At 65.8% G+C, this 57671-nt stretch carries 51 protein-coding genes (1 of these 51 running past the window's edge); 29 read left to right on the top strand and 22 right to left on the bottom strand.

Annotation, left to right across the window (positions count from 1 at the left end; translation table 11 throughout):
• The coding region (locus BLIN9172_RS11725; protein ID WP_145997953.1) for a C40 family peptidase at positions 1–647 on the top strand (647 nt) is incomplete at its 5' end.
• 290 nt (positions 648–937) lie between these two features.
• Entirely contained in the window at positions 938–2257 is a 1320-nt protein-coding gene (manA, locus tag BLIN9172_RS11730) for a mannose-6-phosphate isomerase, class I (RefSeq protein WP_101555248.1), read from the top strand.
• 172 nt (positions 2258–2429) lie between these two features.
• Here the strand turns inward: manA and BLIN9172_RS11735 are convergent, their stop codons facing one another.
• From BLIN9172_RS11735 to BLIN9172_RS11750, 4 genes are read right to left on the bottom strand one after another with little or no spacing between them, the layout of a single operon-like run.
• A complete protein-coding gene (locus BLIN9172_RS11735; RefSeq protein ID WP_025777157.1) occupies positions 2430–3092 on the bottom strand; it encodes a CoA transferase subunit B in 663 nt (220 codons plus the stop codon).
• A gap of 12 nt (positions 3093–3104) precedes the next feature.
• A complete protein-coding gene (locus BLIN9172_RS11740) occupies positions 3105–3875 on the bottom strand; it encodes a CoA transferase subunit A (RefSeq protein WP_101555249.1) in 771 nt (256 codons plus the stop codon).
• Positions 3863–4555: a hypothetical protein gene (locus tag BLIN9172_RS11745; protein ID WP_101555250.1), complete on the bottom strand. Its 693-nt coding sequence runs from the start codon at positions 4553–4555 to the stop codon at positions 3863–3865. Before BLIN9172_RS11745 ends, BLIN9172_RS11740 begins: the two co-directional genes overlap by 13 nt.
• 58 nt (positions 4556–4613) lie before the next feature.
• A complete protein-coding gene (locus BLIN9172_RS11750; RefSeq protein WP_101555251.1) occupies positions 4614–5741 on the bottom strand; it encodes a coenzyme F420-0:L-glutamate ligase in 1128 nt (375 codons plus the stop codon).
• A 349-nt stretch (positions 5742–6090) separates the two neighbouring features.
• Between BLIN9172_RS11750 and BLIN9172_RS18845 the strand changes: the two genes are divergently transcribed.
• From BLIN9172_RS18845 to BLIN9172_RS11765, 3 genes are read left to right on the top strand one after another with little or no spacing between them, the layout of a single operon-like run.
• The gene (locus BLIN9172_RS18845; RefSeq protein WP_369864242.1) at positions 6091–6531 is read left to right on the top strand and encodes a WhiB family transcriptional regulator; all 441 of its coding nucleotides are present in this window, start codon (positions 6091–6093) and stop codon (positions 6529–6531) included.
• The gene (locus tag BLIN9172_RS11760; RefSeq protein ID WP_101555252.1) at positions 6528–9629 is read left to right on the top strand and encodes a glycosyltransferase family protein; all 3102 of its coding nucleotides are present in this window, start codon (positions 6528–6530) and stop codon (positions 9627–9629) included. Before BLIN9172_RS18845 ends, BLIN9172_RS11760 begins: the two co-directional genes overlap by 4 nt.
• Positions 9626–11083 (top strand): DUF5719 family protein, encoded by a 1458-nt coding sequence (locus BLIN9172_RS11765; protein WP_101555253.1) that lies wholly within the window; start codon positions 9626–9628, stop codon positions 11081–11083. The genes BLIN9172_RS11760 and BLIN9172_RS11765 overlap by 4 nt, the downstream gene beginning before the upstream one ends.
• Positions 11084–11149: 66 nt before the next feature.
• On the opposite strand, the gene BLIN9172_RS11770 is transcribed toward BLIN9172_RS11765, so the two are convergent.
• A complete protein-coding gene (locus BLIN9172_RS11770) occupies positions 11150–11512 on the bottom strand; it encodes a hypothetical protein (protein ID WP_101555254.1) in 363 nt (120 codons plus the stop codon).
• Between the two features lie 88 nt (positions 11513–11600).
• On the opposite strand from BLIN9172_RS11770, the gene BLIN9172_RS11775 reads away from it, so the two are divergent.
• The 3 genes from BLIN9172_RS11775 (at position 11601) to ahcY (ending at position 14995) form a co-directional block, all read left to right on the top strand.
• On the top strand, positions 11601–11957 hold the full coding sequence (locus tag BLIN9172_RS11775) for a DUF3499 domain-containing protein (RefSeq protein ID WP_101555255.1): 357 nt from the start codon (positions 11601–11603) through the stop codon (positions 11955–11957).
• Positions 11954–13438: a phosphohexomutase domain-containing protein gene (locus BLIN9172_RS11780; protein ID WP_101555256.1), complete on the top strand. Its 1485-nt coding sequence runs from the start codon at positions 11954–11956 to the stop codon at positions 13436–13438. The genes BLIN9172_RS11775 and BLIN9172_RS11780 overlap by 4 nt, the downstream gene beginning before the upstream one ends.
• Positions 13439–13534: 96 nt before the next feature.
• Positions 13535–14995, top strand: a complete 1461-nt coding sequence (ahcY, locus tag BLIN9172_RS11785; RefSeq protein ID WP_101555257.1) for an adenosylhomocysteinase — start codon at positions 13535–13537, stop codon at positions 14993–14995.
• Here ahcY and BLIN9172_RS11790 read toward each other — a convergent pair.
• Positions 14989–15825, bottom strand: coding sequence for an RDD family protein (locus BLIN9172_RS11790; RefSeq protein ID WP_240812099.1), 837 nt, complete (start codon positions 15823–15825; stop codon positions 14989–14991). The two genes, ahcY and BLIN9172_RS11790, sit on opposite strands and share 7 nt — an antisense overlap.
• Positions 15826–15937: 112 nt before the next feature.
• Here BLIN9172_RS11790 and BLIN9172_RS11795 point away from each other — a divergent pair, with 112 nt between their 5' ends.
• Positions 15938–16936 carry a stage II sporulation protein M gene (locus BLIN9172_RS11795; protein WP_025777169.1) on the top strand — a complete coding sequence of 333 codons (999 nt, stop codon included), beginning with the start codon at positions 15938–15940 and terminating at the stop codon, positions 16934–16936.
• 31 nt (positions 16937–16967) lie between these two features.
• Here the strand turns inward: BLIN9172_RS11795 and BLIN9172_RS11800 are convergent, their stop codons facing one another.
• From BLIN9172_RS11800 to BLIN9172_RS11820, 5 genes are read right to left on the bottom strand one after another with little or no spacing between them, the layout of a single operon-like run.
• Positions 16968–18254 (bottom strand): DUF58 domain-containing protein, encoded by a 1287-nt coding sequence (locus tag BLIN9172_RS11800; RefSeq protein ID WP_101555258.1) that lies wholly within the window; start codon positions 18252–18254, stop codon positions 16968–16970.
• The gene (locus tag BLIN9172_RS11805; RefSeq protein WP_025777171.1) at positions 18255–19280 is read right to left on the bottom strand and encodes an AAA family ATPase; all 1026 of its coding nucleotides are present in this window, start codon (positions 19278–19280) and stop codon (positions 18255–18257) included.
• Positions 19277–20536, bottom strand: a complete 1260-nt coding sequence (locus tag BLIN9172_RS11810; protein WP_101555259.1) for a DUF4350 domain-containing protein — start codon at positions 20534–20536, stop codon at positions 19277–19279. The genes BLIN9172_RS11805 and BLIN9172_RS11810 overlap by 4 nt, the downstream gene beginning before the upstream one ends.
• The gene (locus tag BLIN9172_RS11815) at positions 20533–21231 is read right to left on the bottom strand and encodes a DUF4129 domain-containing protein (protein WP_101555260.1); all 699 of its coding nucleotides are present in this window, start codon (positions 21229–21231) and stop codon (positions 20533–20535) included. The genes BLIN9172_RS11810 and BLIN9172_RS11815 overlap by 4 nt, the downstream gene beginning before the upstream one ends.
• Positions 21228–22277: a DUF7847 domain-containing protein gene (locus tag BLIN9172_RS11820; RefSeq protein WP_101555261.1), complete on the bottom strand. Its 1050-nt coding sequence runs from the start codon at positions 22275–22277 to the stop codon at positions 21228–21230. Before BLIN9172_RS11820 ends, BLIN9172_RS11815 begins: the two co-directional genes overlap by 4 nt.
• Positions 22278–22526: 249 nt before the next feature.
• Between BLIN9172_RS11820 and mtrA the strand changes: the two genes are divergently transcribed.
• The 7 genes from mtrA (at position 22527) to secA (ending at position 32419) form a co-directional block, all read left to right on the top strand.
• On the top strand, positions 22527–23207 hold the full coding sequence (gene mtrA / locus BLIN9172_RS11825; RefSeq protein WP_025777175.1) for an MtrAB system response regulator MtrA: 681 nt from the start codon (positions 22527–22529) through the stop codon (positions 23205–23207).
• Entirely contained in the window at positions 23204–25093 is a 1890-nt protein-coding gene (gene mtrB, locus BLIN9172_RS11830) for an MtrAB system histidine kinase MtrB (protein WP_101555262.1), read from the top strand. The genes mtrA and mtrB overlap by 4 nt, the downstream gene beginning before the upstream one ends.
• The gene (locus BLIN9172_RS11835; protein WP_240812100.1) at positions 25090–26814 is read left to right on the top strand and encodes an LpqB family beta-propeller domain-containing protein; all 1725 of its coding nucleotides are present in this window, start codon (positions 25090–25092) and stop codon (positions 26812–26814) included. Before mtrB ends, BLIN9172_RS11835 begins: the two co-directional genes overlap by 4 nt.
• A gap of 79 nt (positions 26815–26893) precedes the next feature.
• The gene (locus BLIN9172_RS11840; protein ID WP_101555263.1) at positions 26894–27616 is read left to right on the top strand and encodes a ComF family protein; all 723 of its coding nucleotides are present in this window, start codon (positions 26894–26896) and stop codon (positions 27614–27616) included.
• Positions 27617–27682: 66 nt separating this feature from the next.
• The gene (gene hpf, locus BLIN9172_RS11845) at positions 27683–28345 is read left to right on the top strand and encodes a ribosome hibernation-promoting factor, HPF/YfiA family (protein WP_025777179.1); all 663 of its coding nucleotides are present in this window, start codon (positions 27683–27685) and stop codon (positions 28343–28345) included.
• An 87-nt stretch (positions 28346–28432) separates the two neighbouring features.
• Positions 28433–29674 carry a winged helix-turn-helix domain-containing protein gene (locus BLIN9172_RS11850; RefSeq protein ID WP_101555264.1) on the top strand — a complete coding sequence of 414 codons (1242 nt, stop codon included), beginning with the start codon at positions 28433–28435 and terminating at the stop codon, positions 29672–29674.
• A 54-nt stretch (positions 29675–29728) separates the two neighbouring features.
• A complete protein-coding gene (gene secA / locus BLIN9172_RS11855) occupies positions 29729–32419 on the top strand; it encodes a preprotein translocase subunit SecA (RefSeq protein ID WP_101555265.1) in 2691 nt (896 codons plus the stop codon).
• An 18-nt stretch (positions 32420–32437) separates the two neighbouring features.
• Here the strand turns inward: secA and BLIN9172_RS11860 are convergent, their stop codons facing one another.
• Positions 32438–32908 carry an Rv3235 family protein gene (locus BLIN9172_RS11860; RefSeq protein WP_025780789.1) on the bottom strand — a complete coding sequence of 157 codons (471 nt, stop codon included), beginning with the start codon at positions 32906–32908 and terminating at the stop codon, positions 32438–32440.
• Positions 32905–33687, bottom strand: coding sequence for a LysM peptidoglycan-binding domain-containing protein (locus BLIN9172_RS11865; protein ID WP_101555266.1), 783 nt, complete (start codon positions 33685–33687; stop codon positions 32905–32907). The genes BLIN9172_RS11860 and BLIN9172_RS11865 overlap by 4 nt, the downstream gene beginning before the upstream one ends.
• A 149-nt stretch (positions 33688–33836) precedes the next feature.
• On the opposite strand from BLIN9172_RS11865, the gene BLIN9172_RS11870 reads away from it, so the two are divergent.
• A complete protein-coding gene (locus BLIN9172_RS11870) occupies positions 33837–34352 on the top strand; it encodes a hypothetical protein (RefSeq protein ID WP_101555267.1) in 516 nt (171 codons plus the stop codon).
• A 37-nt stretch (positions 34353–34389) separates the two neighbouring features.
• On the opposite strand, the gene BLIN9172_RS11875 is transcribed toward BLIN9172_RS11870, so the two are convergent.
• Complete coding sequence (locus tag BLIN9172_RS11875) at positions 34390–34611, bottom strand: helix-turn-helix domain-containing protein (RefSeq protein ID WP_025780784.1); 222 nt, start codon at positions 34609–34611, stop codon at positions 34390–34392.
• Positions 34612–34770: 159 nt separating this feature from the next.
• Here BLIN9172_RS11875 and BLIN9172_RS17920 point away from each other — a divergent pair, with 159 nt between their 5' ends.
• From BLIN9172_RS17920 to BLIN9172_RS11890, 3 genes are read left to right on the top strand one after another with little or no spacing between them, the layout of a single operon-like run.
• A complete protein-coding gene (locus BLIN9172_RS17920) occupies positions 34771–35418 on the top strand; it encodes an SAF domain-containing protein (protein ID WP_145997954.1) in 648 nt (215 codons plus the stop codon).
• On the top strand, positions 35418–36695 hold the full coding sequence (locus BLIN9172_RS11885) for a CpaE/TadZ family protein (protein WP_180956970.1): 1278 nt from the start codon (positions 35418–35420) through the stop codon (positions 36693–36695). Before BLIN9172_RS17920 ends, BLIN9172_RS11885 begins: the two co-directional genes overlap by 1 nt.
• 10 nt (positions 36696–36705) lie before the next feature.
• The gene (locus BLIN9172_RS11890) at positions 36706–37197 is read left to right on the top strand and encodes a DUF6912 family protein (protein ID WP_101555268.1); all 492 of its coding nucleotides are present in this window, start codon (positions 36706–36708) and stop codon (positions 37195–37197) included.
• Between the two features lie 48 nt (positions 37198–37245).
• On the opposite strand, the gene BLIN9172_RS11895 is transcribed toward BLIN9172_RS11890, so the two are convergent.
• Positions 37246–37710: a DUF2505 family protein gene (locus BLIN9172_RS11895; RefSeq protein WP_101555269.1), complete on the bottom strand. Its 465-nt coding sequence runs from the start codon at positions 37708–37710 to the stop codon at positions 37246–37248.
• A gap of 141 nt (positions 37711–37851) precedes the next feature.
• On the opposite strand from BLIN9172_RS11895, the gene BLIN9172_RS11900 reads away from it, so the two are divergent.
• Both BLIN9172_RS11900 and BLIN9172_RS11905 read left to right on the top strand, forming a co-directional pair.
• A complete protein-coding gene (locus BLIN9172_RS11900) occupies positions 37852–42732 on the top strand; it encodes an NAD-glutamate dehydrogenase (protein WP_240812101.1) in 4881 nt (1626 codons plus the stop codon).
• Positions 42733–42874: 142 nt separating this feature from the next.
• Entirely contained in the window at positions 42875–44389 is a 1515-nt protein-coding gene (locus BLIN9172_RS11905; protein WP_101555271.1) for a sensor histidine kinase, read from the top strand.
• Positions 44390–44548: 159 nt separating this feature from the next.
• Here the strand turns inward: BLIN9172_RS11905 and BLIN9172_RS11910 are convergent, their stop codons facing one another.
• Entirely contained in the window at positions 44549–44797 is a 249-nt protein-coding gene (locus BLIN9172_RS11910) for a WhiB family transcriptional regulator (RefSeq protein WP_009374875.1), read from the bottom strand.
• Positions 44798–45080: 283 nt separating this feature from the next.
• On the opposite strand from BLIN9172_RS11910, the gene BLIN9172_RS11915 reads away from it, so the two are divergent.
• The 4 genes from BLIN9172_RS11915 (at position 45081) to BLIN9172_RS11930 (ending at position 48866) form a co-directional block, all read left to right on the top strand.
• Positions 45081–45632: a gamma carbonic anhydrase family protein gene (locus BLIN9172_RS11915; RefSeq protein WP_101555272.1), complete on the top strand. Its 552-nt coding sequence runs from the start codon at positions 45081–45083 to the stop codon at positions 45630–45632.
• A gap of 69 nt (positions 45633–45701) precedes the next feature.
• Positions 45702–47126 carry an NAD(P)H-quinone dehydrogenase gene (locus BLIN9172_RS11920; protein WP_101555273.1) on the top strand — a complete coding sequence of 475 codons (1425 nt, stop codon included), beginning with the start codon at positions 45702–45704 and terminating at the stop codon, positions 47124–47126.
• Between the two features lie 121 nt (positions 47127–47247).
• A complete protein-coding gene (locus tag BLIN9172_RS11925) occupies positions 47248–47589 on the top strand; it encodes a YciI family protein (protein ID WP_101555303.1) in 342 nt (113 codons plus the stop codon).
• Complete coding sequence (locus tag BLIN9172_RS11930; protein ID WP_101555274.1) at positions 47589–48866, top strand: RNA polymerase sigma factor; 1278 nt, start codon at positions 47589–47591, stop codon at positions 48864–48866. Before BLIN9172_RS11925 ends, BLIN9172_RS11930 begins: the two co-directional genes overlap by 1 nt.
• Before the next feature lie 68 nt (positions 48867–48934).
• Here BLIN9172_RS11930 and BLIN9172_RS11935 read toward each other — a convergent pair whose 3' ends face one another.
• The 3 genes from BLIN9172_RS11935 to BLIN9172_RS11945 form a co-directional block, all read right to left on the bottom strand.
• Positions 48935–50746: an acetyl/propionyl/methylcrotonyl-CoA carboxylase subunit alpha gene (locus BLIN9172_RS11935; protein ID WP_101555275.1), complete on the bottom strand. Its 1812-nt coding sequence runs from the start codon at positions 50744–50746 to the stop codon at positions 48935–48937.
• A 123-nt stretch (positions 50747–50869) separates the two neighbouring features.
• On the bottom strand, positions 50870–51607 hold the full coding sequence (locus tag BLIN9172_RS11940; protein WP_101555276.1) for a Maf family protein: 738 nt from the start codon (positions 51605–51607) through the stop codon (positions 50870–50872).
• A complete protein-coding gene (locus tag BLIN9172_RS11945; protein WP_240812102.1) occupies positions 51604–52581 on the bottom strand; it encodes an SGNH/GDSL hydrolase family protein in 978 nt (325 codons plus the stop codon). The genes BLIN9172_RS11940 and BLIN9172_RS11945 overlap by 4 nt, the downstream gene beginning before the upstream one ends.
• Positions 52582–52644: 63 nt before the next feature.
• Between BLIN9172_RS11945 and BLIN9172_RS11950 the strand changes: the two genes are divergently transcribed.
• Positions 52645–54075 carry an AI-2E family transporter gene (locus BLIN9172_RS11950; RefSeq protein ID WP_101555277.1) on the top strand — a complete coding sequence of 477 codons (1431 nt, stop codon included), beginning with the start codon at positions 52645–52647 and terminating at the stop codon, positions 54073–54075.
• A gap of 193 nt (positions 54076–54268) precedes the next feature.
• Here BLIN9172_RS11950 and greA read toward each other — a convergent pair whose 3' ends face one another.
• A complete protein-coding gene (gene greA, locus BLIN9172_RS11955) occupies positions 54269–54763 on the bottom strand; it encodes a transcription elongation factor GreA (RefSeq protein WP_025778091.1) in 495 nt (164 codons plus the stop codon).
• A gap of 188 nt (positions 54764–54951) precedes the next feature.
• Positions 54952–55377 carry a DUF4307 domain-containing protein gene (locus tag BLIN9172_RS11960; RefSeq protein ID WP_101555278.1) on the bottom strand — a complete coding sequence of 142 codons (426 nt, stop codon included), beginning with the start codon at positions 55375–55377 and terminating at the stop codon, positions 54952–54954.
• Between the two features lie 123 nt (positions 55378–55500).
• Here BLIN9172_RS11960 and mca point away from each other — a divergent pair, with 123 nt between their 5' ends.
• Both mca and BLIN9172_RS18580 read left to right on the top strand, forming a co-directional pair.
• Positions 55501–56508, top strand: coding sequence for a mycothiol conjugate amidase Mca (gene mca / locus BLIN9172_RS11965; protein ID WP_101555279.1), 1008 nt, complete (start codon positions 55501–55503; stop codon positions 56506–56508).
• Complete coding sequence (locus tag BLIN9172_RS18580; protein ID WP_240812103.1) at positions 56505–56888, top strand: hypothetical protein; 384 nt, start codon at positions 56505–56507, stop codon at positions 56886–56888. The genes mca and BLIN9172_RS18580 overlap by 4 nt, the downstream gene beginning before the upstream one ends.
• A 136-nt stretch (positions 56889–57024) precedes the next feature.
• Here BLIN9172_RS18580 and trhA read toward each other — a convergent pair whose 3' ends face one another.
• Positions 57025–57671 carry the 3' portion of a PAQR family membrane homeostasis protein TrhA gene (gene trhA / locus BLIN9172_RS11975; protein ID WP_101555280.1) on the bottom strand. It continues 139 nt past the right edge of the window, so the window shows 647 of its 786 coding nt (coding positions 140–786); its start codon lies beyond the right edge, outside the window; it ends in the stop codon at positions 57025–57027.

Genomic DNA, 57671 nt, shown 5'->3' on the forward strand with positions numbered 1-57671 from the left:
CCAAGGACGATTCCAAGAAGGATGACAAGTCCAAGGACGATTCCAAGAAGGATGACAAGTCCAAGGACGATTCCAAGAAGGATGACAAGTCCAAGGACGATTCCAAGAAGGATGACAAGTCCAAGGATGACTCCAAGAAGGATGATAAGTCCAAGGATGACTCCAAGAAGGATGATAAGTCCAAGGATGACTCCAAGAAGGATGACAAGTCCAAGGATGACTCCAAGAAGGATGACAAGTCCAAGGATGACTCCAAGAAGGACGACAAGCCGTCCAAGGCCGAGAAGATCGCGGCCCAGCGTGCGTCCATCATCAAGGACGCGAAGGCCAACCTCGGCGTCAGGTACGTCTGGGGCGGCACGTCGCCGAAGACCGGTTGGGACTGCTCGGGCTACACCCAGTACGTCTATGGCAAGAACGGCATCAAACTGCCGCGCACAACCAGCCAGCAGCGTTACGCGGGCAAAGAGATCTCTCTCAAGGACGCCAAGGCCGGCGACCTCATCTGGATCCCCGGTCACATCGGAATCATCTCCGAGACCAAGGGCCAGATGTACGACGCCGGTTCGTCGCGGACGAACACCACGAAGCGCAGCTACAGTTGGATGCTGAACCGCGGAGCCAAGGTCATCCGCGTCGTCGGCTGACACCTGGCTTCGAGGACAGGGCGGACAGCGTCTGCGACCCAGTGCCCCGAGGACGATCCCACTGCGGATCGTCTTCGGGGCACTGTCTGGTTCTCCCCACGATCCTGCGGGCGATGGTGACCGGTGTGAAAGCATCAGCCCAGGTGACAAGCGGTGAATTGATCGTGACTTCGGTTGAACAGTCAGTGAAGTGCCGCCTCGGCGTGTGATGGTGGGACTAGGCTTGTCGAAGCACACCCGGAACACACCGGATGTGATGACGACTCTCATCTGTCAGAAGGGGGCCCGCAGTGCATCGTCTGCACAACACGGTCAAGAACTTCGAATGGGGCAGCACCGACGCGATTCCCGCAATCCTCGGCACTGCTCCGGACGGCACCCCCTGCGCGGAACTCTGGCTCGGAGCCCACCCGGTCAGCCCCTCTCGACTCGACGTCAGCCGCACTCGCGCCCAATCTCCGCTGGAACAACGGAACCGCCTCGGCGCTCAGGAGGCAGCCGGCGGCGTGGCGACCGAGGCCGAGCCTCGGCTCGGGCCCAACCTCATCGAATATCTGGCGGGGGACCCGGAGGGCCTGCTCGGGCACAATTCCCTCGAGTCCTTCGGTACGCGACTGCCGTTCCTGCTCAAAGTGCTCTCGGCCAGTAAGGCCCTGTCGATCCAGGTGCACCCGAATCGCGAGCAGGCGCGGGCAGGATTCGCCGCCGAGGAAGCGAACGGTCCGGCGCTGGACGCTCCCGACCGGAACTTCAAGGATGCCTCGGCGAAACCGGAGCTCATCTATGCTCTCACGGACTTCCACGCGCTCACGGGGTTCCGCCCGCGCAAGGCTGTGCGGGCGACGTTCGAAAGGATGCTCTCTCAGCCGCTGACTCCGCCGTCCTTGGATGTCCTGGGAGCGATCATCGGCGCGCTGAAGTCCTTCAGTGAGTCCAAGGCCCTGTCCCGTGCCGTCGAAATCATCCTCAGCGACCCGGGGACACCGGGGCTCGTCGACGAGGTGGCCGCCCACGGAATCGACGAACAGCCATCCGGGCACATCAGCCGGTCCGGCAGTGCGGTCGACCCAGCACAGACGTTCTGCGAGCTCGTCACCGACTACCCACACGATCCGGGTGCTCTGGTCGGGCTCATGCTCAACCGAGTCCACCTGCAGCCGGGTGAGGCGCTGACCATGGACGCCGGGGTTCTGCACGCCTATCTCTTCGGCACGGGCATCGAGATCATGGCTTCGAGCGACAACGTCGTGCGCGGCGGACTGACCTCGAAGCACGTCGACATCGAACAGCTGGCGACGATCACGGACTTCCGCGCCGGCACCCCGCGGATGGTCGAACCCGACCGCTCCGGAATGCTGCTCGGCCCCACCGACGATTTCGCTCTGCAGGCGCTGCGGTGCCCACGGGCGACGAACGTGGAGCGACGCGGTGCTGCGATCGCGCTGTGCACCGCGGGTGCTGTCACACTCAGTTCGCTCGGTTCGACGCTCACCCTCGAGCGTGGGCAGAGCGCCTTCATCGCGGCGAACGAACCGATTGTGACGGCAGACGGCCACGGCGACCTGTTCGTGGCGACCACCGGCTTGGACTCCGGAGCCGCCGGCCGCTGAGTCTGCGGCGAACGGACCGGACTCCTCGCCGGCGGCAGAACACAGAACTGTGGTCACGTTCGGATACTTCTCAGCGTTCAGAGCATCCGATGGTGACCACTGTTCGATCGGCAGGTGTCCTCGTTCGGACACTGCTCGCGTACGGCAGAGCCGCCTGCCGGTCACCTGGAGCTCAGGCGGCGACCTCGACGGTGGGGACGTCGGCGGGGACGATCACCTCGGCGCCGGTCTTCTCCTTGACCTCGTCGACGGTCACGCCCGGGGCGAGCTCGACGAGGGTGAAGGCGTCACCGCTGACATCGAGGACTGCGATATCGGTGATGATGCGTTCGACGACGCCCTTTCCGGTCAGCGGCAGGTCGCAGGACTTCAGCAACTTGTGCGAGCCGTCCTTGGCGACGTGGTCCATGATGACGATGACGCGCTGGGCGCCGTGCACGAGGTCCATCGCGCCGCCCATGCCCTTGACCATCTTGCCCGGGATCATCCAGTTCGCGATGTCGCCGTTCGTGGCCACCTGCATGGCGCCGAGGATCGCGGCGTTGATCTTGCCGCCGCGGATCATGCCGAAGCTCGCCGCCGAGTCGAAGTACGCGGCGCCCGGGTTCATCGTCACGATCTCCTTGCCCGCGTTGATGAGGTCGGGGTCGATCTCGTCCTCGGTCGGGTAGGGGCCGACACCGAGCAGCCCGTTCTCCGACTGGAGGACGAGATGGACGCCCTCGGGCAGGAAGTTCGGAACCAGGGTCGGCATGCCGATGCCGAGGTTGACGTAGCTGCCGTCTTCGAGTTCCTGGGCGGCACGGGCCGCCATCTGATTGCGTGTCAATGACATTTCTGTGTCTCCTCAGGCTTCTCGTACGGTGCGCTTCTCGATGGGCTTGTCCGCCACCTGCTCAGGTGTCAGCGGCACCACGCGGTGGACGAAGACGCCCGGCACGTGGACCATGTCCGGATCGATCTCGCCGGGTTCGACGAGCTTTTCGACCTCGGCGATGGTGATGCGAGCCGACTGTGCGGCCGGGGGATTGAAGTTCCTGGCCGAGGAGTGGAACACGAGGTTGCCGTGCCGGTCGCCGATCGCCGCACGCACTAGTGCGTAGTCGGGGGCCAGGGACTTCTCGAGGACGTATTCCTTCTCTTCGCCGAAGGTGTCGAAGACCTTCGTCTCCTTGGCCGGGGACTCCGTGACGACGTTGCCGACCGAGTCGTACTTCCAGGGCATGCCGCCTTCGGCCACCTGGGTGCCTGCGCCCGTGATGGTGTAGAAGCCCGGAATTCCGGCGCCTCCTGCACGCAGCTTCTCCGCCAGGGTGCCCTGCGGGGTGAGTTCGACCTCAAGTTCACCGGAGAGGTACTGACGGGCGAATTCCTTGTTCTCGCCGACGTAGGAGGCGATGATGCGGCGAAGCCGCCCGTCGGCGAGCAGAATGCCCAGACCGCGGCCGTCGACGCCGGCGTTGTTCGAGATCACCTCGAGGTCCTTCGCTCCCTGGTCCTGGAGCGCCCGGATGAGGAATTCGGGCACGCCCACGACACCGAAGCCGCCCACGGCGATCGATGATCCATCTGCAATGTCGGCCACCGCTGCTGCGGGGGTATCAACTACTTTGTCCATGTGCCCAGTGTGCCATGGACCACTCCCAGCCCGGCGGCCAGGTCCGTGATGCGAGCATCGTCGACTCTGCTGGTGAGCAGGACTTCACCACCACCGAGGAGGTGCTGCAGGAAGCGCGGCCACTCGCCCGGCAGCGGGGTCGAGTTCGCGACGAGCAGTCCCTGCGGGCGGGGCTCGGCGGTCGTCTCCGAGCTCGTCCAGCCGATGACCCGTCCGTCCACTTCGAGGATGCCCGAAGCGTCGAGGCGGCGTGCAGTGACATCGGGGTAGGCGCGGATCGCGGAATTGACGTCGATGAAATCGGTATCGACCGGAGTGCTCAGCGCCAGGGCCGGGGGATTGAAGACGAAGACCTCGTCGGCATCGGCCACCGCGTCATCATCCTCATGACCGACGGGAACGAGAGCCATGAAGTCCTCCGCCGGCGGTTCTGCGGCGATGGTGACGCGGCCTCCGGCCAGCAGGACGCTGAGGATCGCGACGAGTTCACGCCAGTGCAGTCCCTCCGGCAGCGGAGCGAAGAGTGTGAAGTCCGGGCCGAGGTCATAGTCGCCGAAGAGGCCGACTCCCTTATTCACCCAGTTCGAGACGACCGGGCCGGTGAGGTCGAGGCGATCGAAATCGGGGCCGCGCCAGATGAGGACGGGTCCGCCGGTGTGCGCAATGACTGAGAGATCCATAGCCGCTTTCTTCGGTGTCGGATGTGTGGTGTCGGTTGTGTGGTGTCGGCCGGGCAGATCAGGGCACGATGAGACCGATGTCGATCGTCACCCCGCGGGGGAAGGCCCCCAGCTCACCGTCGACCCAGTGATAGCGGGTGGAAGCACTGAGATCCTCGGCGAAGAGCGCGGTGTGGAGCCGTTCGACCAAGGACCCGAGCCCGACCATCGCCTCGAGCAACGGAGGACCGCCCGACTGAGCGGTCGCCGGTGAATCAGAGGGACTGAGCGTAATCCGCGATCCGGAGCCTTCGATGCGCATCCGCCATGCCGCATGGCCGGGAGTCCGCGACTGCCCGGCGCGGACGACGCGGATCGCTCGAGAGACGCGTTCGAGGATGTCGTCGCTGTTGTCGCCGGCAGGGGCGCTGCCGGGCAGGTCGGTGACGCCCAGCCCGCGCTGGATGGCTTCGACGTGACCGTGGCGGAACCAGTCCTCGCCGAGATCGCGGGACAGTGCCCGGGCGCCGTCGCTGCCGTTGTCGAGGTATCCGCCGGCCCCGCGGACCAACGCCATCGGCAGTCCGCGGGAGGAGCCTTTGACCAGGTCCGCTGCCGCCGCGATCTCGTCGGCGACAGCGCGCACGGTCACGGTCTGGACGCGTCCGTCGTCGTCGGGGCGACCGCGCTGGTCGTCCAGGCCGGAGAACCCGGACAATCCGATGGCGATATCGCCGACCCCGACCCGCCACGGCCGCGAACTCGTATCCGAGATGACCAGGCCGATGCGCACCTCGAAGGCCTGCTCGACCCGTCGGCGCAGACCATCGGCGGACCGGTCGCTGTCGAGGGGGTGGAGGATGACGGCGCCGCCGGAGTTCGACTGGTCGAGACCCGCTGCGGCCTGCACGGTGCCCGCCGGAGTGCGCACGACCTGAACGGTGGTGCCGGAGCGATAGGAGCGTTCGGCGACGAGGTGAGTGCCGGTCTCCGCGACGAGTTCTTCGAACTCGGCGCGATCTGAGACCGTGCGCAGGCGGCCCTCGGCTTTGGAGACGACCTTCGACGCGACGACGAGGATATCGCCGTCCTTGAGGTCGATGCGGTTGCGCCGCAGTGCGTTGATGAGGATCGCAGAGAGGTCGGAACCCTGCCCGATCTCTTCCTCGACGGGAGGCGCGTAGACGGTGAGCAGACGATCATTCATGCCGGACCGCCGGTGATTCCACTCTCATTCCTCCATAATCCCATTGCGGGTCCCCACTTTCTAAATTCTCCAGGTTTGTTCAGGCGGATCCCACAGGTTGTGCCCTATGACCGGACCGTGACCTATATATGGGGTTCTGGGTGCGTGTGCATGTGAATGCGTGTTCGAATTGCGTCTCATGGGGTGTCTCAGTACTCCATAAGGGCTTGACGGGGCGGTAATGACACGCGTGTAATTTATACCTAAGGGGAACGCGCCGAGCAGGGATCCTTCAGGATTCGACCGTACATCGGACTGATCGCCTCAGTCACGGTACTGGACCTGCTCGAGCGTGAGAAAGGGGAAAACCGTGCAAAGTGCACAGAGAGAATGGCGGGAGAGAGAAGACTTCACCGCCGCACCGGGAGTCACCTCCCGCCGTGCCGAAGACTGGTTCATCGAACCGGGAGCACGTACACCCGAGACGCTGCCGGATCCGCTGGCCGTCGATCCGAGTGATCTGACACCGCTGCAGCCGGACAACTCCGCGGTCTCTCCGCTGTCGCTGCTCCTGGGAGCCGCGGACGACGGCGAACTGTCCTGGCAGGACCAGGCCCTCTGCGCTCAGACCGACCCCGAGGCGTTCTTCCCGGAGAAGGGCGGATCGACTCGTGAAGCCAAGCGGGTCTGCGCCTCCTGCGACGTCCGTTCCGAATGCCTCGAATATGCTCTCGCCAACGATGAGCGCTTCGGCATCTGGGGCGGAATGTCCGAACGCGAACGCCGCCGGCTCAAGAAAAAGGTCGTGTGAGTCAATCCGTCACCATCGTCGTCGTCTCCGGCGACGATGCCAGCAAGGTCGAGCTCGAAACAGCTCTTCGTCCGCACTTCCCCGAGATCCCCGTGGTGGATCTCGGGGGTCGGACGGTCCGCGAAGCCGGCGAGATGCCGGACGTCGCGGACTCGGATTTCCTGTGGTTCCTCACCCCTGACTCCCGTCCCGAACCCGACTGTCTCGATGAGCTGCTCGACGCCATCGGGGAGACGGAATCCATCGCCGCCGTCGGACCGAAGCTCATGTGCTCCGGCCGCATCGTCTCCGCCGGAGTGAGCACCACCTCGGCGGGGGAGCGCTTCAACCCCGTAGGCTCCGGGGAGATCGATCAGGGCCAGCGCGACAGTCAGATCGAAACGCTGGGTCTCGACCTCCCGGGCCTGCTCATGGCCACCACGGAACTTGAGCGCATCGGCGCACCCTCCCGAGTGCTCGGCCCCGCCTACTCCGGACTCGAATACTCCCGTCGTCTGCGCGACCTCGGCGCCCGCGTGCTGCTGGCACCGCGTGCGCGGATGGAGATCTCCGCGACCTCGGCCGCCCGACTCGGCTCCTCACCCCACCCGCCGACATCGAAAGCTCAGATGCGGACCGAGCAGCGATACCGTCTCAGCCTCGCCGGACAGGGACTGTTCTCCCTGTTCTGCCTGCTCGCGATCGGCCATATCGGCCGCATCCTCGGCGGGCTGCTGTCGAACAACTTCCGCCCCGCCGGATGGCATCTCTCGGCACTCTTCGGACTTCCCACGGACGTGTCGACCACCGCCCCGCTGCGGCGGGCCAACGCACGTCGCAACCGAGTGGCCAAACGATCGAACACCGCCCACGTTGCCGCGCTCTTCGCCGATGACGAAGAACTCGCCGTCCAACGCCGGACGATGAGCGGTGAGGCCGACGACCCGCGTCCTGCAGAGGTGCCCACCGGCGGCCCCGACGCCGATGCGGAGCTCAATCCGGTCGGCGACACCGAGGAGGCCATCGACTCCTTCTCCCGACTGGAGATCACCGGCGGTTCCAGCCTGCTGCGCGCACCCCTGACCTATGTGATCCTCGCTGCCGTGGTGATGAGCGGTGTCATCAGCTTTCGACTCTTCGGCCCCGGTCACCTCGACGGCGGCGCCCTGGGGTCGACGGACATCGGCCTCGGTGAGATCGTCGACCGCCTGCTCGGCCGGCACCTCGACGTCTCGACCGGTGCGGCAGTGCCTGCCGACCCCTATCACCTCGTCCTCGGCGTCCTCTCCCTCCTCTTCTTCGGCCATGTCGACGTCATGGTCCGCTCCCTGCTGTTGGCTGCACCGATCGCGGCCGCCATCAGCGCCTACGCGGGTGCGGGCAGCGTGCTGGCCCGGCGGTGGGTCCGAGGTTTCGCCGCTCTGCTGTGGATCGCGTCCCCGCTGCTGACGACCGCACTGTCGGACGGCCGCCTCGGCGTGGTCTTCGTCTGGATCTGCGCACCGCTGGTGGCGGTGACTCTGCGCCGCAGCCTGACCACCGGATCGATCGCCGCGGCCGCCGGCACAGGCCTGCTGCTGTACGTCATCACCGCCGGAGTTCCGCTCCTCCTGCTGGTCACGATCCTCGGCACAGCGGTGCTGCTGGTCGCCGGTCGCGGCCTGCGTCATCTGTGGCTGCTCGCTCCGACCGTGTTCCTGGGCTGGCCATGGCTGTGGGCCGTGGTCCGCGAACCCGGAACGCTGCTGACCATGCCCGGGCAGACCACGGCCACGGACTCTGCGCCGACGTATCTTCTGGCCGTCGGCTTCCCCGCTCCGATCGACATGACCTGGCTGGCGAACCTCATCGCCGACCTCGGTCTCGGCGAGGTCTCTGCCGACGTCCTCGAGCTCTGGGCACCGGTCCTCATGCTGCCGATGCTCATCCTGGCCTTCTTCGCCCTCATCGAAACCCGGCTCGAACTCTCCCGCCTGACCTGGGCGGTCGGGCTCTACCTCGGCGGTCTCGTCCTTGCCACGGTCCAAGTGCATCTGCCCGCGCAGACGGGGCCGTTCCATCTCATCGAGTCCTACCCCGCAGCAGGACTGACCCTGGTCAGCCTCGGCTCGATCCTGCTGCTGTGCCTCGGTGCCGACCGCGCGGCCGGACGACGTCCCCGGCGCGGCCGGACCGCCGGTGCGACGACCCCGAAGAGCGGTGCCGAGGCGAGCTCCGCGACCGCTGGTCGTGCGCCCATGCGCGGCCTCGTCGGGCTCGTGACAGTGGCGGCCATCGGGCTCGTCGCCATCGGTGCCGGACAGGCCGCGTCCTCGTCGGATCCGGTCACCGCGACATCTGAGAGCACTGTCCCCGCTCTGGCCGCCGATCGCGCGGAAGGGGCGACCCAGGCGCGCACTCTCCGTCTGGTCAATGTCGACGGAGAGGTTCTGGCCACTCTCGTCTCCTCTGCCGACGGCACGGTTCTGGGCACCTCGACCGTGACCTCGGCCGAGACCGTCGGCGGGTGGCCGTGGCAGCGTCGTCCGCTGCCGATCACCTCCGACCAGGTGCTCGTGGCTCAGGCCGCGTCCGCGCTGTCGGCCGACGACGCCGGTGACGTCGGCAGCATCCTCGGCGAGCTCGGGGTCGATTTCGTCCTCATCGGCCCGAACGCCGGCAGCCTGACCAACTCCGTGTCCGTCTCGGAGGGCCTCCTGCCGGTCGGCCCCACCTCGTCGGGACAGCTGTGGCGCGTCGACAAGCCCTACAGCGGACGGTTCCTCATCCGCGACTCCGAAGGGCAGGTCTCCACCGCGGCGATGACGGGCACCACCGCGACGGTGCCGGCCGGCCAGGAGGGGCGCACACTGACGATCGCCGACGCCTCAGACGGAATCACCGCGCGCATCGACGGCGAGCCGCTGCCGCAGCCGAAGCCCGACGCAGAGGAGTGGGCCAGCGAATTCGACCTCCCCGCGTCCGGAGGGACGGTCGACATCACATTGAACTCGCCGCTCTACCCGGTCGGAGTCATCATCGGATGGGTCCTCGGACTGCTCAGCCTCATCGTGGCCATTCCCTTCGGTCGGGCAGGGAACACGACGAGCACGCCCGGCCGCGCCGAGGAGAGAGCATGAAGCATCAGCGCAGCATCGTCACCTTCGCGGCCATCGCCGTGCCCGGAGTGCTCGTGGCCACGACCTCGTTCCTCACTCCGCTGACCCCCGGCACGCTGAACCGCAGCCCCGAGCAGGTGCGCATGCCCACCGCGGATACCCGCGTCGTCTGCCCGGGTCCCCTGCTCACAGCCGAGGAAGCCGAAGGCACCGATGCCGAGTTCGTCGATGATTCGAAGGTCTCGACCCGGGTCGTCTCCGCGTCCGCTCCGATCGGCGCTGCAGACGGCTCGACCTCCTCGGCTCGCCTGCAGGTCGCCGATCTGGGCGGTTCGATCGACTTCGACAATCCCTCCGGCCAGGGTTTCGTCTCCGGCGATGACAGCATCGACTCGACAAAGCTCGTCACCGGTTTCGCCCGTCCCGGCGCCCCTGCACTGACGACCGGTCTCGAGACCGTCGAAGGCAGTTCCGGTGACCTCACCGGCCTCGCCACACTCACCTGTGCCCAGGCGTCGAGCAGCTTCCGGATCGTCGCCGGATCCGGTGCCACCGGCTCGAACTCGCAGCTGCTGCTGAGCAATCCGGGAGACGTTCCCGTCCAGGCGAAGGTCGCCCTCATGACTCCCGGCGGTGAGACTGCAGAACCGACCGAACTGAGCATCAAGGCCGGTCAGCAGCGTGCCGTCCCGCTGGGCGGTCTGGCCGGAGGAGCCGAAGCCCTGGCCGTCGACGTCACCGTCGACGGTGGAGTGCTGGCCGGCTCGATCCAGGAGACCGTCCTCGACGGCCTCGAACCGCAGGGCATCGACCTCGCCGCCGGTGGTGCCGGAGCCGATCGCCAGCAGGTGCTCACCGGACTCAGCGGCAAGGATGTGCGGGTGCGGGTGGCGAACCCGAGCAGCGATCTCGCCGAGGTGTCCCTGAGGGCGTACGGACCCGACGGCGAGATCGACATTCGCCGTTCGTCCATGACCGTCGTCGGCCGCGGTGTCGCCGAGGCCGAGCTCGGCGATCTCGATGCCACGAGCCTCGTCGTCGAATCGTCGCAGCGTGTGCAGGCGGGGGCCTTCATCGGCAAGGACGGTGAGAAGGGTGCGGCCGACTTCGGCAGCATCCCGTCAACCGACACTCTCGCCGAGACCCAGATCTTGGCGCTTCCGCGCACGGGTGAGTCCTCCCTTTATCTCTCGCCCGGTCAGGGGCATGTGCAGGTGCAGGGAATGCTCGACGACGGAACGCTTACCGACCCGCAGTCGATCGATCTCAACCCGACGGGAACGACCGTGTTCAACCCGAGCGAGGTCTCCGAGGAGCCGGTGCGCGCGCTCGTCCTCAAAGGATCCCAAGCTTCGGGGTCGCAGGCCGATGGAGTGCATGCGACTCTCGTCGTGACCACAGAGGACGGTATCTCCACTGCCGTCCCGGCCCCGGCCCCGGCGGGGGTGGCCTACCGGGATATCCGTCTCGGCTGAGATCCTGCGACCTGCTGTGGGCGGGCCTGCTCGACCTGCCGCGCCGGGGAGGCCCGCCGAGCGGTCTCAGGTGCGACGGAGGATATCGATCTGGTCGGCCACCACCTCGGCGATGAGTGCATCGCGGGCCTCGCTGCCGGCATGGTCTTCGATCACTCGCCGATAGAGGACGATATGGGTGGGGCGGTCCCCGGCCGGCGGGAAGACGCGACCGAAGCTCGGTTCGGTCGAACTCGCCGGCGGGACGGAATCGACGGCCAGCACCACCTCGGCCAGGAGATCGGGTTCGCGTCTGCCCATCCGGGCGAACTCGGCGGCTGCGACCGCGGCGAAACTCTCCGCCCGACTCTGCCGCGCGGGCACCTCGGCCCGGTGCAGCGGAGACCGCAGTCCCCGCCCATGTCGGTCGCGATGTCGCCGTGGTCTCATAGCATCTCATTCTACGTGCGGGGCCGCCGTGCCTGAGCGAATCGGCGGGCCGCGGCGTGTAGAGTGTGGGACTGTGTCAGCCGTGAGAATGTGTTCAAAAGTCAGCTGTTCGCGCCCCGCCGCCGCCACCATGACGTACGTGCACGCCGATGCGACCGTCGTCATCGGACCTCTGGGCAGGCGAGCCGAGCCGGGCGCTCATGACCTGTGCGCCGAACATGCGGCGAAGCTGACCCCACCCGTGGATTGGCAGCTCATCCGCATCGACTCCGGGCAGGCCCCGCCCGAACGCAGCCACGATGACCTGCTGGCCATCGCCGACGCCGTCCGTGAAGCCGCCGACGGTGCCGATCGGACCCCGCCCAGGACCGCGCCGACCCTGGCCGACGACCCTGCGGCCGCAGGACGCCGACACGGTCACCTGCGCATCATCGGCGACTCATGAACCATCCCGAACCGAGCTCGTCCGGTACCGATCCCGCACGGCAGAATTCGACGGACTCCGAATTCGGTCGAGCCCGGACGGCCGCGCTCGACGCCGCCGTCGGCGCCTATGACATCCGCGGTCGCATTCCCGATCAGCTCGACGAGGACATCCTGTTCGCCCTCGGCTGGGCGACGGCCCGCGCCATGGCAGAGATCCACACCGCCACCGAGGTGGTCATCGGTCACGATATGCGACCGAGCTCTGCAGGATTCGCCCAGTCCTTCGCCGCCGGAGTCGACGCGGCCGGATCGAGAGCCGTCCTGCTGGGATTGTGCTCGACCGATCAGCTCTACTTCGCCTCCGGCATCTTCGACCTGCCCGGTGCCATGATCACCGCCAGCCACAATCCCGCGGACTACAACGGGATCAAAATCTGCGGTCCCAGCGCCGCCGGAGTCAGCCTGGCCTCCGGGCTCTCGCGAGTCAGGGAACTTGCGATCACCGCACCGCAGAGCGACGGCCGGACCATCGCCGACGATGAAAACGCAGCGTTGCGGATGCGGGAGCAGTACGCGGCACGGATCCGCGAACTCACCCACGTCGATGAGGTGCATGGTCTGTCGATCGTGCTCGACGCCGGAAACGGCATGGCCGGGCGCCTCCTCGGGGAGGTCTTCGGCACGGACGCGGGAGCCGCCTCGGTGCCCTTCGACGTCATCGGCCTCTTCACCGAACTCGACGGGACCTTCCCCAACCACGAGGCGAACCCGCTCAAACCCGAGAACCTCGTCGACGCCGCACGCGCCGTCGTCGACAACGGCGCCGATCTGGGCCTCGTCTTCGACGGGGACGCCGACCGGTGCTTCTTCATCGACGAGACCGGGGCGACGATGTCGGCCTCGGCCGTCGGCGCACTCGTCGCCGAACGGGAGATCGCCCGGGCCCGAGCACTCGGCAATGACCGCCCGACCGTCATCCACAACCTCATCACCTCCCGCAGTGTGGCCGAGACGATCACAGCCTCCGGCGGCCATGCACTGAGATCGAAGGTCGGTCATTCGGGCATCAAGACGCTCATGCGCGAAACCGGATCCGTCTTCGCCTGCGAACACTCCGCACATTTCTATTTCGATGAATTCTTCGGCGCGGACTCGGGAATGCTCGCCGCCTGCCACCTCATCGCCGCCCTCGCCGGGTCACAGGCTCCCGCCTCTCTTCTGGTCGCCGACTATGACAGGTTCGAACAGTCCGGCGAGATCAACTTCACCGTCTCCGATCCCGACGCCGTGCTCGCCGCCTTCGCCGCCCACGCCGGAGAGTTCCCCGACAGCACCGTCGATGACCTCGACGGAATCGGTCTGCAGGGGTCGGACTGGTGGGTGAACCTGCGCAAGTCCAACACCGAACCTCTCGTCCGTCTCAACGTCGAGGCCGCCGATCCGGCGCAGGTCGACGCACTCACCCGCCAGGTCACGGACTTCGTCACCGCTCGCGCCTGAAGCCGGCGCCGTCCGCAGATCGGGCACGACGCGACAAGCCGGCCGCCCCGGCAATAGACTCGAACCCGATCCGACAGCCCGCCGTATGGAGGTACCGTGCTCGATTCCACTGACTTCAAGGTCGCCGATCTCAGCCTGGCCGAGGCCGGCCGGCACCAGATCCGCCTCGCCGAAAGGGAGATGCCGGGCCTCATGGCGCTGCGTGAGGAGTACGCGTCGACGTTGCCGCTGGCCGGGGCGCGCATCGCCGGCAGCCTGCACATGACCGTGCAGACCGCGGTGCTCATCGAGACCCTCGTCGCCCTGGGCGCAGAAGTCCGGTGGGCCAGCTGCAATATCTTCTCCACCCAGGACGAAGCCGCGGCGGCCGTCGTCGTCGGCTCCGGCACTCCCGACGCCCCGGCCGGTGTCCCGGTCTTCGCGTGGAAGGGCGAGACCCTCGACGAGTACTGGTGGGCTGCGGACAAGATCTTCGACTTCGCAGACGGTCCCAACCTCATCCTCGACGACGGCGGCGACGCCACCATGTACGTGCTCAAGGGCACCGAATTCGAAGCCGCCGGGGGAGTTCCCACCGCCGGAGCCGAGGACTCGGAGGAATACGCAGTCCTGCTCAAGCAGATCGCCACGTCCATCGCGGCGACTCCCGGCCGGTTCGCCCGCCTGGCTGCCGGGATCAAGGGGGTGAGCGAGGAGACGACGACCGGAGTCAACCGACTCTACCGCCTCGCCGAACAGGGCGGACTGCCGTTCCCCGCCATCAACGTCAACGACTCCGTGACGAAGTCGAAGTTCGACAACCGCTACGGCATCCGCCATTCGCTGCCCGACGGACTCAACCGCGCCACCGACGTCCTCATCGGCGGAAAGATCGCCGTCGTCATCGGCTACGGCGACGTCGGCAAGGGCGCCGCCGAGGCTCTGCGCGGACAGGGTGCGCGCGTCATCGTCACCGAGATCGACCCGATCTGTGCGCTGCAGGCGACGATGGACGGCTACCAGGTCGATCTCCTCGCCGAGGCGGCTGCCCAGGCTGACATCATCATCACCACGACGGGCAACACCCGGGTCCTCGATGTCGATGTGCTGCAGACGCTCAAACCCGGTGCCATCGTCGGCAACGTCGGCCACTTCGACGAGGAGATCGATCTGGCCGGGCTGTCCCGTCTGCCCGGAGTGGAGAAGATCGAGATCAAACCCCAGGTCCACGAGTGGAGCGTACCCGTGCCCGCCGAGGCGGGACTCGACCGTGACCGCACGGATTTCCTCGTCCTCTCCGAAGGACGGCTGCTCAACCTGGGCAACGCCACCGGCCATCCGTCGTTCGTGATGAGTGCGTCGTTCAGCAATCAGGTGCTCGCCCAGATCGAGCTGTGGAACGCTCACGACGACTACGGCAACACGGTGCACCGCCTGGCGAAGGAACTCGACGAGAAGGTGGCGCGCCTCCACCTGCCGGCTCTCGGGGCGAAGCTGTCCGAACTGAGCAAGGAACAGGCCGAATACATCGGTGTGGACGTGGCGGGACCGTTCAAACCCGAGCACTACCGCTACTGATCGGACCGGCGGCGGGTGAGGCTGAGACCGTAGGGGAGCGCGTCGACTCCGGACCGGAACGCGTTCGCACGAGCCGTGCGTCGGCGCTGCTTCTCGATCTCGGCGATGCGCAGCCGGTGGATGACTGCGGACAGGAACTGTTCGGGAAACGTACCCTCCGGCGGGGCCGGAGCCACATAGACATTGAGCTCGGTGGCGAGCTCGATGGCTCGCTGCCACCGCGACTCCGCTCCGAGCTGGGGCGCCATGGCGAGAAACCGGACGATGCGCCGATGCAGGCCGTCGGGCAGCGACGTCACATCGGTGCGGCCCAGCCAGTCGTGCAGATGCGGAGCCACGTGAGTGTGCATGGGCGGCAGAGGTCGGCTGCGTTCGCTCACGGCGATGGTTCCGGCCAGATAGTCGCCGAGGCGCTTGGCCTGCGGTGAGAGGAGCCCGGACAGGGCTGCGATGCCGCCGCCCGAGGAGACGAACTCGAACGGCCACAGCAGGGCGCGGATGAAGGAATGCCGCAGGCGCACCGCACCGCCGTCGTCGCGGACGACCCGCAGCCCGAGGATGAGCTTGCCCAGCGAACGACCGTGGCTGAGCACCTCGACGAGCATCGGCAGCAGCACGAAGACGACGATGGTCATGACGGTGATGAGGGAGCCGAGAAGCAGTCCGTTGAGATCGAGGACCTTGAGCATCAACCAGAACATCGCGATGAGCAATCCGATATTCACCAGCGAATAGACGATGTAGTCGATCAGAGCGCTCAACGCCCGAGCCGCCAGAGCGGCGGGCTGGACATTGAGTTCGACGGCTTCACCGGTGATCAGAGTACTCACCCGCCCATCGTGTCACATCGCCGCGTTCCGAGGCGGACGTTTCGCCGAGAGCATGCGGGTGCCTCTCGCAACGTCGGAGGTGCCTGTGCGTCGTCTCCGATAGGGTGGAGGGATGGATCCGAACCTGCTGGCTCAGCTGCACGGCGATGACTGGCTGGAACTGTCGGCATTGGCGAAGAAGAACACGCTGACACCTGAGCAGACGACCCGTTTCCTTGAGCTCTACCGGACCGCGTCGAAGGATCTCTCACGGATCACGACCGTGGCCCCCGACTCTCTCGAAGCCGCACGGCTCTCGGCGATCGTCCACCGCTGTCGCAATCATCTCTCGTCCGTGCCCAGCGGGGGACTGTCGGGCCTGTCACGGTTCTTCGTCATCAGTCTGCCGCTGTCGCTGTACCGGCTGCGGTGGGACTTCGTCATCGTGGCCGCCGGATTCCTCGCCGTCGCCGTCGTGTCGGGGATCTGGGCGGGAACGCATCCGGAAGTGCTCGAGACCTTCGGTGATCGTGAGTTCCGACGACAGTTCGCCGAACACGATTTCGTCGACTACTACAAGGAGAACCCGAACGGCTTCTTCGCCGTCGGCGTGTGGACGAACAACGCCTGGATCGCCGTCCAGTTCGTCCTCCTCGGCATCACCGGCGGCTACGTCATCGTCGGACTGTTCTCGAATGCGGTCAACGTCGGCTTCTCCGGGGCGATGATGTTCGAGTTCGGCAGAGCCTCCGACTTCTTCCTCTACATCCTGCCGCACGGGATTCCGGAGATCAGCTGCATCATCCTCGCCGCTGCCGCGGGTCTGCGTCTCTTCTTCGCCTGGGTGGTGCCGGGGCCCAGACTGCGCCGTGACAAACTTGCCGGTGAGGCCCGGTCGCTGCTCGTCGTCGCCGGCGGCCTCGTGCTGCTGCTGTTGGGTTCGGGGCTCATCGAAGGGTTCGTGACCCCGAACCCGATTCCGCCGGCGCTCAAGATCGCCATCGGCGTGGCCTACACCGCCGCGGTCGTCGTCTATGCCCGGTACTTCGGCAAGCGCGCTGCCGCAGCCGGACTCAGTGCTGATCTGGACGATCACCAGGCCGGATACTCGGTCATCTCGACCGACCGCTGACCTGCGTACCCGCCCCTGACGGGCGTTCCGGTCACAGCCCGCCGGTGACCTTGAGTCGGATGTAGAGGTCGGCCAATGCTCCGGGAAGCTTCTCGGGCAGAGCGTGGACGCTAGCGACGCCGAGCCCGCGCAGGCGAGTCCGCAGCGATGCCGTCGCGAGCATCTCTGCCTCGGCGGCCGCAGCCGTGTAGACGTCGTCGACATCGCCGCGCTGGGCAGCCAGCGCTGACAATGCCGGATCGTCGACTCCGGCGACGACGACGCGGTGGTGAGCCGTCAGGGTCGGCAGCACGGGCAGGATGTCCTCGGCGACCGTCGCTTCGTCGAGCTGCGTGACCAGCACGACGAGCGCCTGCTGCCTGGACGTCTGCAGAACTGCTGCGGCGATCGATTCCCAGTTCGCGTCGTAGAGCTCCGGATGCACCGGCGTCAGAGCCACCGACAGGTCATGGACCGGATCGTGAGCGCGATGGCTCGATGCGGCTGCACGCACCCGGGCATCGGCGACGATGACATCGACCCGGTCTCCGGCGCCGGTGGCCAGAGCCGTCAGCAGCAGCGATGCTTCCAAAGCGGCGTCGAAGACCGTGCCCTCGCCACAGCGACGGGCGGCGAAACGGGAGGAATCGATGACGATGACGACGCGTCGATCCTTCTCCGGTCGCCAGGTCTTGACCACGAGGTCCTGAGCGCGAGCACTGGCCCGCCAATCGATGGACCGGACATCGTCACCGTCGACATAGTCGCGCAGCGAATCGAATTCGGTGCCCATTCCGCGGATCATGACCGCGGACCGTCCCTCGAGTTCGCGCAGCTTCTGGGTCTTCGACGGCAGCTCCCGCCGAGACACGAACGGCGGCAGGACCCGCACCGAGGCGGGAACATCGATGCTCTTCTGCCGGTGGATCAGTCCGAGCACACTGCGGCCGCGCACCGTCACCAGATCGCCGGGCAGTGCACCTCGTCTCGTCGGCTCCAGCTCGGTGGTCACCTCTGCCGACTCACCGGGTTCGAGCACATGGTGGGAGCGGGTCGCGACGGCCCCGGCACTCGGCGCCCAGGCGTCGCGGACGTGGAGGCGCAGGCGGCGGTTCGTCCCATTGATCAGGGTCAGAGTGCAGTGGGTGCCATCGCCGAGGCGGACCATCGGTCCCGGGGTGCGCTGGAGTTCCAAGCCGTGGATCCGGGGAACGAGGAAGAAGTCGAGGACCGCGGCCAGAACGATCACCCCGGCCACGATCGATGCCGTCGACCATGTGGGCACCAGCATCACGGGCACGAGGCCGGCGACAGCGAGCAGGAACAGGCGAGGTGTCATTCAGCGGGGCACTTCGGTGGTGGCGATGATCGAATCGAGCACCTGACCGACGTCCAGACCGTCCATCTGCGCCTCGGGGCGCAGAATCACCCGGTGCGACAGCGACATATGGGCCAGGGCCTTGACATCATCGGGGGTGACATAGTGCCTGCCGCTCAGCCACGCATGCGCCCGGGCGGCGCCGAGCATCCTCGTCGCTCCACGGGGCGAGACTCCCAGTGCCAGAGACGGGGTCTGGCGGGTGGCTCGGGCGAGATCGACGATATAGGTGATGATCTGCGGGGCGATGTAGATCGTGGCAATCGCGTCGCGAGCCCGGGCGATGAGGTCGGCGTTTGCGACCGGGCGCAGACCCGCCGCTGTCAGGGACCCGGCATCGAAGCCCCTGGCATGACGGTCGAGGATCTCGAATTCGTGATCCCGCTCGGGCAGGTCGAGGACGAGTTTGAACAGGAACCGGTCGAGCTGGGCCTCCGGGAGCGGATAGGTGCCTTCGTATTCGACGGGATTCTGTGTGGCCGCGACGAGGAACGGTTCGGGCAGCTTCCGGGAGCGGCCGCCGACGGACACCTGATGTTCCTCCATCGCCTCGAGCAGAGCCGATTGGGTCTTCGGCGGAGTGCGGTTGATCTCATCGGCGATGAGGATGTTCGTGAACACCGGGCCGGGCCGGAATGAGAAGTCGGAGGCGGACGCGTCGTAGACCAACGACCCGGTGACATCGCTGGGCATGAGGTCGGGCGTGAACTGCACACGCGAGCTGTCCAGGCTGACCGCGGCGGCGAAGCTGCGCACGAGCAGGGTCTTCGCCACTCCGGGAACCCCCTCGAGAAGCACATGCCCGCGGCACAGCAGCGCGATGAGCATCCCCGTCACTGCCTGGTCCTGGCCGACGACGGCCTTGGCGATCTCGGCGCGGACACCGGTGAACGCCTCCCGGACCGGGTCCGGCTCCGCCGGCGGGGTCTGCGCGTGGTCGACGGCCGGAGTCTGCTGCGCGATCGGTTCCTGAGGCTGTTCGGTCATGGGATCTCACTTTCGATCTGGGTGAGCTGATGGACGAGGTCGGTGAGTTCGGCGTCGGTGTGCGCCGACGCGGAGACGAAGACGTGGTGGAGTCGGCCCGGGTCGGCTCCCGTGGCGGCTGCGATACGGCCGAGGATGTCAGGGGTGCGGGCATCGGGGCCGAGGCTCAGCCGTCGGCCGATGCGCAGCAGCGCACCGGTCCGCAGAGTGTGCAGAGCCCCGTCCCGATCGTGACTGCGAGAGCTCAGCGCGGCCCGGCCGTGCACGGTCTCGACAGCGGGCACGATGACCGGCAGGTGCTCGAGGGCCAGCGGTCCGAATCGGCGCCCGATGACGAGCAGAAGGACGACCAGGCAGGGCACCAGCCACAGGACTCCGGCGAGGAACCAGCCGGGCACGAAATCGATCGTCGACGGAGGTGTCTGCTGCTGACCGGAGCCTCCGAAGGTCGGATAATATACGACGAGGTTCTGCGTCTGGGACAGCTGCGAGAGCACGAGGGAGGCGTTGCCCTCGTCGTCGATGTGCTCGTTGGTCACCCAATTGCGATTGCCGAGCACGGTCAGCGGCGCGGAACTGCCGGTATCGGTGACGAACTGTCCGCGCGCGGACCCGGGGGCCACCTCGGCGCCGTCGATCTCATCGACCCCGGGACCGGTGAACGGGTAGCAGGCGGTGATCCCGTCGGTGCCCTTCGTCGTCTCCGCGTACTCGGTCTCGCCAGTGGTCACGGCACCGGCGCTGCGGGCCGGCGGAGAGTCGCAGGCCGCCGGGGACGTGGCATCCGGGTTCGCCAGCGGGCTGAGATTGTCGTTGACGGTGATCCGGTCGGTGAACTCCGAGATCGTCGGACCCGGGTCGACGAGGACGAGCCGGTTGTCGTGGGTGCGCAGGGCGTATTGGAGGCCGTCGATGTCTCCGGGCGACAGGGCAGCGGTGTTCGTGGGAATGAGCAGGGTGGTGTCGGGGCGGGCCGCGGCCGTGCGGGCCTGCTCCTGATCCTCGGTGGTGGTGACATCGACCTCATGGTCGCGCAGGGTCTCGACGAGGGCCTTCATGCCGGTGCGCTCCGTCGAGTCGTAGTGCAGGGGCTCTGCGGACTCGTCATCACCGGTCAGCAGCACGAGCGCGATGACGGTGATGAGGATGACGAAGGCCGCGACGATCCACACCGAAGCCGAACGCAGTCGAGCACGCAGCGGGATCCGCACGGTCGAGCGCGTGCCACGGGCGGCGACGTCCAACTGTGCGCTCATGCCGGTGCCTCCTGCCGGCCTGCGTCCTGCCGGCCTGCGTCCTGGCGGTGGCGGATCGGCAGGGCGCTCAGCCTCCGGTCGAGTGCGCACAGATCCGCAAAGACCTCGTCGAGGCGGCGGTTCGCACGGGCCTGCCTCGCGGTCGCCTCTCCGTAGCGGAGGTCGTTGAAGACCTCGGCCACCCCATGGACGGCGGGACCGTGTTCGGGCAGGGCCGCCTCGGCGGAGCGGGCGATCTCACTCGCCGTGGCAGAGGACTCGAGCGAGACGATCTGTTTGAGAGACAGGACCGCGAAGATCGCACGGGATTCATCGATGACCGCGGTCTCGAAGTCCCCGCTGCGGGCGGCCCGGGCCGCGCTCTCGCGCCACGGGCCCGGTTCAGGGTGGGCCACGACCGGATCGAATGCTGACAGCGGGACGCCGACACGACGGAATCCTGCCCGACGAACGCGCCAGACGATTCCGGCGATGATCACGGCGAGTGCGAGGACGACGACGATGAGCAGCCAAGGAGAGTTCGCGCCGAGGGCGGCACCGACGAGCGAATCCCACAGGGAGGCAAGCCAGCGGCCGATCTGCTCCAAGGGAGTGAGGTCATTGGCAGCGTATTCGGACTTCGACAGCTCGCGCTCGACCCATTCGCGACCGGTGTCGCGGTCGATGCTCGCCGCGGCGACGGGGGAGAGGATCATCGGTCCTCCTCTGCTCGGATGAGGACGAGGTCGAGTCCCTCTGAACGCATCTGCTGGTCGAAGAAGCAGACCGTGACCAGGCAGGCGAAATAGCCGAAGAGGACGGCTGAGGAGATGAGCGTGAGTCCGAGCAGAAGACCGACGGAGACGATTGCGATGGCCGTCTGCGCCGTCGTGGACTCGGTGGTCGTCGACATCCCGACGCCCAGGGCCAGCGAAATGATGAAGACGATCGGGGTGATGATGAGCTGGACGAGCTGGTTGGACAGGAAGTATCCGAGCGCGAGCTGGCCGAGCATCCGCCAGAAGCCGCGCCCGGTCAGCCTCCATGAGCGTCGGAGGCCGGCGCGGACGCTCAGATCCTCCACCGCGATCGCCGAACCGAGGAACGCCAGTCGCAGGTTGATCCAGATGAGCGCGACGAACCACAGCAGTGCGGCCACGGCGGCCCAGACGAAGGCGAGGATCGCCGAATCGGCGCTGGCGAACAGCAGAGTCGGAGCGGTGAGGGCCAGCAGCAGGCCGAGGTTGATTCCGCTCATGAGCAGCGTGGCCAGGACGAGGCGCCAGCGTCGACCGGACAGAGACCTCCACGCCGTCGACAGGGCGGTTCGGCGGGCGCCGAAGGAGGCACGGGTGCCCGTCGCGATGAGTCCGGAGAGCAGATGGGCCAATCCGAGGCTGAGCAGGCTCAGCGCCACCGACCCCAATTGGGCCACGGCGATGAAGCCGGAGACGGCATCGTCATTGCCGGTGAGGTCGGTGAAGAACGGCAGGAACTGGACGGCGATGACGGCACCGATCGCGGTGAGCAGCAGGCTCCAGAGGGAGAAGACGATGAGGGAGGAGCCGACGGACAGTGTCGGGATGAAACGCAGCAGGCGGAAGCCGGAGTCCAAGGCCTCGATGAAGGTCAGCGGCCGTTTGGGCAGGAGCCCGCGCGGTGGAGGCGGCTGCCAGCCGCGTGAGGGCGGGGACGGTGAACGTCGTTGCCACCGGCCGGTGTGCCAGTCGACCTCCGAAGTCCATGCATTCGTCTGTCCCATCACGCCAATCCTGCCATGATTCGCCGGCGAGTGCCGAGAGGTCTCCCTGTCCCAATGGGTACGCGTCGACCCCGTCGATCAGTGCCGTCGGGAGCCGGTCGGGTCCCTGTCCGGGTCTCTGCCCGGGGTCGTGGCCGAAGCATCGGCGATCGCTGTCATCGGATGCGGTGCGTGAGGTCGTCGACAACGCCCGATAGGCTGGGAGTGTCGAGAACCGAAGAACACGCGAACATAAGGGACAATGGGAGCATGAACGCTCGAATCCTCGTAGTTGATGATGACACGGCTTTGGCCGAGATGATCGGAATTGTGCTCAAAAGCGAAGGCTTCGAGCCCTTCTTCTGCGCCACCGGAGACCAGGCCTTCGAAGAATTCCAGAAGGTCAATCCGGACCTCGTGCTCCTCGACCTGATGCTGCCCGGCAAGGACGGACTCGAAGTCTGCCGGGAGATCCGCGAGGTCTCGTCGGTGCCGATCATCATGCTCACGGCGAAGTCCGACACCGTCGACGTCGTCCTCGGCCTCGAATCCGGTGCCGATGACTATGTGCCGAAGCCGTTCAAGCCCAAGGAGCTCATCGCCCGCGTCCGGGCTCGGCTGCGGATCTCCGAACCGCAGGCTCCCGAGCTGCTGACCGTCGGCGATGTCGTCGTCGACGTCGCCGGTCACACGGTGACCAAGGGAGGATCGCCGGTGTCGCTGACTCCACTCGAATTCGACCTCCTCGTCGCTCTGGCACGCAAGCCGTGGCAGGTGTTCTCCCGCGAGACCCTGCTGGAAGAGGTGTGGGGCTACCGTCATGCCGCCGACACCCGGCTGGTCAATGTCCACGTGCAGCGTCTGCGGTCGAAGATCGAGCGCGATCCGGAGAAGCCGGACATCATCGTCACCGTCCGCGGCGTCGGCTATAAGGCCGGCCGAGCCGCGTGACTTCCGAGTCGGCCGCGGACGGACCCGTCCGCACTGCGGCCTCGGCGCTGAAGACGTTCTGGAATTTCATCCTCCGATCGTTCAGCCACTCCCTGCAGGTCCGCATCGTCGTGCTCACTTCGGTGGCGATCTTCGGTGTCGGCACCTACATGTCCCAGCAGATCGCCCGGGGTCTCTTCGACACCCGCCTGGATTCCCTGTCCTCACAGACACGGTCGATCCTGGCCGAGCTGCGCTCACTGGCACCGGTCGACGGCCAGGCGATCACTCAGGACATGCTGAGCTCGCAGCTGTCATCGATCTACAACCGGTCGGCGGGGTCCGTGTATTCGCTGACCCTGCAGCCGACGGATCCGAACACCTCATTCTCGACGATCACGGCCGGTGGGGCGAACGAAGACGGAGAGGCACCGCAGGTGCCCATCACCGATGAGCTCCGCGAGGCCATCGGCAAAGCTCCGGCCGATGACAAGCTCTACCAGTCGGTGAGCCTGCCCGACGGCACGGGACCGGGGCTGCTCATCACTCAGGAGCTGCAGATTCCGGGTGCCGGCCAGTTCCAGCTGTACTACCTCGGCGATCTCAGCGAACAGCAGGACACGCTCAACTTCGTGCAGCGGTCCATGTTCGTCGCCGCACTCGTCCTCGTCGGTGCCGTCGCCTGGATCGTCACTCGGCTGGTCGTCACCCCGGTGCGCACCGGCGCCGAGGTGGCCAGGCTCATTGCCGATGGTGACCTGGACGAACGCATGCCCGTGCACGGCAACGACGAGATCGCCGTCCTCGGTGAGAGCTTCAACGATATGGCCGACACCCTCCAGCACCAGATCGAGCAGATGGAGCGGCTGTCGGTGCTGCAGCGGCAGTTCGTCTCCGACGTCTCCCACGAGCTGCGGACACCGCTGACGACGATCCGTGCCGCCGCGGATCTCATCTATGATTCCCGCGACGACCTCGACTCCGTCACCGCGCGCAGTGCGGAACTGCTGAACTCGCAGGCCGAGCGCTTCGACAGCCTGCTCTCCGATCTGCTGGAGATCTCCCGCTACGATGCCGGTGCCGCAGCACTCGTGCCCAAACCCGTCGATATCGGCGCGATCGTGACCTCCGTGATCGAGACCGTGTCGATGGTGGCCGAACAGATGGAGACCGCCATCGTCGTCCACGCACCGTCGTCGCCGGTCATGGCCGAGGTCGATCGGGTGCGCATCACCCGGATCGTGCGCAACCTCGTCGTCAACGCCATCGAACACGGTGAGAGCAACCCCGTGGACGTCTATGTCGCCTCCAACGCCGAGGCGGTGGCCGTGAGTGTGCGCGACCACGGAGTCGGCATGAACGAAGAACAGGTCGAGCACGTCTTCGACCGGTTCTGGCGGGCTGATCCGGCACGCAAGCGCACCCTCGGCGGATCGGGTCTGGGTCTGGCGATCTCGCTCGAGGATGCCCACCTGCACCACGGCTGGCTGCAGGTCTGGGGCAAACCGAGCGAGGGCTCGTGCTTCCGACTGACGATTCCCCGTCGCCCCGATCAGGAGATCACCTCCTCGCCGCTGCCCCTGCCGCCTCGCGATGCGCAGATCCGCGGGTCCGCACTTGTGGCGGGACCACTGTCCTCGGACGGTTCCGTCCGCATCCAGACCGGATCGATCCCGATCGTCGTCGAAACCGAGCCGGAGATGCTCGACGCCGATCATGACAGCCCCGCCGAGGCGGATTCGCAGTCCGCATCGCATCAGGAGACCACGCGAACCGCCGAGCCGGGTACGGCCGACGCGAGTACCGACGAGCCGGGTACGGCCGACGTGGGCGAGCGGTCCGTGGACATCGGCGAAGCCGACCTGGGCGAAGACAGTGTCAACGACAGCAGAGGAGGACGCTCATGACTCGCTCGATGCCCAGGAGCTCCCGGCTGAAGACCATGCTGGTCTCCGTCTTCACGGTCCTGGCTCTCGTCGGCTGCTCGTCGATCCCGACCTCATCACCTGTCGGCCATATCGAAGATGACTCGGGCGATGCGGGGGCGAACAACGCCCGGATCCCCGACGGGCCCGAACCCGGCGACAGCCCATCGGACATCGTGCGCGGCTTCCTCCGGGCAGGAGCGGGCACCGGCAACAACTTCTCCGTGGCCCGGTCGTTCCTCACCGAAGGCGAGGCTCAGAAATGGAGTCCGCAGGAATCAGTGTCGGTGCTGCCCAACGGCACGGATCTCGACTCGTTGAACGTCGGGACCACCTCCGACCAGAAGTCGATGAGTCTCTCGGCTCCGGTCGTCGGTCTCGTCGATTCCTCCGGCGTCTACAACTCGACCAAACCGGGCACGCAGTCCACCCTGGAGTTCTCGCTGCGTCAGGAGAACGGGGAGTGGAGGATCTCCTCGGCGCCGGACGGGCTGCTCATCAGCCAGGCCGACTTCCGGACGATCTTCCTCAACTATTCGCTGCAGTTCTTCACGTCCGACTATTCGTATCTCGTCCCTGACTCCCGTTGGTTCCTCCGGTCCTCCTCGACCCCGACAGTGCTGATCAACGAGCTGCTCAGCGGTCCTGCGCCCTACCTCTCGGGGGCGGTGATCACCGCGATCCCCGATGGTGCGAAGCTCGGCGACTCGAACGTGGTCACGATCGAGAACGGCGTTGCCCATGTGGCCTTGGGGGCGCAGAATCCGGCTCCGTCCGACCGCGAGAAGGGGCTGATCCGTCAGCAGATCGCCACCACTCTGCAGGTCATTCCCTCGATCTCGGCGGTCGAACTGAGCATCGGCGGACAGACGATTCCGTCCAGCCTGCAGCCGCGGACCGACACCTCGGTCCAGGTGGACGGTCCGCCCGTGGTTCTCGCCGACGACCACCTCTCCCGAGTCTCGGGAACGACCGTCGCCAAGGTCGAGAACAGTCCCAACCTGAAGTCGGCGAAGGCCAGCGACCCCGCGGTGTCATTGGATGACTCCCTCTACGTGTATCTGGCCGATGACGGCGAACAGCTGATGCGGTTGAAGTCCGATGCCGTCGACGCCACCCCGATCCTCAAGGGCACGAAGCTCGTGCGCCCCAGCATCGACCGCTTCAACACGACCTGGACGGGTGAGGCGGAGAACAAAGGCGAACTCACAGCCGTCGGTCGCGACGGCAAGACCTTCACCGTGGCCGCCGATTTCCTCAACGGACGACGGCTCGTCGACATCGAGGTCTCCCGCGACGGAACCCGTGTCGCTCTGCTCAGTCGGCACAAGGGTGAGCCGGACCGTGTCGATGTGGTCGGCGTGCCCAGGGACAAGGCAGGCAATCCATCCGGCCATGTCTCCGAGACACCGATCGAAGTGGGCGCGAACTTCGACGAGGTCAAGGACGTCTCCTGGTCAGGATCGACGAATCTCGTGGCTCTGGCCGCCGAGGAAGGCGAAACCGCGCAGCCGTTCCGCATCGGAGTCACCGGGCCTGCAGAGCAGCTCGGCGAGGTGTCGGGCGGAAGCCGCATCGCCGGCGGAGCGGACGGACGGTCGATACTCGTCACCGGTTCGGACGGTGCGCTGTACAGCTACAACTCGAACGCGTGGCAGAAGCTCGTCGACGTCACCGCCAAGGATCCCTCGTATCCCGGCTGACTCGAAGGGCGGTGCGGAGTTCGCCCGGAGGGCAGCTGACAGCCGACTCGTGGGGGCCGGCATGGAGTAGATTGCTCCCATGGGTCTGCTCGGGGAGTTCGGCGAACTGCTCCTGCCTCGCCGGTGCGCCGGATGCGGGCGGGAGAACGTCTCGCTGTGCACCCGCTGTCTGCGGCTGCTCGGCGGGATCCCGCGGGCGATGGAACCGCGCTACGGCACGATCCCGATCGTCGGGGTCTGCGAATACAACTCGCAGATCTCGAAGATGGTCGTCGGGTACAAGGACGAGGGACGTCGGGACATCCTCGATCCCTTGGCCCTGGCGCTGACTCGGTCGATCGTCGCTGCCCTCGATCTCATCGGCTACTCGGGTGGTGCGATCCGACTCTTTCCGGCACCGAGCTCGGATCGGGCCAGGCGCCGCCGGGGCGGATCGCATACAGCGGCGCTGGCGAATCGGGCCAAGGAACTGTCACCGGAGCTGCCTCTGGAAGTCTTCGATGTGCTCGCGGCGAAGCGTTCGCGTGACCAGGTCGGACTCGGGGCGATCGAACGGGCTCGGAATGCGGAGCGGACGCAGTATCTCAACCGCAGGAGAATCGCTGAGATCCCGGAGATGCGTTGCGTATCGGGTGCCGGATCCGCGCCTGCTGATCTGCTCATCGATGACTTCTCCACCACCGGCGCAACCTTGGCAGAAAGCGCACGTCTGCTAGCATCGGTGCATATCAGACCCGCTGCAGGAGCTGTTCTCGGGCTCGGTCGCGGGGGCACTCGATTTGTCTCTCCCTTTACTGTATAACGGTGTTTACCCATCCAAGGGCATGGGATCGGATGAATCCGACGAGCGAGTCGCTAAGGACACATCATGGATATTGTTGTCAACGGCCGTCAACTGACCATCTCCGACAGCTTTCGGGCCCACATCGAGGACAAGATCGCCAAGGTCGAGCAGCTTGCCCCTCGCGCTCAGCGTGTCGAAGTGCATGTCACTCACGAGAAGAACTCCCGCCAACCCGAGACGAGCGAGCGAGTCGAGCTCACGGTTGTGGCGAAGGGGCCGGCAATTCGGGCAGAGGCCATGGCAAGCGACAAATATGCGGCACTCGATCTGGCGTGGGCGAAGCTCGTCGAACGTCTGCGGCGAGCGAGGGACCGGCACAAAGTGCCGCGATCGGGTCATCACCGCAAGGAATCCACTGCGGAGGCACTGGCGAAGATGCCGGTGGTTGAGCCGCTGATCCCCGATGCGGATGCCGATGATGCGAAACGTGATGAGGACCGCGGCGTCGATCAGACGAACGGCCGCATCAAGGCCGAAGGCGATTCGCCGGTCGTGTTGCGTGAGAAGTCCTTCACCGCCTCACCGATCGGCATCGAGGAGGCGCTGAATCGGATGGAACTCGTCGGACACGACTTCTATCTGTTCATCGACGAGGAGTCGAGCAAACCCTCCGTCGTCTACCGCCGCAAGGGCTGGAGCTACGGAGTCATCGCCCTCGACCACGAACTCGAAGAAGCCATCGACTGACCCAATTGCTACCTGACGGCGGCCCAGCAACCTCGCGCGAGGTTGCTGGGCCGCCGTCAGGTAGCAATTGGGGGATAGCGTGGGGGTATGCAGAGGATGACACGGGCCGCGGCCCGCAGGACGGCGATCGCGGCGACAGTACTGGACCGACCACGACCGGCCAAGGCCACCGCCCGACACCTCAAGAATGTCTTCGCCACCCTGGGGCTGACCCAGATCGACTCGGTCGCCCGTGTCGTCCGATCCCACTATCTGCCGTACTTCTCCCGCCTGGGCCCCTATCCGCGGGAGACCCTGGACCGGCTCTTCTACACTTCGCCGCGCATGGGCGTCGAGTACTGGGCCCACGCTGCGGCCTTCGTGCCCCCGCAGACGTGGAAGCACTTCGCCCGCGCCCACAGCGAATGGTGGCGCAACGACTTCGGACAGCGCCACCCGGAGACCGGTGAGGAATTCCGAAACCTCCAAGCCCGCGTCCTTGCCGCACTGTCCGCCCGGCCGATGTCGGCGCGGGAAGTCGCCGAGGTGGTCGACCACGATCTGCCGGAGATCCACCGCGGCCATTGGGGTTGGAATCCCAGCCAGGTGAAAGTCGCCCTCGAAGCGCTGTTCGCCGGAGGCATCATCAGCGTCGCCGGACGCAATGACCACTTCGAACGCATCTATGCCCTGACCCGCGATGTCGCACCCGAGCTGCCGCAGCTGCCTCTGACCTACGGGCCTCCGGACGATCCTGCGCTGGGACTGGACCCGAATGCGCAGCTTCCACGCGGAATCTCCGGGGTGGAGAACGATGTCGTCGGACTCACCCGCATCGCGGCACGTGCCCTGGGCATCTCCCGTCCCGAGGACATCGCCGACTACTTTCGGCAGCGGCGTGCACCGACCGACGTCGCCATCAGCGAACTCATCGACTCCGGTGAGCTGCGCGAAGTCGACGTCGAAGGCGTCCCGGCCCTGAAGTGGCACGAGGCTCGGACTCCGCGCACCGTGAACGCTCGCGCCCTGTTGGCGCCGTTCGACCCCTTGGTCTTCTACCGTCCGCGCATCGAATGGCTGTTCGACTTCCACTACCGCATCGAGATCTACACACCAGCGGCCAAACGGATCTACGGCTACTACGTCACGCCGTTCCTCCTCGGCGATCGGCTCGTCGGGCGAGTCGATCTGCACCGGGACCGCGCGGCAGGAATCTTGCGCGCTCACCAGGTGACATGGGAGCCGGGGGAGGAGCACACCGCGGAGCTCGCCGACGAGCTCATGACGATGGCCGCATGGCTGGGCCTGACCGCCGTGGACCTCGAAGGTACTCACCTGCCATTAAGCTAGGGGCTATACAGTCGTTCGAGTCGTTGTCCGGCAGACATGCCGATTAGGAGAAAAGTGGCTAATTTCCTCGAGAAGCTTCTGCGCACAGGTGAAGGCAGAACTCTGAAGAAGCTCCGCCGATACACGGATGCCATCAACCAGCTGTCTGATGAGTTCAGCGAGATGACCGACACCGAACTGCGTGAGGAAACCGGCCGGTTCAAGGAACGCTACAAGGACGGTGAGAGCCTCGACTCTCTGCTGCCCGAAGCCTTCGCCACCGTGCGCGAAGCCTCGGGCCGGACCTTGGGCATGCGACACTTCGACGTTCAGCTCATGGGCGGCGCCGCTCTGCACCTGGGCAACATCGCCGAGATGAAGACCGGTGAGGGCAAGACCCTCGTCGCCACGGCCCCGGCCTACCTCAACGCTCTCACCGGCAATCCGGTCCACATCATCACGGTCAACGACTATCTGGCCACCTATCAGTCAGAGCTGATGGGCCGTGTGTTCCGTTTCCTCGGCATGGAGACCGGCTGCATTCAGGCGAACATGCCTTCGGATCTGCGCCGCAAACAGTACGCTGCCGACATCACATACGGCACGAACAACGAATTCGGCTTCGACTACCTGCGCGATAATATGGCGTGGTCTGCCGACGAACTGGTCCAGCGCGGACATGCGTTCGCCATCGTCGATGAGGTCGACTCGATCCTCATCGACGAGGCCCGTACCCCGCTCATCATCTCCGGTCCCGCCGAAGGCGATGTGAACCGTTGGTACGGCGAATTCGCCAAGGTCGTCAAGCGCCTGAAGACCGACCGCGACTACGAAGTCGATGAGAAGAAGCGCACCGTCGGTATCCTCGAACCCGGTATCGAACGCGTCGAGGACTATCTGGGCATCGGGAATCTCTACGACGCGGAGAACACCCCGCTCATCAGCTTCCTCAACAACTCCATCCGCGCCAAGGAGCTGTTCAAGAAGGACAAGGACTACGTCGTCCTCGACGGCGAAGTCCTCATCGTCGACGAACACACCGGTCGTGTGCTCAAGGGCCGCCGCTACAACGAGGGCCTGCACCAGGCCATCGAGGCGAAGGAAGGGGTGAAGGTCCAGGCCGAGAACCAGACCCTGGCAACGATCACCCTGCAGAACTTCTTCCGTCTCTACGAGAAGCTCTCCGGAATGACCGGTACGGCCGAGACCGAGGCCGCGGAGTTCATGTCCACCTACAAGCTCGGCGTCGTCCCGATTCCGACGAACAAGCCGATGCAGCGCGTCGACCAGTCCGACTTCGTCTACAAGAACGAGGTTGCGAAGTTCGACGCTGTCGTCGACGACATCGTCGAACGCCACGAGACCGGACAGCCCGTGCTCGTCGGCACGACGAGCGTCGAGAAGAGCGAATACCTGTCGAAGAATCTGGCCAAACGCGGCGTCAAGCACGAGGTCCTCAACGCGAAGAACCACGCCCGTGAGGCGTCGATCGTGGCGATGGCCGGACGCAAGAACGCCGTCACGGTGGCCACGAACATGGCCGGACGCGGTACGGACATCATGCTCGGCGGCAACGCCGAATTCCTCGCGGTCGCGGAGATGGAACGTCGCGGCCTTGACCCGGCCGAGAACGAGGACCAGTACGAGGCCGAATGGCCGGAGGTGCTCAAGGCCGCCGAGGACAAGGTCAAGGAAGAGGCCGAAGAGGTCGTCGAACTGGGCGGACTCTACGTACTCGGCACCGAACGCCACGAGTCCCGCCGCATCGACAATCAGCTGCGCGGCCGTTCCGGCCGTCAGGGTGACCCCGGTGAATCCCGGTTCTACCTGTCGCTGACCGATGATCTCATGCGCCTGTTCGGTTCGGGAGCCGCCGAACGGATCATGGCGACGGCGAACGTGCCCGACGATGTGCCGCTGGAATCGAAGATGGTCTCACGTGCCATCCTCTCGGCGCAGTCGCAGATCGAGCAGCGCAATGCCGAACAGCGCAAGAACGTGCTCAAATACGACGATGTGCTCAACCGTCAGCGCACCGTGATCTACGACGAGCGCCGCCGGGTCCTCGACGGGGCCGACCTCGAGGAGCAGGTCGCGAACTTCCGCGAAGAAGTCATCGACGCCTACGTCGCCCAAGCGACGACGGGACCGGTCGAAGACTGGCAGATCGACGAGCTCTTCGACGCCCTCGGAAAGATCTACTCACCGTCGATCTCATCCGACGATCTCGCCGAGGAACTCGGCGGACTCGGCAACCTCACGAAGAACCGTCTCAATCAGGAGATCCAGTCCGACCTCGCCCTGTTCTATTCGCAGCGCGAAGAGGAGCTCGGAGAGGATGCCACCCGCGAACTCGAACGCCGCGTCGTCCTCTCCGTCATCGACAAGCGCTGGCGCGAACACCTCTACGAGATGGACTATCTCAAGAACGGCATCGGGCTGCGCGCCATGGCCCAGAAGGATCCGCTGGTCGAATACCAGCGGGAGGGCTTCGAGATGTTCACCACCATGCAGGACGGGATCAAGGAGGACGTCGTTCGCCTGACCAACACGCTGCAGGTTCAGGTGACGACATCGGCCGGTTCCGACGATGCCGAACCCGAGGTCGAGGTCGACGCCGAGGAGCTGCGTCACACGACTCCGAAGATGCAGCTGTCGGCTCCGTCCGAGACCGGTTCGGCCGCGGTCTCCGAAACCGACGACGACGAGGAACCGGCTGCGGCCAACCGCGCCGAACGTCGTGCGAAGAAGAAGGCCAAGAGCTGACGCCGGGCCCTCAGCGGCTCACATCGTCTGCAGCGCAGTCAGCGTCCACCGGGTGGTGAGCAGTTCCAAACGGACTGCCACCGCCCGGACGCGATTTGCGGCGGCGACGATGACCGTGACCTCGGCGATCTCGGGGCTGATCTGGCAGACGTGCGCTGTCCCCGGCTTCACCGTACGAGCGCCGGGCACGGCCGCCCGGTGCGGCGCCACCTCGGCGCGCAGCTGACATCGGTGATCGATCTTCGCCAGCAGCTCCGGTTCGACCCAGCGGGCGATCGTCTCGCTGCGTCTGACCCCGGAGAGGACCTCGAGGCAGGCAACTGCCAACGAGGTGGCCGTGGCCGCGATCCTCGCCCGGTCGTCTGCGATGTCCTGCCCCCGGGTGTGCCTGCCGACCCGGCGGGGGGACTGCGCCGTGGAGCGCGGTGTGACCTGTCGCCGAGGCGGTGCCGAAGCCTGAGGTCGGGTGAGGGTGAGCGGGGCGGTCATGTCCGGATCTCCAATCTCTGACCGGCAATGATGAGGCTCGGATCAGGGCCGATGGTGTCTTCGTTGGCGGTATAGATGTCAGTGACGAGTCGAGGGATCTCTGCAGTTGTGTCGGTCAGGTCCGCAGCGATCGACCACAGGCTCTCGCCGTGGGTCACAATATGCGTGGCGGCTGCCGAATCCGCAGGAACAGAGGAATCGTCTTTCTCGCCCGGCGGTGATGGAGGTCCATCGTCCGGAGGCGGCTCGGCAGGCCAACCGGGGTCGGGGAGGTGTGCGCGATCGGGCGCTCGTCGGTGATCCGGCGATTCGGATTCCTCTGGTGGGTCCTCGACGCCGGACCTCTCCCCACTGTCAGCGGGGGTCGGCGACCGAGTATCCGAGTCGACCGTCGGCCATCCGGGATCGGCAGGGGCGGACGAAGCGTTCGCCGACGATGTGGGTCCGGGCCCAGGGTCTGTGACCTGTGCTGCGTGAGTCGAGTGGACGGCCAGGCCGGCGGACACGATGGCAAGAACGCTCGACGCGAGTATCCGCGGCATCGCCGTGACGACCACTCCCGCCAGTGCTGACCGGACGCGGCCCGACGGGAGAAGGCGCAGCAGCAGCGCCAGCAGCGAGACGATGCCGATCCGCGAGAACAGGATCGCTCCAGTGCCGATGATGACGATGACGACGACGTCGCCGGTCGTGCTCGGTGGTGGCAATTGTGTCCACGCGATGAAGAAGGAACCGAGCAGAATCAGCCATGAACCCGCGCATGCAAGCAAGAGATACATCTAGACATCCTCCGTTGGATATTGAACATAATGATGCCGTTAGATGGCATTTGATGTCAATGGATCAACAGTAACTACATGACTGTAGTTCGATGAGTCGTCGATTCAAGTCTTGAAAGTGGACTACAGCTGGGGCAAGCTTGGCGACTATGGACGATCGCATCGATGCACTCCTGGCGGATATCGAAGCCGCCGACTCGGCGGCGCAGGCGCATGCCAGGAGGGGCGAATTCGGTGATGAGGTCGCCGGGCAGGCTGCCGAAAGGACTCTGCTCGAGCGGCTGCGAGGATCGTTGGGATCGACGGTGCAGGTGACGATGTCCGATCGCGACATCACCGGGGCCGTGTGCTTCCTCGGCCGGGACATCGTCGTCCTCGCCGGGGCCGAGGTTTCCGCAATCGCGTTCAGTGCCGTATGCGGACTCAGGGTGACCACGCGAGTGCACCGGTTCGGAGCCGGTGGGCTGGAGCGATTGGGGATGGGCTCGGCGCTGCGACGCTGGTCAGAAGCTCATGAAGAGGTGTCGATCGACGTCGCCGGGCGCTCGGGCGGTATTCGCGGACGATGTTCCCTCGTCGCAGCCGACTATGTCGAAATCTCCGGCCGGATCATTCCCTTCGCGGCGATCAGCGCCATCCACGCTCGGACGAACCCCTTCGGATGAGCGGGGTGCAATGCTGATCGGAGTCGAAGCGAGCAGGTCAGTCCTCGATGGAGCCGGTCTTGATCTGGTACTCCGTGCGCTCATACATGCGCTGGATATACGCTTCGATCTCGGACTTCTCGACACGCCACTGGCCGCGCCCGCCGACCTTGATGGCGCGGAGATCGCCGGAACGGACCAGGGCCCGAGCCTGGGCGATCGAGACATTGAGCAGCTCGGCCACATCGGTCAGCGGCAGGAAGCGACTTTCGACGGCCATGAGGTGAATTCTCCAATTCCAGATGTCCATCTGCCACCAGATGTCCATCTGCTTGTTGGTGCATTTTGCCAAAAACCTTGCTTTGGCATCGTTTGATGCTCAATATTAGCACTGAGAAACAGTTTCTGTCAGTGGAAATTCTGCGAATCTGGAGATGCAATGGAGCTCTCGAAACGTATCCGACGCCCCCGCTGGACCGATGCTCGGCTGTTGGTCGGAGCGATGCTCGTCGTCCTGGCGGTCGTCGGCACCTACCTGCTCGTCACCTCGGCGAATTCGACCACCCGGGTCTGGGCGAGCGCACACGCACTCGTGCCCGGCGAGACCCTGAGTCCGGCCGATCTCACCGTGGCAGAGGTCAACCTCGCCGATCTCGGCGAGAAGTACCTGTCTGCCGATGCCGAGCTGCCGGCGAATACAAGCGTGCGCAGCGTCGTCGCGGCAGGAGAGCTGCTGGCCGCCTCGGCGGTGGCGCCTCTGTCCGAGCTCGACGGGCGAGTCGTGGCGATCGACATCGCCGGCTCCGTGCCGAGCGTCGTCGACTCGGGCAGCCTCGTCGACGTCTGGGCGCAACCGGAGCAGAACGGGCTCGACGACGACGGAACCCCGCCCGAGCAGATCGTCGATTCCGCTCCGGTCGCTCATATCAGTCGAGACGTCGGCAGCTTCGGGGCCGGTGAGGGTGCACGCATCGAAGTGTTCGTCGGCTCCGGCGATCTGCCCGGTGTCCTCGCCGCCCTCGACGGGCGCAGCGTGCTCTCCGTCGTCGGTGCCCCGTCCGTTCCCGCAGAAGACGGCGGGCAGTGATGACACAGATCCTGCTGGCCGTCGACTTCGAATACGACCTCATCCTCTTCGAGCTGCTCAGTGAGATCGACGATGTCACGATCGTCGCCCGCCCGGCCGACGAGGTGGAGCTGCTGGCCCACTGTCGCACCGGGGGCGCCGACGTCGTCATCATCGGCCGGTACTTTCCCGGACTCGATGCCGAGGTGGTCGCAGCGATCGCGGCGTCGGAGGTGAAGGTGCTCGGCTTCGGCGATGATGAGCACGCCCTCGCGGACCTCGGCATCACCACCGTCGTCGCAACGGATGCGGATGCACCCACGATGGCCGCCGCTATCGAGGACATCCGCGCCGCCACCGTGGTACCGCCGCGGCCGGCAGCGCCTCCGGGCGCCGTCGGCGGAGCAGGAGTGATCATCACGGTATGGGGGACGGGATCGTCGCCCGGACGCACCCTCACGGCCGTCAATCTTGCCGATCAGGCCTCCCGCCAGGGCAGGCGCAGCGTCGTCGTCGATGCCGACACGGTTTCGGGCATGGTCGCGTCCACGCTCGGGCTGACAGAGGAATCCTCTCACCTGGCCAGTCTCTGCCGGTCGCAGACGGACCCGTCGGGACGTGGGCACCAGCATTCGGTCCCGCATGCGGTGATCCGTGAGAACTTCCACGTTGTCACGGGGCTCACACGACCTGAGCGGTGGCCCGAGATCCGCGCCTCCGTCCTGGAGGCGGTGCTGCAGCGCTTGGCCACAGCCTACGAGGTGGTCATCGTCGACATCAGCGATCGGATCGATCCCGATGATGACCTCGCCGATCCCTTCTATGACCGGCACTGCGCCACCCGCGCCGCGCTCGAGGTCGCCGATATCGTCCTCATCCTCGCCGCCGGAGAGCCGATCGGTCTGCAGCGGCTGGTCAAACTCCTCGGCACGCCGCGGGCCGAGTCGGTGCGGGAGAAGATGAGGCTGGTGATCACGAAGGTGCGGGCGGGTGCGGTCGGACATCCTGCGGAGACGCGGATCAGAGAAGTCCTCGACCGCTTCGTCCGCATCACCCCTGACTTCCTGCTCTCGGACGACCGCTCCACCGCAGACGCCGCGATGCTCGCGGGCCATACCTTGCACGAGCAGAACCCCAGATCCGTCCTCGTCGGTGACTTGGCCGCGATGATGGACGAGCTCCTGCCTGGCCGGCGCCGCTCCCGCCGATCGCCGGGAGGCCGCGAACGTCGCGGCGCAGGTCGTCGCGGACGCACACAGAAAGCACGGGTGAGCCAGGTGGGCGGACCGCGGGACTAGGATGAGGGGCATGGCCATTCGCTGCTATATTCCCACCACCCTGACCGCGCTGCGTTCGACGCTGACGGATGTCCGCGGCGTCGCCCCCGATGCGCACGGGCGCAGCCTGCGCGGCGAGGAGTTCGAAGCCGCCGAATTCGATGCCATGTGCATCGCCGCCGCCCTGGCCGCGAACGCGGCATTCGATCCCGCTGGTACCGTCACGGCTGACACCGAATCAACCGCCGAGGCGACTCCCGCCCGCCGTGTGGTCGTGGCCTATGACGCCCCCGAGTCGAGCCCGACCGAACCGCTGACCGACGGCTTCGATCTCATCACCGTCGCCGAGGTCGATATGGCCCGGGCAGCCAGCTTCCACCTCGACGAAGACATCGTCTGGGACGAAGCGGTGCAACGTGGGCAGGAGAGCGGCGCGGGTGCAGCCGAGGACCACCTCGGTGCCTCCGATCTGCTGTGGTATGACGCCTCGGAACTCGAACAGCTGCTCGGCGACGCGAACTGAGGCGGTCGCACCCCGAACGATTCCGAGGCCTCAGGCGATTTCGAGGCCTCAGGCGGATTCGAAGCGGTGCAGCCGGTCGCTCAGTCGCTTCTGCAGGATCGGGACCACAGCCTGTTCGATCATCGCCCCGAACATCGGGATCGACGAGCTGATCTCTGCATGTGCGGCCAGCTTCGTGACCGCCTCGTCCTCGCGCAGCTCGAGGACCGCATCGATCTCGACGGGAACGCCCGCGGCACGTGCGGTCATGCGGATCTCGGCCTCGTCGCCGAGGACATCCCCGGGAATCATGTACACCTCGACCAGCACGGTGTTCTCCGGAAGCCTGGAGGCCAGTGCCTCCGGCAGCTCGGCCTTGGGCATCGGGGTCCGCACGGTCATCTCGGTGTCGGGGTCCATGTATTCGGCACCGGCCTGGGAGCCGAGCTTCTCCCACACGCCGGGATCGGCGAGTTTGGCCAGGAATGTCGACAGATCAACCGAGTATTCATGATTGAGAGTCAGAGATCGCATAGCTCCAGTTTGCCAGCGAATGAACGGTACACCACCGTATGCGCCTCGGCGTGCCTTTCTCGATATTTGGGCATAGTGTGGGGAATGACGATTCGACGTCGAATCGCATGACGAATGCTCGTTGATCATAGAGGTGAAACAGTGACTCAGGTCTCAATTTCGGACGTTGCAGAAGAGTGGAGGAAGCAGAGGGGACAGTCGGCTCCCGAGAACTTCCTCGAAGCGTACTATCCGCGGTTCGAAACAGGGGCCAACGACCCCGAGGCGTATGCGGCCGCGGCTGCCCGTCATTTCACGCTCGGCACCGAATACGACGGTCGCTCGCCGGCGATCGCCATCTACAATCCGAGTGTCGACTCGCCGGAATTCCGCGACAACCACACGGTCATCGCCATCGTGCTCGCCGATATGCCCCATCTCGTGTCCTCGATCGTCAGCGACCTCGCCGCCAACGGCAGAGCGATCCGCCGCGTCCATCACCCGATCATCACGGTCACCGGAACCGGCCCGGGGGAGAAGATCCTCTCTCCCGCCGAGGCTCCCGCGCTCAGTGCGGACACGGCGAGCATTCCGACGGTTTCCGAGGCTTCTGCCGACAGCACGGACGGTGCCCCGCAGCAGCAGTCCTGGATCCGCCTCGAGATCGACCGCATCTCAGAGGACGACTTCGACGCACTCGAAGAGAGCCTGCGCGGAGTACTGGACTATGTGGCCGCGGCGGCCCGCGACGCCCAGGCGATGGCCGCGAAGGCCAAGGACATCGCCGCCGAGCTGAGTGCACACCCGCCGCGTCCGGAACTGGCTTCCGAGGCCGAATCCGCCGCCGCCCTGCTCACCTGGCTCGACGGTCACTTCACCTTCCTCGGCTACCGCGAATACGACTACACCCACGACGCCGAGCACAGCAGCCTCGAACCGATCGAGGACACCTCGATGGGCATCTCGGCCCTGCGCCCCCTCGTGAAGTCACCGCTCAGCCGGGCCGTCGCCGACAAGGCCCTGGAACCGCATGTGCTGGTGCTGACGAAGGCGAACTCTCGCTCCAGGGTCATCCGGTCCTCCTTCATGGACTACATCGGCGTGAAGACCTTCGCCGCCGACGGCGAGATCGTCGGCGAACGCCGCTTCGTCGGCGTGTTCAAACCCGAGTTCTACAACGACAGCGTCCTCAACATCCCCGTCATCAACCGCAAGGTCGCGAAGATCCTCTCGGCCAGCGGATTCCCCACCGGATCCCATTCGGCCAACGAGCTCCTCGGAGTCCTCGAGAACTACCCCCGCGAGGATCTGCTGCATGAGGACACCGAGGAGATCTACGACGTCGTCATGGAGATCGTCGACATGCAGGAGCGCCGGGAATCGCGTGTGTTCGTCCGCACCGACCCGTACCAGCGCTTCGTCTCGGTCATTCTCTATCTTCCGCGCGACCTCTACAACACCGACGCTCGTGTGCGCGTGCAGGAAGTGCTGCGCAGGTTCTACAACGCCGACAGCGTCGACTTCGATGTGCTGCTGAGCGAATCGGCGCTGGCCCGCATCCACTTCGTGGCCCGCGTCGCACGGGACTCCGAGCTGCCGCAGATCCGCGCCGATGAGGTCGAATCGCGCATCGTCGGAGCCGTGCGCTCCTGGTCAGAGGACGTCCACGCGTTCCTCGTTCCCGCCGAATCCGGCGACACCGGGGCCTCACATGCCCGGGCCGACCTGTGGTCGAAGTCGTTCCCTCCCAGCTACGGCGAACACCACACCCCCGCCGAGGCGGTCGCCGACGTCGGTCGGTTCGAGGCCCTCGAGGCCGGTGACGGTCCGGCAGTGCGCCTCTACCGTCCCGACCAGAACTCCGACGCCTCCGTCCGCCTCGTCCTCTACCGCCGAGACCGGGTCAGCCTGTCCGAGGTCCTGCCCTTCCTCACGGCCTTCGGCGCCGACGTCGTCGACGAACGTCCCCACGAGCTCGACCTCGCGGACGGAACGCATCGGTACATCTACGACTTCGGACTCAGCTTCTCCGAAGAGTTGGCCGATGACGACTACGACCGCATCGCAGAGGCCTTCATGGCCGGCTGGGACGGTAAGAAGGAAGCGGGAGTATTCGACCGCCTCGTCGTCGCCGGACTCTCCTGGAAGCATGTGACGATCATCCGCGCCCTGGGCAAATACCTGCGCCAGGCAGGCTTCACCTATTCCGACGCCTACGTCGGCGAGGTCTACAGCGACAATCCGCAGATCTCGAAGCTGCTCGTCGACTACTTCTCCGCCAAGTTCGATCCGGACGTCGACGATGCCGGACGCGAAACGGCGATGACCGAGCTCGACGACTCCATCGAGTCCTCGCTCAGCGAGGTCGCCAGCCTCGACGCCGACCGAGTGCTGCGCTCCTCACTCGAGCTGCTGCGGGCGACGCTGCGCACGAACTACTACATCGACGAATCCGGTGCCCTGCCGACGGCACTGGTGCTCAAGATCCGGCCCGACGAACTCAGCTTCGTACCGAAGCCGAAGCCGGCGCTCGAGATGTGGGTGTACTCCCCGCAGGTCGAAGGCGTGCACCTGCGTTTCGGCACCGTCGCGCGCGGCGGCCTGCGCTGGTCGGATCGTCGCGACGACTTCCGCACCGAGGTGCTCGGCCTCGTCAAGGCGCAGATGGTCAAGAACGCCCTGATCGTGCCCACCGGCGCCAAGGGCGGGTTCTTCCCCAAACAGCTGCCGTCGATGAGCGATCGGGACGCCTGGATGGCCGCCGGCCAGGCCGCCTACGAGGTGTTCATCGAAAGCATGCTCGAGGTCTCGGACAACCTCACCTACGGCACCGATGACTCCAGCGTCGTCGTCCATCCCGAGCGCGTCGTCCGCCACGACGGCGACGACTACTACCTCGTCGTCGCCGCGGACAAGGGCACGGCACGGTTCTCCGATGTGGCCAACGCGATCGCCGAACGCCGCGGATTCTGGCTCGGCGACGCCTTCGCCTCGGGAGGATCGGTCGGCTACGACCACAAGGCGATGGCCATCACCTCCCGGGGTGCGTGGAAGTCCGTCGAACGCCACTTCCGCGAACTCGGCCTCAACACCGCCGCCGAGGACTTCACAGTCGTGGGCATCGGCGATATGAGCGGCGACGTCTTCGGCAACGGAATGCTGCGCAGCGATCACATCTGTCTGGTCGCGGCCTTCGACCACCGGGACATCTTCCTCGATCCGCACCCCGACGCCGCACGCAGCTTCGTCGAGCGCCAGCGTCTGTTCGACCTGCCGCGCTCGAGTTGGCAGGACTACGACCGGGAGCTCATCTCCGCAGGCGGCGGAGTCTTCTCCCGCTCGGCGAAGTCGATCGACCTCAGCAGTGAGGCCGCCACGGTGCTCGGAGTCGAACCCGGAAAGCGCAGCCCGGCCGATCTCATGTCCGAGATCCTGGGGGCACCCGTCGACCTCGTCTACAACGGCGGAATCGGCACCTATATCAAGGCCTCGACCGAGAGCCATGCCGATGTCGGCGACAAGTCCAATGACGCGATCCGGATCGACGGCGCCGAGGTGCGGGCACGCGTGATCGGCGAGGGCGGCAACCTCGGTGTGACCCAGTTGGGGCGTGTCGAGGCTGCGCTGAGCGGCGTCGAGGTCAACACCGATGCCGTCGACAACTCTGCCGGCGTCGACAGCTCCGACCATGAGGTCAACATCAAGCTGCTCCTGCGCACGCTCGTGCACAAGGGGGCCTTCGCCGCCGAGGAGCGGGAACAGGTCCTGCACTCGTTCACCGACCAGGTCGCCGACCGCGTGTTGGCGAACAACTACTCGCAGAACGTCGTCCTCGGTGAGGCTCGGGCCCAGACCGAATCGATGTCGGGAACGTACGGTCGGCTGCTGAACTACCTGGAGAAGAACGCCGACCTCGATCGTGCGGTCGAATTCCTGCCGAACGCCGAGGAACTGGCCAAACGCGAGTTCAGCTCCTACGTGTCACCCGAACTCGCCGTGCTCTTGGCCTATGTGAAGATGCACGCCGCCGATGAGGTCCTTGCGAGCACCGTGCCGGACGAGACGTGGATGCGTCGCGAACTCGTGTCCTACTTCCCGGAGGCCCTGCAGGAGAAGTACGGTGAGCTCATCCCCGAACACCCGCTGCACCGTGAGATCGCGACGGCGAAGCTCGTCAACCGGCTCGTCGACCGTGGCGGACTGACCTACATCTACCGGATGCTGGAAGAGACCCCGGCTTCGGTGCCGCAGATCGCACGCGTGTTCGTCGTGGTCTCCGAGATCTTCGGCCTCGACGACTTCTTCGACGCGGTGTGCGCGCTCGACAATCAGGTGCCGACCGAGGTGCAGGTGAAGCTCCAGCACGACTATGTGCGGCTGCTCGATCGGTCGTCGCGTTGGCTCGTGCAGCAGGCACCGGACAGTCTCGACGTCGATTCCGGCATCGAGATGTACGGCAAGGTCGTCGAGGCTCTGCGCTCCAGGGTTCCGGAACTCGTCGACGGCTACGATGCCGAGACCATGCGGGCGAAGGCCCAGAGCTACATCGACGAAGGTGTGCCGAGCGAACTCGCCTGGCGCTCGGCTGCTCTCCTCGACGAGTTCGTGCTGCTCGACATCACCCAGCTGGCTGCCCGGGCGAACGAATCCGCCGAGGATGTCGCCGAGGTCTACTACGCCGTGAACGAACGCTTCTCCGGTTCGGAGATCCTGACCCTCATCGGTGAGCTCGACCGCAGCGATCGGTGGTCGGCTCTGGCCCGCGGATCGATGCGTGACGACTACTACGCCGCGATCCTGTCGGTGACCGGAACGGTCTTGGCCGCCACGGATTCGCCGATCTCAGGAACCCCGGACGAGCGGGCGAAGCAGCGGCTGGCGGAATGGCTCGAACGCAACGAGACGGTCGTCGGCCGGGTGCTGGAGACGACGGAGACGATCCTCGGACTCGACACGGTCACGCAGGCACCGCTGTCGGTGCTGCTGCGCTCCCTGCGGTCGATGGTCCGCTCCTCGGCGTGGGAGAGCGAACACAACGGCTGACGCTGGTTCCGGTCGTCGTCCGGACGGCACGGCCTCGGCGCGTGAGAACGCAGACCGATTCAGTGGTAGCGTCTGAACATCGACATCTCAGCAGATCCGCGGTTCTCCCGGGTCTGCTGATCTCACCTGGGAGGAACGTATCGTGCTCAACGAACTGCTGGCGGCCGAGGGCCTCACGGATGAGTCGGACGTCGAACACATCCATCTGCTCGTCGGGGACTGGCAGCTGCTGGCCGACCTCTCCTTCGCCGACCTCGTGCTGTGGGTGCCGTCGCCCAACGGCGCCTATACGGTGTTGGCCCATGCGCGATCGACGACCGGAGCGACACTGTTCAATCGGGACCTCATCGGAGCGCGAGCGACCGGTCTCGAGAAGGAGCTGCTCGACCGGGCCAGCAGCACCCGCAGCTATGTCACCCACGTCGCGGCAGCCCGAGAGATGGGAATCAGCGCCGGATCCTCCGGCGTCGATATCCTCGCCGAGGCGGTGCCGATCATCCGTGACGGTGAGGCCATGGCGCTCGTCGTCCGGTACTCCGAAGAGGTCCGGCGCAGAGGTTCGTCCCGGTTGGAGAAGTACTACCGGGAAACGGCGATGGCCCTGATGCGGATGATCGTGCAGGGAACGTTCCCCGACCGCGACGCCCCGTCCGGAGCTCGGCACGGCGAACCTCGAGTCGGTGACGGCATCTTCATCCTCGACCGCGATTCGCATGTGCAGTACGCGTCCCCGAACGCCGTATCGCTGATGCACCGGCTCGGCTACGGAGGAGAGATCGAAGGCAGCTACCTCTCGGCAGTGGTCTCGAACCTCAGCGCAGATCTGCGGCAGGTCGACGAGACCCTCCCGCTGGTGCTCACCGGACGGGCCCCGTGGCGGACCGAACTCGAAGTCGGGCGCACAAGTGTGTCCCTGCGCGCGATTCCCCTGACGGATGAGGGGGAGCGCACCGGTGCCATCGTGCTGGCCCGTGACGTCTCCGAGATCCGACGCCGCAAGCGGGAGCTGCTCTCGCGCGACGCGATGATCAAGGAGATGCACCACAGGGTGAAGAACAATCTGCAGACCGTCTCCGCACTGCTGCGGCTGCAGACCCGCCGGATCGACAGCCCCGAGGCCAAAGGCGCGCTGACCGAGGCGATGCGCCGCGTCTCGATCATCGCCGTGGTCCATGACGTGCTCAGCCAAGGCGTCGAATCCGAAGTGGACTTCGACGAAGTCGTCGACAAGGGGCTGCGTCTGACGCCCGAGCTGACCAGCCCGCTCGTGCACATCGAACTCAAACGCCGCGGAAGCTTCGGCACCATCTCCTCAGCCGATGCCACCTCCTTGGCCCTGGCCATCACGGAGCTGATCACGAACGCGATCGAACACGGATTCCCCACCGAGAACCTCGAGGGCCTGGAACCGGGGGAGACGCTCAACGGCCACGTGTGGGTGACTCCTGAGCGCAACGGCGACCATCTGAGTGTGACGATCGCCGATGACGGCATCGGGCTGGGGGAGACGCAGAACCCGGGCAACGGTCTGGGTACGCAGATCGTGCGCACCCTGGTCTCCGCCGATCTGGCCGGATCGATCCAATGGGAGGCACGCGAAGGCGGCGGAACCGTCGCCGTCCTCGATGTGCCGCTGCGCCCGGACTCCTACGACTGAGCCGCACACGACTGACTGAGCCGCACACGACTGAGTCCCTTGTCCCGACGACGATCATTCGTCGTCGGGACAAGGGACTCAGTCTTCGATGAAGTGGTGCTGGGTGATTCGGTGCGGGTTTCGGCAGCTTCAGGGACTGCCTCCCAGCTTGCCGGCGTCTCAGCCGGCGCGGCGGGCGCGAGCTGCGCGCCGCTTGAGAGCGCGACGTTCGTCTTCGCTCAGACCGCCCCAGACTCCGGCATCCTGACCGGACTCGAGGGCCCATTGCAGGCAGGTCTCTGCGACTTCACAGCGGCGACAGACAGTCTTTGCTTCCTCAATCTGGAGCAGCGCGGGTCCGGTGTTGCCGATCGGGAAGAAGAGCTCCGGATCCTCATTGAGGCATGCTGCACGGTGTCGCCAATCCATGGTGACCTTTCGACGAATTCAGTGAACGCGGTTGATCACACCCGAATTCCGGGCGTGCAACTCTCACAGTCAAGGTTCACATAACGCAATTGGGCGCACAAGGGTCCGGCAGTGTGAAATTTCTGACAAGAATTTTGACCATTGTCCTGCTATGAGGGCGATCGCGCAAATCGGTCCGCAATTCGTCCCTTCGCCCCTGGGGCGGCGTCTCCCCTTAGACTGTCAGGCACATGCAGACTGCAGATGAATGCAGACAGACATCTCGTGAACCGATGGAGGAATCATGACCAACGATCTCGCCGGCGCCCGCATCGTCTCCGTGGGCGGTCACACACCGCAGGTCGATCCGGACGCATTCGTCGCAGCCGGTGCCACCCTCGTCGGTGATGTGCATGTGAAGAAGGGAGCGAGCGTCTTCTACGGCTGTGTGCTGCGCGCCGAGGCCGCTCCGATCACGATCGGTCAGGACTCGAATGTCCAGGACAACACCGTCATGCACACCGACGCCGGCAAACCCGTCGTCATCGGTGCCCGGGTCTCCATCGGCCACCAAGCTCTCGTGCACGGTGCCGTCGTCGACGACGACGTGCTCATCGGAATGCACTCCACTGTGCTCAACGACGCCCATATCGGCAGCGAGTCCCTCATCGCCGCGGGCGCGGTCGTCCTCGAAGGCACACAGATTCCGGCACGGTCCCTGGTCGCCGGTGTTCCCGCGAAGGTGCGTCGGGAGATGACCGACGAAGGAGCGGAGAAGGTCCGGCAGAACGCCCAGTCCTATGTGCACCTGTCGACCCTGCACAAGGACACCGCCGAGGTAGTCGATCCGGGCTGACCGGACCGATCCCGAGTCGACCCGGCGGGGCCGTTCGCAAGCGTCGTGGCGATTTGAGACAATCTGAGTGTGAACACTGAATTTGATTCCACTGCAGATCGCGTCGTCATCATCGGCGGCGGCCCCGGCGGCTACGAAGCCGCACTCGTCGCGGCTCAGCTCGGTGCCGACGTCATGCTCATCGAGGCGAATCGGTGTGGTGGTTCCGCCGTGCTCACCGATGTCGTGCCGTCGAAGTCGCTCATCGCCACTGCCGAGATGATGGATGAGATCGAGCGTTCCGGCGGGCTCGGAATCCGGATCGAGAACGCCGAGGACACCGCGTCCGATGATCGCCGAGTCACCGCCGACCTCGAAGCGGTCAACAAGCGCATCCTCTCCCTGGCCGACGCTCAGGCCAACGACATCTACGAAGGCCTCATCCGGGCCGGTGTCAAAGTCATCCACGGCAGGGCGACTCTGGCCGGTCGGGACCAGGTTCATGTCGTCGAATCCGGTGGCACCGAGTACACTCTCGAGGCCTCGACGATCCTGCTCTCGGTCGGCGCCCATCCGCGTGAGCTGCCCACCGCGCAGCCCGATGGTGAGCGCATCCTGACATGGACCCAGCTCTACGACCTCGACGAGCTGCCCGAGCATCTCATCGTCGTCGGCTCCGGTGTCACCGGCGCCGAGTTCGCGTCGGCCTACCGTGCCGTGGGCACCGAGGTGACCCTCGTGTCCTCGCGTGAGAAGGTCCTGCCCGGACAGGACGAGGATGCAGCCGATGTGCTCGAATTCGTCTTCCGCAACAAGGGGATGAACGTCCTCTCCCGCTCCCGTGCCGCCTCGGTGACCCGCACCGACGACGGAGTCGAAGTCGTGCTCGCCGACGGCCGCCGCGTCGAGGGATCCCACTGCCTCATGGCGGTCGGTTCGATTCCGAACACCGAAGGTCTCGGCCTGGAGAAAGCCGGTGTGCGGGTCAGCGAATCCGGACACATCGTCGTCGATGGGGTCTCGCGGACATCGCGGGCCGGGATCTATGCCGCCGGTGACTGCACCGGAGTGCTGCCGTTGGCCTCGGTGGCCGCGATGCAGGGCCGGATCGCCATGAACCACGCGCTCGGCGACGCGGTGCAGCCGCTCAAGCTGCGCAATGTCGCATCGAACGTGTTCACTGCGCCCGAGATCGCCACCGTGGGCTTCACTCAGCAGAACTACCGCGAGAACCCGACGGACATCGACACCGTGATGCTGCCGTTGGATACGAATCCGCGCGCCAAGATGCTCGGCATCGAGGACGGATTCGTCAAGATCTTCGCTCGACGCGGATCCGGCTCCATCCTCGGCGGTGTCGTCGTCGGACCCCGTGCCAGCGAGCTCATCCTGCCGATCACCATGGCCGTGGAGAACCGTCTGACCGTCGATCAGCTCTCCGCCTCCTTCGTCGTCTACCCATCGGTGAGCGGATCGCTGACCGAAGCGGCACGAAAGCTCCACCGCCACCTCTGAAGCCTCGAAACGGCGATCTCGGGAAAGTTCTGCTCCGCAGCTGTCGATCTTCTCGCTCCTCGACCGTCATGATGGTGTCAGGCCGCCCGGCATGACATGTGGAATGACGAAGGAGAACGACATGAAGTACGCACTTCTGCTGATGGGACGCACACAGGATCCTGACTGCGGTGAGGACGGCGGAGCGGATCCGGCCGAGTTCATGGCATTCGACCAGGAGATCAGCGAGGCCGGGGTCGTCGTCGGCGGCTTCGCCCTCGAAGGGCCCGAATTCGGTGTCCGCGTGAGTGGATCCGGAAGCGAGTCCCTTGTGACTTCGGGTCCGTTCGCCGAATCGAACGAATTCGTCGGCGGCAGCTACGTCATCGACGTCGCCGATATCGACGAGGCGATCGCCTGGGCGAAGAAGAGCCCCGCCGCGAAGACCGGACACATCGAGATCCGTCCGGTGGCCGACTACTGATGGACCCTGACCCCGATTCGGCCGCCCGTATCCTCAGCGCCATCGGCGAGGAGGACTACGGGCGGCTGCTCGCGGCGCTGGTCACCCGGTTCCGGGACTTCGACCTCGCCGAGGAGGCCCTCCACGACGCCGTGCTGCGCGCGGTCGAGACGTGGCCGGGCAGGGGAGTGCCCGAACGACCCCAGGCGTGGCTGATGGCCACGGCGAAGAACCGCGCCATCGATCTCATCCGCGCCGACGATGTGCGCACCAGACACCTCGCCCGCCTGCGCATCGAGGACGAGCTGCGGCCAGGTGACCACGACGACCACGCGGAGCGCCTCGGCGAGGAGGTGGACACGGCGGACCTGCCCGACGACCGTCTCGGCCTGTTCTTCACCTGCTCCCACCCGACCCTGCGCGAGGACGAATGCATCGTGCTCGTCCTGCGCTTCCTCTCGGGACTGACCACTGCCGAGGTGGCTGCCGGGTTCCTCATCGAGACCGCGACGATGCAGCAGCGGATCGTCCGCGCCAAGCAGCGGATCCGCAAGACCGGGATTCCCTTCGGCCGCCCTGCGCCTGCTGAGCTCGGCGACCGGCTGCCCGGAGTGCTGCGCGTCCTCTCCCTCATCTTCACCCAGGGCATCAACGCCACTGCAGGACGCGAACATACTCGAGTCGATCTGCAGCTCGAAGCCATCCGCCTGACCCGACTGCTCGTCGGATATCTGCCCGAGCAGACCGAAGCACGCGGTCTGCTGGCCCTGCTCCTGCTCACCCGAGCCCGTGATCGCGCTCGGGTGACCGAGGACGCTCGGCCGGTGCCGCTGGCCGATCAGGACCGCAGCCGGTGGGACTCCCGCCTCATCGCCGAAGGCACGGGGATCGTCGGAGCGGCCGCCGGGGAACCGGGGGCCGGGGCCTTCACCATCCAGGCGGCGATCGCTGCCCTGCACGCCGACGCGGCGACGTTCGCCGATACGGACTGGAAGCAGATCCTCGTGCTCTACCGGATGCTTGCCGACCTCGACCCGTCGCCGGTCGTGGCTCTCAACACCGCGATCGCCCTCGGGCAGGTCTCGGGCCCCGAAGCGGCCATGAGCGCTCTGGACGAACTGGCCGATGATCCGCGGCTGCTGCGGCACAGACCCTTTTACATCGCCAGAGCCATCACGCTCGACGAACTCGGCCGCACGGCCGAAGCCTCGGATGCCTATGCCACCGGGCTGGAGTGCCCCGGAAACGATGCCGAATCCGAATACATCACTGCCCGGATCACCGATCTTCAGCGGTGACCCGGGCAGGGACTGGTGGACGCAGGACTCCGGCGTTCGGGTGAGGCGAACGCCGGAGTCGATGTTCCTCAGGCGGCGAAGCGGATGATCGCCTCACCGGACTTCACCGAGGCACCTGCGTCGACGAGCACCTCGGAGACGGTGCCGGAGTGACCGGCCTTGAGAGGCTGCTCCATCTTCATCGCCTCGATGACGGCAAGGGTGTCACCGACTTCGACGGTGTCACCGGGATTGACGGCGATGGAGATGATGGTGCCCTGCATGGGAGCGTTGAGCGCGTTCGAATCGTCGGCGAGCTTCGCACCCTTGCGGCTGCTCAGCCCGCGTTTGCGCCGTGGCACGCTGGGGCTGGGAACATGACCGAGGTCCGAGATGACGTCCTTGGGGACCGACACGGTCATCCGACGGCCATCGACCTCGACCACAACACTGAAGCTGTCGGTTGCAGTACTCATCTGTTCTCCTAGCGGTGGATCGACAAGCGGATTGACGAAAGCGGTTTCGAGCCAGTTGGTCCAGACCTTGAAATCGGTCGCGAAGGACGGTTCGTCCACGAGCACCCGGTGCAGCGGCAGCAGTGTCGAGACGCCCTCGATGCGGTATTCGGACAGCGCCCGACGTGCTCGTGCCAGGGCCTCGTCACGGGTGGCGCCGGTGACGACGAGTTTGGCCAGCATCGGGTCGAAGTCCGTGCCGACGACGCTGCCTTCGCCGATGCCGGAGTCCAGCCGCACGCCTGGGCCCGACGGCGCACGGTAGTTCTTCACCGCGCCGGTGGCGGGGAAGAACGTGGTCGGGTCCTCGGCGTTGATGCGGAACTGGAAGGAGTGTCCGCGCACGGCGGGGAACTCATCCGGCAGGGTCTCACCCGAGGCGATGCGCACCTGCCAGCCGACGAGGTCGACTCCGGTGACCTCCTCGGTGACGGTGTGTTCGACCTGGATGCGTGCATTGGCTTCCATGAAGATGATCGTGCCGTCCTCTCCGAGGAGGAACTCGCACGTCGCGGCGCCGACGTAGCCGACGTGGGCGAGCAGACGAGCCGAGGCTGCGGAGACGATGCGCTCCTGTTCGGCGGTGAGGAACGGGGCGGGCGCCTCTTCGATGATCTTCTGGTTGCGACGCTGCAGAGTGCAGTCGCGTGTGGACACGACCCGCACATTGCCGTGGGCATCGGCCAGGCACTGGGTCTCGAGGTGGCGGGGGCGCACGATCTGCTTCTCGATGAGGCACTCACCGCGGCCGAAGGCGCTCTGGGCCTCGCGGGTCGCCGCAGTGTAGGCGGCTTCGAGGTCCTCGGCGGCAGAACAGGCGCGAAAACCGCGTCCGCCTCCGCCGTGGACGGCCTTGACGACGACGGGGAACCCGATCCGGTCGGCCACTTCGGCGGCTTCGGCCAGATCGGCCACGGCACCGTCGGAACCGGGAGCGACCGGAGCGTCGACAGCCTCGGCGACGGCCCGGGCTCCGGACTTGTCACCGAGGAGCTCGATCGCTGCCGGGGGAGGACCGACCCAGATCAGCCCGGCATCGATGACGGCCTGGGCGAACTGCGCGTTCTCGGCCATATAGCCGTAGCCGGGATGGACGGCATCGGCGCCGGAGCGCTTGGCCAGGGCGAGGATCTTCTCGATGTCGAGATACGTCTCCCCGGCTCCGGATCCGTCCAGCAGCCACGCATCGTCGGCGAGTTCGACGAAATCGGCATCGGAATCGGCACGGGTGTACACGGCGACGGCCTTGATGCCGAGGTCGTGGGCGGCCCGGATGATGCGCAGAGCGATCTCACCGCGGTTGGCGATGAGGACCCGGCGGACGGCCCCGGTCGGAACAGTGGTGCTCAGAACCGAGGTCGTGGAGTCGGAGAGGACTGTGGTCATGGTGCTCCTTTGTATGATCACAGAATAATTTAGAGAACAGCACCAAGGGTTTGTAGGACAGCGATAAAAAATTGGGACGAGAACTTCAATGTCCTCGGGCGTGTCATCGAACTCGTCTCGAGTCTACCGCTGGAGAGTCCACAGATCGGGCCAGAACAGGCCCATATCGGTGACCAGTTCGCGTACGACGGGCAGGCTGAGTCCGAGGACGGTGAGATGGTCGCCGTCGAGCCGGTCGACGAAGGCGCCGCCGAATCCGTCGATCGTCAGCGCCCCGGCCACATGAAAGGGCTCTTCGGTGGCGATGTACGCCTCGAGCTCCTCCGGGCCGGGTGAGCCGATGAGCACCGAGGTGGCCGACCGCTGAGAGCGCAGTGCGCTGAGTTCGAAGGCCTTCGGGTCGGTTCGATCGGCGCGATCAGTGCTGTCGCGGCGGTCGTCAGCTCCCGCCCGCCCGGCAGTGCCGTTCGCTTGCGGAGTCCGGATGAGGACGGCGACGGTATGCCCCGAGTGCAGCGTCGTCCATTGACCGGCGATCGCCGACCACACTTCGCGAGTGCGGTCGGCCGTTCCCGGTTTGCCGATGGCCCGGCCGTCGAATTCGAGCAGGGAGTCGCCGGCGATGACGACTACGGTGTCCGCGTCCTCGAGCGCCGGGGGAGCGGAACCGATGATCCGGTCGATGACCGCGCGGGCCTTCGCTTCCGAGAGAGCCGTGGTGAGATCGCCGACGGAACCGGAGAATTCGTCTTCGATGGCGCGTTCGTCGACCTCGGAGACGATGATGACCGGGTCGATCCCGCCGGCTCGGAGGATCTGGCGTCGAGAGGGAGACTGGGAAGCGAGGACCACAGGGATCACGAGACGGCCTCCGAGTGATTCGGGACCGGGTCGGCCCTGACGTCCTCTGTCACCGCTGATCCTTCGGCAGCTGACTGAGCCTCGGCGCCGGGGACCAGTTCGTGACGGCGGGCGGTTTCGCCCTTCTCCGGGATATCGAGGCTGCGGTCGACGACGACCGGGGCTGCGATGCGCTCGGCGATCGCCGACAGCAGGGTCGAGGACAGCTGTGCATAGCCGAGTTCGCTGGGGAATCGTCCCGAGTCGTTGAGCAGAGACCGGCGTGTCGTTCCGCTCAGTGATCCCGTCGACCGCAGCGGAACCGCACGTGCGGCCAGCGCTGCCAGCCATTGGGAACCGGCGAGGACCCGTGAGGTCCGCCGCAGCGACGTCTTGAGCGGATCGCGCAGCCCCGGCAGACCGCCGAGGTTGGGACAGACGAGGACGAACACGGTGTAGCGGCCCTCGCGCTGGAGCCTGTTGATGGCCTGGTTGAGCACGGGAACGCCGATGGTCGCCTGGATCGGGTGGATGATGTCTCCGGTGCCGATCGAGATGATCGCGAACCGGCGGTCTTCTGTCCAGTGGTCCGAGAGCTGTCGAGAGAGCCACGGCGAGCGCAGAACCTCGTCGACCTGCCGATGCAGATCATCCGACAGCGCCGAGGGGCGAGCCGTGGTCTGGACCCGCACAGTGGTGCCGAGCATCCGCGCCAGTCCGCGGCCGATGAGAGTCGGTGGCGCCTGCTCGGGGTCGACGTCGACCCCGCAGAGCCACGAATCGCCGATGATGGCCAGGGCGGCGGAGTCGTCATCGTCGTTGTGTCGGGGAGCGGCGATCGCCTCGGCGAAGGTGGAGAAGCGGCGATTCTTGTCGTCGTCGAAGGAGCGGCGCAGCGATCCTGCCTGGTGGCGGAGCAGCCCCGCAGCCGAGGCACCGGCGCCGACGACGGTCGCTCCCATGGTCGCCAGCGTATAGATCAAGCGTCTTCCCACTGTTTCCCTCCTCCGGCGTCATCATTGCACCTTTGTCAGTGCTTCAACAACTATTGTTGGACCATGACGGAAAACGATCAGCAGCAACCTCCGAACCGATTCCGTGGGGCGTGGGAGGCGTTCCGGAGGGGACGCGGATCCTCGCGTTCCCGGTCCGAATCCGAGCCGACCCCGTCGCAGGCCGTCAGTGCCGAAGAGATCGCACTCAGTCGAATCGAAGCCCAGGCCAAACCGTATGTGGCTCCGGGTCTCAAGCTCGCTGCTGCGTGGTCGTGGCGGTCGATCGTCGTACTCGTGGCGATCGGCGTGGCCCTGTGGCTCCTGTCGAAGATCTCCAGCGTCGTGCTGCCCGTGCTCATCGCTCTGCTGTTGGCCGCTCTGCTCGCTCCGCTGACCGGGTGGCTGAAGAAGAAGCGTGTACCGCGCGGCGGGGCCGCTGCGATCTCCTTCATCGGTTTCATCGTCATCGTGCTCGGGCTCTTCGGCCTCGTCGGTCAGCAGATCTATTCCGGCATGCCCGATCTCGTCAGACAGGTCATCGCCGGTGTGTCCGGAATCAGCGGCTGGCTGGCCACGAGTCCCTTCGGCATCGACGCCTCGACGATCTCGAGCTATATCGACGAGGCGATCAAGACCGCGACGAGCTTCTTCCAGAGCAACAGCAGCCAGCTTCTCGGCGGTGCCCTGGAGGCCACCTCCTCGGTGGGCACCTTCCTCACCGGTATGGCCGTCTGCCTGTTCGCGACGTTCTTCTTCCTCTACGACGGGGAGAACATTTTCAGATGGGTCATGAACCTGCTGCCGGTCCCGGCGCGTCCTGTCGCCACGGGTGCGGCTCGGCGCGGGTGGACGACCCTCGTGCAGTATGTGCGGGTCCAGATCCTCGTCGCCGCCGTCGACGCGATCGGCATCGGCATCGGCGCTGCTTTCCTCGGGATCCCGCTGGTCATTCCCATGACCGTGCTCGTCTTCCTCACCTCGTTCGTCCCCGTCGTCGGCGCCATCGCCTCCGGGGCGGTCGCCGTACTCGTCGCTCTGGTCTCGAACGGACTGGTCAGCGCGGTGATCATGTTGGCCGTGGTCATTGCGGTCCAGCAGATCGAAAGCCAGGTCCTCCAGCCTTTCCTGATGGGCAAGGCCGTGTCCGTCCACCCGCTGGCCGTGATCCTCGCGGTCACCGGAGGCGGTTTCCTCTTCGGCATCGTCGGTGCCCTCTTCGCCGTTCCCCTGGTGGCGGTGCTCAACAGCGTCGTCAGCTATATTGTGCGCACGAACGCCGGTGACTCCGAGGCCGCAGAGGATGACCCGAAGCGAGATCCGGACGAGCGGGGGGCCACCGCTGTCCTGGAGACCGCGAAGGAACGGCTCACCGACGCCGTCCGCGAATCCGCGGAAGACGAACGCGCATCAGGCTCCGAATCGACCGATTCGGGCGAATCTGGGACGACCGGTTCGGCCGAGCCCGGACGGTCGAAGAACGCCCTCGATGACTGAGTCTCGGGCCAGGATGAGTCTCGGGCCAGGATGAGTCTCGGGCCAGGATGATCCGGCAGGTCGCGTCCGAACGGCGATCCGACGAGGATCTTCTGAGCGGAGTGCCGACGAGGATCCTCTGAGCCGGAGTGCATACAGAAGTGGGCGGGTGCGATCGCACCCGCCCACTTCTGTCTGTTCTGTCTGTCGATGATCAGCCGGTGAAAGCCTCGACGGAATCGACCTTGACCTCGATGGTCTTGCCGTTCGGAGCCTCGTATGAGGTCGTGTCTCCGGCCTTGACGCCGAGGACAGCCGCTCCGAGCGGAGACTTCTCCGAGAAGACGTCGATATCGGAGTCCCCGGCGATCTCGCGGTTGCCCAGCAGGAACCGCATGCTGTTGCCGGCGACGGTCGCAGTGACGACGGTTCCGGGGGCCACGGTCTTGCCGTCGCTGTCGTTCGAGCCGACCTTGGCGTTGCGCAGCAGCACCTCGAGCTGGCGGATGCGAGCTTCCTGCTTGCCCTGCTCATCACGTGCTGCGTGATAACCGCTGTTCTCCTTCAAGTCACCCTCGTCGCGGGCGGCTTCGATCTTCTCAGCAATCTCTGCACGACCCGGTCCGGAGAGATGCTCGAGTTCCTTCGACAGGCGGTCAAAGGCTTCCTGGGTCAACCATGTCTCTTCCTGGGTGACTTCCTCGGTCATGACTTCTCCTTCTTCGGTCGGTGCACTGACGGGCGTGTCAGGCAACGAAAAAACCGGGCGTATGGGCACGCCCGGAAGTTGAATGAAACTACAGTGTAACGCATCTGCAGAGAAAAACGATGAGTTCGATCACGTTGCCTGCCGCGAGTCGGAACTTCGCGGCCGCAAGCGGCGTCCTCGTGGGAGAACTATTCGAACCAGCAGGAGTCCGCGTGACCGGAGGCAGCCAGCTGAGTCGTCGCCAGGTCGACGTCGACGCGTTTCGGCGCATTCGGATCGGCGTTCGGATCGGCGGGAACGGTCACCTCGGTGAAGCCGACGATCGCTTCGTGCTCGTTCGTGGCTTGGACGATGCAGTGCACGTCGCGTTCCTGATCCGGAAATATTCCGACGCTGACGTGCGTTGACGAGTCGTCGACAACCGAATATTCAAGAGTGCGCGGTGTCGTGGGATTCGTCTGCGGACGGAAGGCCCAGACAGCGATGACCGCGACCACAGCGGCGAGGACGACGACGGCGATGACCTTCGCTCGACGGCTCAGCTCTCGCGTGGGTCTGCTGGTCCGGCCGTAGCGATCATCATGCAGTGGTGGTGCCACTGTTACCTCAGTCATTGAATTCCTCATTAAGTACTTCGCGCACTAATCTAGAGTAGTCGATCCTCTGCCGGCGATCATGTCAGCCGCAGCGCCGGCAGGAGGTGGCCACCAGGCTGAATCGAAAGGGACATTTAGGATATGACTTCGCTTCCGTACCATGGGCTGCGCCTGTTGGCCGTCCATGCCCACCCCGACGACGAATCCTCCAAGGGTGCGGCAACGACCGCGAAGTACGCGTCTCTGGGTGCCCGGGTGCTCATCGCCACGATGACCGGTGGTGAAGCCGGCGACATCCTCAACCCCGCCCTGCTGCAGAGCCCGAAGGCCAGCCGCGATATCGCCGGTCTCCGTCGTGAGGAGATGGCGACGGCCGCCGCCGCTCTCGGCGCCGAACATGTCTGGGTCGGGCACGTCGACTCGGGGCTGCCCGACGGTGATTTCGACAACCAGACACCTCCCGGATGCTTCTATCGGGTCCCCGATGAGGTCGCGATGCTGCCCCTGGTGCACATCATCCGCACCTTCCGCCCGCAGGTGGTGACCACCTATGACGAGCTCGGCGGATATCCTCACCCCGACCACATCAAGAACCATGCCGTGACCATGGCTGCCGTCGAGGCCGCCGCGGATGCGACCTCCCACCCCGAGCTCGGTGAGCCGTGGCAGGTGCAGAAGATCTACTTCAATCAGGACCTGTCGGCGAAGAAGTGGATCACCATCCACGAGAAGATGCTCGAAGCGGGACTCGACTCCCCGTTCGCCGACCACCTCGAGGATTTCAAGAAGCGCGACAACCAACGCCGCAACTGGCTGAGCACCCGCATCGACTGCTCCGAGTTCTTCTCTGCGCGCGATCGGGCGCTTCTCTCCCATGCCACTCAGATCGACCCCGAGGGCGGCTTCTTCTCCGCTTCTCGCAAGGCCGCTCGCACATACTGGCCGACCGAAGAATTCGAACTGGCCCTCGACCTCACCGGCCGGGAACCGCTGAACCGGGATCTCGACTTCCAGGAGACCGATCTGTTCGCCGGCGTGACCTTCGACGACGGTCGTCGCGTTCCCGATGAGGGGATGCTCCCGGACTCACCGGCCGACGACCTCGACGCCGAAGCAGCCGTCCCGACCGAAAGCGATGCCCGAGCATGATATTCGCGTCCTCTCCGACCCCGACCCCGGACGGAGGCGCACCGGACCCGGATCTGGTGACTCCCGGAACGATCGGCTTCCTGGCCACGCTCGTCATCGTCATCCTGACGATCTTCCTCATCCGGGACGCTCTGCGTCGTGTCCGTCGGGTGCGGGCCCGATCGGGTGCGAATGATGCCTACCCGATCCCGCTGCGCAGGCATGTGGTGCCCAACCAGTCGACGCTCTCAGGTCCGGAGGCACCCGAACCGGAGACCGGTGAGCGCGACACCGACGCAGCCGCCGATACCGGACCATCTGATGCGCATCGCCGAGGCGACGCGACGGAGGAGCCGATCGATCCCTCCGAATCCTCCGACGAACAGAATGGACGAGCCTGAGGCTCTGAGGTCCTGTGCCCACGCAATCGGCGCGATCACCGATCGGTGATCGCGCCGATTGCGTCCGTGCGGACTCAGCTGGAGGGCGGAGAGCCGGGGCAGACGGACAGGCCGTCCGGACTCGGCCGAATGAGGGTCAGTAGGCGGCGACGGCGGCGATGATGAGCGCGGCGAGATGGCAGCCGTAGCCGAGGATCGTGAGGATATGGAAGATCTCATGGAAGCCGAGCCACTTCGGTGAGGGGTTCGGCCGCTTGATCCCGTAGATCACGGCACCGGCGATATAGCACACACCGCCGAGGACGACGAGGAGGCCGACGGCGAAGTTCGTCGCCCAGATCTGAGGGATGTATCCGACTCCGGCGACCCCGAACCCGACGTAGATGGGCACGAAGAGCCACCTCGGCGCGGTGGTGAAGATCGTACGGAAGGCCACTCCGAGTGCGGCGGCGCCCCAGAGCACGGACAGCAGGAGGATCGCCTGGTCGGCGGTGAGCATCAGCACGGCCAGCGGAGTGTACGTGCCGGCGGTGATGAGGAAGATGTTCGCATGGTCGAGTCGCCGCAGAACCAGGCGGGCACGGGTGCGCCAGCGGCCCCGGTGGTAGACGGCGGAGGTGCCGAAGAGCAGCATGCCGGTGACGGCGAAGACTGCGGCGGCGATACGCGATTCGATCGTCGGGGAGATGATCACCAACGCCAGACCGCCGAGCATCGCCAGAGGGAATGCACCGGCGTGGAACCAGCCGCGCAGCTTCGGCTTGACCTGACCCGCCAGTTTCG

Origin of the sequence: Brevibacterium linens ATCC 9172, from assembly GCF_900169165.1 — a bacterium.
GTDB lineage: Bacteria > Actinomycetota > Actinomycetes > Actinomycetales > Brevibacteriaceae > Brevibacterium > Brevibacterium linens.

Bases quoted from the DNA above. Each gene is read 5' to 3' on its own strand.
- BLIN9172_RS11735 (WP_025777157.1), bottom strand. From the start codon at position 3,092: ATGTCATTGACACGCAATCAGATGGCGGCCCGTGCCGCCCAGGAACTC.
- BLIN9172_RS11740 (WP_101555249.1), bottom strand. From the start codon at position 3,875: ATGGACAAAGTAGTTGATACCCCCGCAGCAGCGGTGGCCGACATTGCA.
- BLIN9172_RS11745 (WP_101555250.1), bottom strand. From the start codon at position 4,555: ATGGATCTCTCAGTCATTGCGCACACCGGCGGACCCGTCCTCATCTGG.
- BLIN9172_RS11750 (WP_101555251.1), bottom strand. From the start codon at position 5,741: ATGAATGATCGTCTGCTCACCGTCTACGCGCCTCCCGTCGAGGAAGAG.
- BLIN9172_RS11765 (WP_101555253.1), top strand. From the start codon at position 9,626: ATGAAGCATCAGCGCAGCATCGTCACCTTCGCGGCCATCGCCGTGCCC.
- BLIN9172_RS11770 (WP_101555254.1), bottom strand. From the start codon at position 11,512: ATGAGACCACGGCGACATCGCGACCGACATGGGCGGGGACTGCGGTCT.
- BLIN9172_RS11775 (WP_101555255.1), top strand. From the start codon at position 11,601: ATGTGTTCAAAAGTCAGCTGTTCGCGCCCCGCCGCCGCCACCATGACG.
- BLIN9172_RS11780 (WP_101555256.1), top strand. From the start codon at position 11,954: ATGAACCATCCCGAACCGAGCTCGTCCGGTACCGATCCCGCACGGCAG.
- BLIN9172_RS11795 (WP_025777169.1), top strand. From the start codon at position 15,938: ATGGATCCGAACCTGCTGGCTCAGCTGCACGGCGATGACTGGCTGGAA.
- BLIN9172_RS11800 (WP_101555258.1), bottom strand. From the start codon at position 18,254: ATGACACCTCGCCTGTTCCTGCTCGCTGTCGCCGGCCTCGTGCCCGTG.
- BLIN9172_RS11805 (WP_025777171.1), bottom strand. From the start codon at position 19,280: ATGACCGAACAGCCTCAGGAACCGATCGCGCAGCAGACTCCGGCCGTC.
- BLIN9172_RS11810 (WP_101555259.1), bottom strand. From the start codon at position 20,536: ATGAGCGCACAGTTGGACGTCGCCGCCCGTGGCACGCGCTCGACCGTG.
- BLIN9172_RS11815 (WP_101555260.1), bottom strand. From the start codon at position 21,231: ATGATCCTCTCCCCCGTCGCCGCGGCGAGCATCGACCGCGACACCGGT.
- BLIN9172_RS11820 (WP_101555261.1), bottom strand. From the start codon at position 22,277: ATGGGACAGACGAATGCATGGACTTCGGAGGTCGACTGGCACACCGGC.
- mtrA (WP_025777175.1), top strand. From the start codon at position 22,527: ATGAACGCTCGAATCCTCGTAGTTGATGATGACACGGCTTTGGCCGAG.
- BLIN9172_RS11835 (WP_240812100.1), top strand. From the start codon at position 25,090: ATGACTCGCTCGATGCCCAGGAGCTCCCGGCTGAAGACCATGCTGGTC.
- BLIN9172_RS11840 (WP_101555263.1), top strand. From the start codon at position 26,894: ATGGGTCTGCTCGGGGAGTTCGGCGAACTGCTCCTGCCTCGCCGGTGC.
- hpf (WP_025777179.1), top strand. From the start codon at position 27,683: ATGGATATTGTTGTCAACGGCCGTCAACTGACCATCTCCGACAGCTTT.
- BLIN9172_RS11850 (WP_101555264.1), top strand. From the start codon at position 28,433: ATGCAGAGGATGACACGGGCCGCGGCCCGCAGGACGGCGATCGCGGCG.
- BLIN9172_RS11860 (WP_025780789.1), bottom strand. From the start codon at position 32,908: ATGACCGCCCCGCTCACCCTCACCCGACCTCAGGCTTCGGCACCGCCT.
- BLIN9172_RS11865 (WP_101555266.1), bottom strand. From the start codon at position 33,687: ATGTATCTCTTGCTTGCATGCGCGGGTTCATGGCTGATTCTGCTCGGT.
- BLIN9172_RS11870 (WP_101555267.1), top strand. From the start codon at position 33,837: ATGGACGATCGCATCGATGCACTCCTGGCGGATATCGAAGCCGCCGAC.
- BLIN9172_RS11875 (WP_025780784.1), bottom strand. From the start codon at position 34,611: ATGGCCGTCGAAAGTCGCTTCCTGCCGCTGACCGATGTGGCCGAGCTG.
- BLIN9172_RS17920 (WP_145997954.1), top strand. From the start codon at position 34,771: ATGGAGCTCTCGAAACGTATCCGACGCCCCCGCTGGACCGATGCTCGG.
- BLIN9172_RS11885 (WP_180956970.1), top strand. From the start codon at position 35,418: ATGACACAGATCCTGCTGGCCGTCGACTTCGAATACGACCTCATCCTC.
- BLIN9172_RS11890 (WP_101555268.1), top strand. From the start codon at position 36,706: ATGGCCATTCGCTGCTATATTCCCACCACCCTGACCGCGCTGCGTTCG.
- BLIN9172_RS11895 (WP_101555269.1), bottom strand. From the start codon at position 37,710: ATGCGATCTCTGACTCTCAATCATGAATACTCGGTTGATCTGTCGACA.
- BLIN9172_RS11910 (WP_009374875.1), bottom strand. From the start codon at position 44,797: ATGGATTGGCGACACCGTGCAGCATGCCTCAATGAGGATCCGGAGCTC.
- BLIN9172_RS11915 (WP_101555272.1), top strand. From the start codon at position 45,081: ATGACCAACGATCTCGCCGGCGCCCGCATCGTCTCCGTGGGCGGTCAC.
- BLIN9172_RS11925 (WP_101555303.1), top strand. From the start codon at position 47,248: ATGAAGTACGCACTTCTGCTGATGGGACGCACACAGGATCCTGACTGC.
- BLIN9172_RS11930 (WP_101555274.1), top strand. From the start codon at position 47,589: ATGGACCCTGACCCCGATTCGGCCGCCCGTATCCTCAGCGCCATCGGC.
- BLIN9172_RS11935 (WP_101555275.1), bottom strand. From the start codon at position 50,746: ATGACCACAGTCCTCTCCGACTCCACGACCTCGGTTCTGAGCACCACT.
- BLIN9172_RS11950 (WP_101555277.1), top strand. From the start codon at position 52,645: ATGACGGAAAACGATCAGCAGCAACCTCCGAACCGATTCCGTGGGGCG.
- greA (WP_025778091.1), bottom strand. From the start codon at position 54,763: ATGACCGAGGAAGTCACCCAGGAAGAGACATGGTTGACCCAGGAAGCC.
- BLIN9172_RS11960 (WP_101555278.1), bottom strand. From the start codon at position 55,377: ATGACTGAGGTAACAGTGGCACCACCACTGCATGATGATCGCTACGGC.
- mca (WP_101555279.1), top strand. From the start codon at position 55,501: ATGACTTCGCTTCCGTACCATGGGCTGCGCCTGTTGGCCGTCCATGCC.
- BLIN9172_RS18580 (WP_240812103.1), top strand. From the start codon at position 56,505: ATGATATTCGCGTCCTCTCCGACCCCGACCCCGGACGGAGGCGCACCG.